The 54902-nt window shown below is 63.0% G+C and carries 64 protein-coding genes and 3 pseudogenes (2 of these 67 only partly in view); 47 read left to right on the top strand and 20 right to left on the bottom strand.

The annotated features are described in order from the left end of the window. A protein-coding gene (locus tag NLM25_RS32385) for a 4'-phosphopantetheinyl transferase superfamily protein (protein ID WP_254139732.1) crosses the window boundary here: on the bottom strand, window positions 1-222 show its start. It extends 588 nt beyond the left edge of the window; the window shows 222 of its 810 coding nt (coding positions 1-222); it begins with the start codon at window positions 220-222; its stop codon lies beyond the left edge, outside the window. A 184-nt stretch (window positions 223-406) separates the two neighbouring features. On the opposite strand from NLM25_RS32385, the gene NLM25_RS32380 reads away from it, so the two are divergent. Next, window positions 407-784 (top strand): hypothetical protein, encoded by a 378-nt coding sequence (locus tag NLM25_RS32380; RefSeq protein ID WP_254139731.1) that lies wholly within the window; start codon window positions 407-409, stop codon window positions 782-784. 146 nt (window positions 785-930) lie between these two features. On the opposite strand, the gene NLM25_RS32375 is transcribed toward NLM25_RS32380, so the two are convergent. Beyond that, window positions 931-2154, bottom strand: coding sequence for an HlyD family type I secretion periplasmic adaptor subunit (locus NLM25_RS32375; protein WP_309143656.1), 1224 nt, complete (start codon window positions 2152-2154; stop codon window positions 931-933). Window positions 2155-2396: 242 nt separating this feature from the next. On the opposite strand from NLM25_RS32375, the gene NLM25_RS32370 reads away from it, so the two are divergent. Beyond that, entirely contained in the window at window positions 2397-2759 is a 363-nt protein-coding gene (locus NLM25_RS32370; RefSeq protein WP_254139729.1) for a helix-turn-helix domain-containing protein, read from the top strand. A 158-nt stretch (window positions 2760-2917) separates the two neighbouring features. Here NLM25_RS32370 and NLM25_RS32365 read toward each other — a convergent pair. Further along, a pseudogene (locus tag NLM25_RS32365) lies at window positions 2918-3371 on the bottom strand (NAD-dependent epimerase/dehydratase family protein); the annotation flags it as partial. Window positions 3372-4296: 925 nt separating this feature from the next. Here NLM25_RS32365 and NLM25_RS32360 point away from each other — a divergent pair. After that, entirely contained in the window at window positions 4297-4503 is a 207-nt protein-coding gene (locus tag NLM25_RS32360; RefSeq protein WP_254121730.1) for a Flp family type IVb pilin, read from the top strand. A 40-nt stretch (window positions 4504-4543) separates the two neighbouring features. On the opposite strand, the gene NLM25_RS32355 is transcribed toward NLM25_RS32360, so the two are convergent. Further along, window positions 4544-4801, bottom strand: a complete 258-nt coding sequence (locus tag NLM25_RS32355; RefSeq protein ID WP_254121729.1) for a hypothetical protein — start codon at window positions 4799-4801, stop codon at window positions 4544-4546. 114 nt (window positions 4802-4915) lie between these two features. Here NLM25_RS32355 and NLM25_RS32350 point away from each other — a divergent pair, with 114 nt between their 5' ends. The 13 genes from NLM25_RS32350 (at window position 4916) to NLM25_RS32290 (ending at window position 16711) form a co-directional block, all read left to right on the top strand. Next, entirely contained in the window at window positions 4916-5422 is a 507-nt protein-coding gene (locus tag NLM25_RS32350; RefSeq protein WP_254139728.1) for a prepilin peptidase, read from the top strand. Window position 5423: 1 nt separating this feature from the next. Beyond that, window positions 5424-6386: a Flp pilus assembly protein CpaB gene (gene cpaB, locus NLM25_RS32345; RefSeq protein ID WP_254139727.1), complete on the top strand. Its 963-nt coding sequence runs from the start codon at window positions 5424-5426 to the stop codon at window positions 6384-6386. Next, complete coding sequence (locus tag NLM25_RS32340) at window positions 6383-7579, top strand: AAA family ATPase (protein ID WP_254139726.1); 1197 nt, start codon at window positions 6383-6385, stop codon at window positions 7577-7579. The genes cpaB and NLM25_RS32340 overlap by 4 nt, the downstream gene beginning before the upstream one ends. Next, window positions 7576-8979: a CpaF family protein gene (locus NLM25_RS32335; protein ID WP_254139725.1), complete on the top strand. Its 1404-nt coding sequence runs from the start codon at window positions 7576-7578 to the stop codon at window positions 8977-8979. Before NLM25_RS32340 ends, NLM25_RS32335 begins: the two co-directional genes overlap by 4 nt. Beyond that, on the top strand, window positions 8976-9908 hold the full coding sequence (locus tag NLM25_RS32330; RefSeq protein ID WP_254139724.1) for a type II secretion system F family protein: 933 nt from the start codon (window positions 8976-8978) through the stop codon (window positions 9906-9908). The genes NLM25_RS32335 and NLM25_RS32330 overlap by 4 nt, the downstream gene beginning before the upstream one ends. Continuing rightward, window positions 9905-10813, top strand: coding sequence for a type II secretion system F family protein (locus NLM25_RS32325; protein ID WP_254121723.1), 909 nt, complete (start codon window positions 9905-9907; stop codon window positions 10811-10813). Before NLM25_RS32330 ends, NLM25_RS32325 begins: the two co-directional genes overlap by 4 nt. Before the next feature lie 32 nt (window positions 10814-10845). Next, window positions 10846-11271 (top strand): hypothetical protein, encoded by a 426-nt coding sequence (locus NLM25_RS32320; RefSeq protein WP_254139723.1) that lies wholly within the window; start codon window positions 10846-10848, stop codon window positions 11269-11271. A 9-nt stretch (window positions 11272-11280) separates the two neighbouring features. Further along, window positions 11281-12597, top strand: coding sequence for a pilus assembly protein TadG-related protein (locus tag NLM25_RS32315; protein ID WP_254139722.1), 1317 nt, complete (start codon window positions 11281-11283; stop codon window positions 12595-12597). Next, window positions 12597-13010, top strand: a complete 414-nt coding sequence (locus NLM25_RS32310) for a TadE family protein (RefSeq protein WP_254139721.1) — start codon at window positions 12597-12599, stop codon at window positions 13008-13010. Before NLM25_RS32315 ends, NLM25_RS32310 begins: the two co-directional genes overlap by 1 nt. Window positions 13011-13450: 440 nt before the next feature. Then, window positions 13451-15106, top strand: coding sequence for a type II and III secretion system protein family protein (locus NLM25_RS32305; RefSeq protein ID WP_254139720.1), 1656 nt, complete (start codon window positions 13451-13453; stop codon window positions 15104-15106). Window positions 15107-15118: 12 nt separating this feature from the next. Next, complete coding sequence (locus NLM25_RS32300; protein ID WP_254121718.1) at window positions 15119-15517, top strand: hypothetical protein; 399 nt, start codon at window positions 15119-15121, stop codon at window positions 15515-15517. A gap of 156 nt (window positions 15518-15673) precedes the next feature. Beyond that, complete coding sequence (locus NLM25_RS32295; protein WP_254139719.1) at window positions 15674-16123, top strand: tetratricopeptide repeat protein; 450 nt, start codon at window positions 15674-15676, stop codon at window positions 16121-16123. Window positions 16124-16276: 153 nt separating this feature from the next. Further along, window positions 16277-16711, top strand: a complete 435-nt coding sequence (locus tag NLM25_RS32290; RefSeq protein ID WP_254139718.1) for a hypothetical protein — start codon at window positions 16277-16279, stop codon at window positions 16709-16711. A 104-nt stretch (window positions 16712-16815) separates the two neighbouring features. Here NLM25_RS32290 and NLM25_RS32285 read toward each other — a convergent pair whose 3' ends face one another. Both NLM25_RS32285 and NLM25_RS32280 read right to left on the bottom strand, forming a co-directional pair. Then, the gene (locus NLM25_RS32285; protein WP_254139717.1) at window positions 16816-17331 is read right to left on the bottom strand and encodes a GNAT family N-acetyltransferase; all 516 of its coding nucleotides are present in this window, start codon (window positions 17329-17331) and stop codon (window positions 16816-16818) included. A 139-nt stretch (window positions 17332-17470) separates the two neighbouring features. Beyond that, window positions 17471-18283, bottom strand: a complete 813-nt coding sequence (locus NLM25_RS32280; RefSeq protein ID WP_254139716.1) for a hypothetical protein — start codon at window positions 18281-18283, stop codon at window positions 17471-17473. A gap of 10 nt (window positions 18284-18293) precedes the next feature. On the opposite strand from NLM25_RS32280, the pseudogene NLM25_RS32275 reads away from it, so the two are divergent. The 6 genes and pseudogenes from NLM25_RS32275 to fabI all read left to right on the top strand — a co-directional run. Continuing rightward, window positions 18294-18457: pseudogene (locus tag NLM25_RS32275) on the top strand (CopG family transcriptional regulator); the annotation flags it as partial. 91 nt (window positions 18458-18548) lie between these two features. After that, window positions 18549-19643 carry an AI-2E family transporter gene (locus NLM25_RS32270; protein WP_254139715.1) on the top strand — a complete coding sequence of 365 codons (1095 nt, stop codon included), beginning with the start codon at window positions 18549-18551 and terminating at the stop codon, window positions 19641-19643. Window positions 19644-19701: 58 nt separating this feature from the next. Continuing rightward, complete coding sequence (locus tag NLM25_RS32265; protein WP_254139714.1) at window positions 19702-21924, top strand: DUF3141 domain-containing protein; 2223 nt, start codon at window positions 19702-19704, stop codon at window positions 21922-21924. 29 nt (window positions 21925-21953) lie between these two features. Further along, window positions 21954-22916 carry a phosphate acetyltransferase gene (locus NLM25_RS32260; protein ID WP_254121711.1) on the top strand — a complete coding sequence of 321 codons (963 nt, stop codon included), beginning with the start codon at window positions 21954-21956 and terminating at the stop codon, window positions 22914-22916. Window positions 22917-22921: 5 nt separating this feature from the next. Beyond that, the gene (locus NLM25_RS32255; RefSeq protein WP_254141309.1) at window positions 22922-24136 is read left to right on the top strand and encodes an acetate/propionate family kinase; all 1215 of its coding nucleotides are present in this window, start codon (window positions 22922-22924) and stop codon (window positions 24134-24136) included. Then, window positions 24133-24921, top strand: coding sequence for an enoyl-ACP reductase FabI (gene fabI / locus NLM25_RS32250; RefSeq protein ID WP_254139713.1), 789 nt, complete (start codon window positions 24133-24135; stop codon window positions 24919-24921). Before NLM25_RS32255 ends, fabI begins: the two co-directional genes overlap by 4 nt. A 6-nt stretch (window positions 24922-24927) precedes the next feature. Here fabI and NLM25_RS32245 read toward each other — a convergent pair whose 3' ends face one another. The 5 genes from NLM25_RS32245 to NLM25_RS32225 form a co-directional block, all read right to left on the bottom strand. Beyond that, window positions 24928-25386: a MaoC family dehydratase gene (locus tag NLM25_RS32245; protein ID WP_254139712.1), complete on the bottom strand. Its 459-nt coding sequence runs from the start codon at window positions 25384-25386 to the stop codon at window positions 24928-24930. A gap of 13 nt (window positions 25387-25399) precedes the next feature. After that, window positions 25400-26050, bottom strand: coding sequence for a 3-oxoacid CoA-transferase subunit B (locus NLM25_RS32240; protein ID WP_254139711.1), 651 nt, complete (start codon window positions 26048-26050; stop codon window positions 25400-25402). Between the two features lie 4 nt (window positions 26051-26054). Then, window positions 26055-26702, bottom strand: coding sequence for a CoA transferase subunit A (locus NLM25_RS32235; protein ID WP_254139710.1), 648 nt, complete (start codon window positions 26700-26702; stop codon window positions 26055-26057). Between the two features lie 72 nt (window positions 26703-26774). Continuing rightward, window positions 26775-27389 (bottom strand): hypothetical protein, encoded by a 615-nt coding sequence (locus NLM25_RS32230; RefSeq protein WP_254139709.1) that lies wholly within the window; start codon window positions 27387-27389, stop codon window positions 26775-26777. Beyond that, window positions 27382-27552, bottom strand: a complete 171-nt coding sequence (locus NLM25_RS32225) for a hypothetical protein (RefSeq protein WP_254139708.1) — start codon at window positions 27550-27552, stop codon at window positions 27382-27384. The genes NLM25_RS32230 and NLM25_RS32225 overlap by 8 nt, the downstream gene beginning before the upstream one ends. Before the next feature lie 277 nt (window positions 27553-27829). Between NLM25_RS32225 and NLM25_RS43965 the strand changes: the two genes are divergently transcribed. Genes NLM25_RS43965 through NLM25_RS32215 form a run of 4 tightly spaced genes read left to right on the top strand, consistent with a single transcriptional unit; the run spans window position 27830 to window position 28772 of the window. Beyond that, window positions 27830-27952 (top strand): hypothetical protein, encoded by a 123-nt coding sequence (locus NLM25_RS43965; RefSeq protein ID WP_256565519.1) that lies wholly within the window; start codon window positions 27830-27832, stop codon window positions 27950-27952. After that, on the top strand, window positions 27949-28077 hold the full coding sequence (locus NLM25_RS43960; RefSeq protein ID WP_256570773.1) for a hypothetical protein: 129 nt from the start codon (window positions 27949-27951) through the stop codon (window positions 28075-28077). The genes NLM25_RS43965 and NLM25_RS43960 overlap by 4 nt, the downstream gene beginning before the upstream one ends. A 12-nt stretch (window positions 28078-28089) precedes the next feature. Continuing rightward, window positions 28090-28266 carry a hypothetical protein gene (locus tag NLM25_RS32220; RefSeq protein ID WP_254139707.1) on the top strand — a complete coding sequence of 59 codons (177 nt, stop codon included), beginning with the start codon at window positions 28090-28092 and terminating at the stop codon, window positions 28264-28266. Window positions 28267-28280: 14 nt separating this feature from the next. After that, on the top strand, window positions 28281-28772 hold the full coding sequence (locus tag NLM25_RS32215) for a potassium channel family protein (RefSeq protein ID WP_254139706.1): 492 nt from the start codon (window positions 28281-28283) through the stop codon (window positions 28770-28772). A gap of 33 nt (window positions 28773-28805) precedes the next feature. On the opposite strand, the gene NLM25_RS32210 is transcribed toward NLM25_RS32215, so the two are convergent. Further along, a complete protein-coding gene (locus NLM25_RS32210) occupies window positions 28806-29489 on the bottom strand; it encodes a helix-turn-helix domain-containing protein (protein ID WP_254121702.1) in 684 nt (227 codons plus the stop codon). 305 nt (window positions 29490-29794) lie between these two features. Here NLM25_RS32210 and NLM25_RS32205 point away from each other — a divergent pair, with 305 nt between their 5' ends. Beyond that, window positions 29795-30418 carry a response regulator transcription factor gene (locus NLM25_RS32205; RefSeq protein ID WP_254139705.1) on the top strand — a complete coding sequence of 208 codons (624 nt, stop codon included), beginning with the start codon at window positions 29795-29797 and terminating at the stop codon, window positions 30416-30418. 150 nt (window positions 30419-30568) lie between these two features. After that, complete coding sequence (locus NLM25_RS32200; RefSeq protein ID WP_256570772.1) at window positions 30569-30982, top strand: response regulator transcription factor; 414 nt, start codon at window positions 30569-30571, stop codon at window positions 30980-30982. Window positions 30983-30996: 14 nt separating this feature from the next. Here the strand turns inward: NLM25_RS32200 and NLM25_RS32195 are convergent, their stop codons facing one another. The 3 genes and pseudogenes from NLM25_RS32195 to NLM25_RS32185 all read right to left on the bottom strand — a co-directional run. Further along, a complete protein-coding gene (locus NLM25_RS32195) occupies window positions 30997-31581 on the bottom strand; it encodes an invasion associated locus B family protein (RefSeq protein WP_254139704.1) in 585 nt (194 codons plus the stop codon). 23 nt (window positions 31582-31604) lie between these two features. Further along, the gene (locus NLM25_RS32190; protein WP_254139703.1) at window positions 31605-32483 is read right to left on the bottom strand and encodes a S9 family peptidase; all 879 of its coding nucleotides are present in this window, start codon (window positions 32481-32483) and stop codon (window positions 31605-31607) included. A gap of 8 nt (window positions 32484-32491) precedes the next feature. Then, a pseudogene (locus NLM25_RS32185) lies at window positions 32492-32747 on the bottom strand (transporter); the annotation flags it as partial. Window positions 32748-32905: 158 nt separating this feature from the next. Here NLM25_RS32185 and NLM25_RS32180 point away from each other — a divergent pair. The 3 genes from NLM25_RS32180 to NLM25_RS32170 all read left to right on the top strand — a co-directional run bounded on the left by NLM25_RS32180 (window position 32906) and on the right by NLM25_RS32170 (window position 35341). Further along, a complete protein-coding gene (locus NLM25_RS32180) occupies window positions 32906-33058 on the top strand; it encodes a hypothetical protein (RefSeq protein ID WP_309143624.1) in 153 nt (50 codons plus the stop codon). Next, window positions 33055-34755, top strand: coding sequence for a SulP family inorganic anion transporter (locus NLM25_RS32175; protein ID WP_254139702.1), 1701 nt, complete (start codon window positions 33055-33057; stop codon window positions 34753-34755). Before NLM25_RS32180 ends, NLM25_RS32175 begins: the two co-directional genes overlap by 4 nt. 151 nt (window positions 34756-34906) lie before the next feature. Then, window positions 34907-35341, top strand: coding sequence for a hypothetical protein (locus tag NLM25_RS32170; protein WP_254139701.1), 435 nt, complete (start codon window positions 34907-34909; stop codon window positions 35339-35341). A 65-nt stretch (window positions 35342-35406) separates the two neighbouring features. Here the strand turns inward: NLM25_RS32170 and ppk2 are convergent, their stop codons facing one another. After that, window positions 35407-36207 (bottom strand): polyphosphate kinase 2, encoded by an 801-nt coding sequence (gene ppk2 / locus NLM25_RS32165; protein ID WP_254141307.1) that lies wholly within the window; start codon window positions 36205-36207, stop codon window positions 35407-35409. Between the two features lie 55 nt (window positions 36208-36262). Then, entirely contained in the window at window positions 36263-36715 is a 453-nt protein-coding gene (locus NLM25_RS32160; protein WP_254121697.1) for a hypothetical protein, read from the bottom strand. 161 nt (window positions 36716-36876) lie between these two features. On the opposite strand from NLM25_RS32160, the gene NLM25_RS32155 reads away from it, so the two are divergent. From NLM25_RS32155 to NLM25_RS32125, 7 genes are all read left to right on the top strand, one after another. Next, window positions 36877-37302, top strand: a complete 426-nt coding sequence (locus NLM25_RS32155) for a hypothetical protein (RefSeq protein WP_254141306.1) — start codon at window positions 36877-36879, stop codon at window positions 37300-37302. Then, a complete protein-coding gene (locus tag NLM25_RS32150; protein ID WP_254121696.1) occupies window positions 37295-38527 on the top strand; it encodes an HlyD family secretion protein in 1233 nt (410 codons plus the stop codon). Before NLM25_RS32155 ends, NLM25_RS32150 begins: the two co-directional genes overlap by 8 nt. A 106-nt stretch (window positions 38528-38633) precedes the next feature. After that, window positions 38634-40523: an ATP-binding protein gene (locus NLM25_RS32145; RefSeq protein WP_254139700.1), complete on the top strand. Its 1890-nt coding sequence runs from the start codon at window positions 38634-38636 to the stop codon at window positions 40521-40523. Between the two features lie 108 nt (window positions 40524-40631). Further along, window positions 40632-41612 carry an ABC transporter substrate-binding protein gene (locus NLM25_RS32140; RefSeq protein ID WP_254139699.1) on the top strand — a complete coding sequence of 327 codons (981 nt, stop codon included), beginning with the start codon at window positions 40632-40634 and terminating at the stop codon, window positions 41610-41612. Window positions 41613-41723: 111 nt separating this feature from the next. After that, complete coding sequence (locus tag NLM25_RS32135; RefSeq protein WP_254139698.1) at window positions 41724-43421, top strand: DUF3300 domain-containing protein; 1698 nt, start codon at window positions 41724-41726, stop codon at window positions 43419-43421. Further along, window positions 43418-44335, top strand: a complete 918-nt coding sequence (locus tag NLM25_RS32130) for a DUF2950 domain-containing protein (protein ID WP_254139697.1) — start codon at window positions 43418-43420, stop codon at window positions 44333-44335. The genes NLM25_RS32135 and NLM25_RS32130 overlap by 4 nt, the downstream gene beginning before the upstream one ends. Continuing rightward, the gene (locus NLM25_RS32125; RefSeq protein WP_254139696.1) at window positions 44319-44789 is read left to right on the top strand and encodes a hypothetical protein; all 471 of its coding nucleotides are present in this window, start codon (window positions 44319-44321) and stop codon (window positions 44787-44789) included. The genes NLM25_RS32130 and NLM25_RS32125 overlap by 17 nt, the downstream gene beginning before the upstream one ends. A gap of 119 nt (window positions 44790-44908) precedes the next feature. Here NLM25_RS32125 and NLM25_RS32120 read toward each other — a convergent pair whose 3' ends face one another. The 3 genes from NLM25_RS32120 to NLM25_RS32110 are packed head-to-tail and all read right to left on the bottom strand — an operon-like array spanning window position 44909 to window position 45831. Continuing rightward, the gene (locus NLM25_RS32120; RefSeq protein WP_254139695.1) at window positions 44909-45184 is read right to left on the bottom strand and encodes a hypothetical protein; all 276 of its coding nucleotides are present in this window, start codon (window positions 45182-45184) and stop codon (window positions 44909-44911) included. Continuing rightward, window positions 45168-45413, bottom strand: a complete 246-nt coding sequence (locus NLM25_RS32115; RefSeq protein ID WP_254139694.1) for a hypothetical protein — start codon at window positions 45411-45413, stop codon at window positions 45168-45170. Before NLM25_RS32115 ends, NLM25_RS32120 begins: the two co-directional genes overlap by 17 nt. Before the next feature lie 13 nt (window positions 45414-45426). After that, window positions 45427-45831 carry a response regulator gene (locus NLM25_RS32110; RefSeq protein WP_254121690.1) on the bottom strand — a complete coding sequence of 135 codons (405 nt, stop codon included), beginning with the start codon at window positions 45829-45831 and terminating at the stop codon, window positions 45427-45429. 82 nt (window positions 45832-45913) lie between these two features. On the opposite strand from NLM25_RS32110, the gene NLM25_RS32105 reads away from it, so the two are divergent. From NLM25_RS32105 to NLM25_RS32065, 9 genes are all read left to right on the top strand, one after another. Next, a complete protein-coding gene (locus NLM25_RS32105) occupies window positions 45914-46921 on the top strand; it encodes a chemotaxis protein CheB (protein ID WP_254121689.1) in 1008 nt (335 codons plus the stop codon). A gap of 9 nt (window positions 46922-46930) precedes the next feature. Beyond that, on the top strand, window positions 46931-47200 hold the full coding sequence (locus tag NLM25_RS32100) for a hypothetical protein (RefSeq protein ID WP_254121688.1): 270 nt from the start codon (window positions 46931-46933) through the stop codon (window positions 47198-47200). A gap of 278 nt (window positions 47201-47478) precedes the next feature. Beyond that, window positions 47479-50649, top strand: coding sequence for a CheR family methyltransferase (locus NLM25_RS32095; protein WP_254139693.1), 3171 nt, complete (start codon window positions 47479-47481; stop codon window positions 50647-50649). Continuing rightward, window positions 50649-51395, top strand: a complete 747-nt coding sequence (locus NLM25_RS32090; RefSeq protein ID WP_254139692.1) for a Crp/Fnr family transcriptional regulator — start codon at window positions 50649-50651, stop codon at window positions 51393-51395. Before NLM25_RS32095 ends, NLM25_RS32090 begins: the two co-directional genes overlap by 1 nt. Window positions 51396-51477: 82 nt before the next feature. Beyond that, window positions 51478-51690: a hypothetical protein gene (locus NLM25_RS32085; protein WP_254121685.1), complete on the top strand. Its 213-nt coding sequence runs from the start codon at window positions 51478-51480 to the stop codon at window positions 51688-51690. Between the two features lie 48 nt (window positions 51691-51738). Continuing rightward, window positions 51739-51921, top strand: a complete 183-nt coding sequence (locus NLM25_RS32080; RefSeq protein WP_254121684.1) for a hypothetical protein — start codon at window positions 51739-51741, stop codon at window positions 51919-51921. Window positions 51922-52133: 212 nt separating this feature from the next. Beyond that, window positions 52134-52340 (top strand): hypothetical protein, encoded by a 207-nt coding sequence (locus NLM25_RS32075; RefSeq protein WP_254121683.1) that lies wholly within the window; start codon window positions 52134-52136, stop codon window positions 52338-52340. Window positions 52341-52342: 2 nt separating this feature from the next. Continuing rightward, window positions 52343-52552 (top strand): hypothetical protein, encoded by a 210-nt coding sequence (locus NLM25_RS32070; protein WP_254139691.1) that lies wholly within the window; start codon window positions 52343-52345, stop codon window positions 52550-52552. Between the two features lie 81 nt (window positions 52553-52633). Next, on the top strand, window positions 52634-54902 hold the 5' portion of the coding sequence (locus NLM25_RS32065; RefSeq protein WP_254139690.1) for a molybdopterin guanine dinucleotide-containing S/N-oxide reductase. It continues 53 nt past the right edge of the window; 2269 of the gene's 2322 nt are visible here — the first part of the coding sequence; it begins with the start codon at window positions 52634-52636; its stop codon lies off the right edge, out of view.

Genomic DNA, 54902 nt, shown 5'->3' with positions numbered 1-54902 from the left:
GCGCCAGCCATGCGTCTCGCCGACCCATAAGAGGATCTCCTGCGGACTCTGGAACGCGACTTGTCCCAGAAGGCACGGACCTGGCAGGAATCGCAGGCGCGATTGACCGAGCGGAACCGCGGATCTGACGGCGATCGACCAGACGAACGTCTCGCCTGCAAGCAGAGTCGATGACGCACTCGCAAATGGTCCGTATTCCGCCTTCAGCTGCACCGTCTCCATCCATCCGCGATGTCCGCTGAACGCAATTTGGCGTGTTCCGATCTCGATTTGGAGCGGCCTCGATCTAGAACTTGTCTAATCGAGATCAACCAGGGCGTGTGCGCCGGGGACAACGCCGAACGGCTCTGATAGAGATGTTCTTAGAACGATCTTTGGAATGGTTGCAGGTTCGGGTGGAACTTACGTGACGAAAATCTTCGCTCTCAAGCAAAGCCACAGTCATTTGCCGGAGCGGATTGCAGTCATATTGGTCCACAGCCCGCTTGCGGCGTTGATCGGCCGAGAGCCGTTGACGCGCATGAACTATCTCCTCGAGATTGCGTCGCTCCATACCAGGGCCGAACTCCTTGCGCAGCCGGGGCTGGGACGCACGGGCGTGCGCCGGATCGAGAATTGGATGGCCTTTCACGGGCATCGCATGCGCGACGTCAACGAGAGTCTCGACTGCGTCATCTGCCATTTTGCGTTGCGACGCTCTTCCGTTCGGAAGAGTAGTCGTCGTTGCTCCTCGTTATCGGCAATCGCCTCGGTGCAAGAGCGCTCGCGCGAAACAGCTCGGTAAAATCGTTGGTAGTCATCTGGGTGTATATCGTAGATGCCGAGTGCGCGAGCTGCGATGGATGAGGCGGGCGCTGGTATTGTGTCGCGCCTTGCTTGATTTCCGCTGTTTGGCCGAAGCTAGCTCAAGCTGGTCCATTATTGGCCTTCTCATCGCTCGCGCAGGCTCTCCTGGCTGTAGCGGAGCAGCGGTGAGAGCACGTACGAGATGATGCGGCGGGAGCCGGTCTTGATCTCCACCGTCACCGCCATGCCGGGCGTGAGGTTGACCGTCCGTCCGTCGATGTCCATCTGGGCGCGGTCGAGCGAGACGCGGGCGGAGTAGACGAGCTCCTGGCCTTTGGGCTCACTGGAGGCGGTGTCGGTGCCGGCGGGCGTGTCGCCGGGCTTTTCCGGGGGCTTCTGGCGGACGATGGCGTCCTGGGAGACGCTGAGCACTTTGCCCTGGCGCAGGCCGTAGCGGGTGAAGCTGAAGGTGTCGACTTTGATCGCGGCTTCCTCGCCGGGGGTGACGAAGCCGATGTCGCGGTTGGAGATCATCGCCTCGATCTCGAGACCGCCTGAGGTCGGCACCACCACCATCAGCGTCTGCGCCGGCGTCACGACGCCGCCGACCGAATGCACCGCGAGCTGCTGGACGATGCCGTCTTCCTGCGCGGCGAGGCGGAGCAGGCTGGTGCGCTGCTCGGCCTTGACGATGTCCTGGCGTAGGCCCGCCGCCTTCTGCTCGGCTTTGGCGAGCTCGTCGAACAGGCCGCGATTGTATTCCGCCTCGGTGCGTCGCAGCGTCTCCTCGATGCCTCCGACGGCGGCATCGGCCTCGGCAAAATGACTCTTCTGCACCAGCAATTCCTGCTGTTGCGCGACAAGGTCCTGCGTTTCCGTCAGATATTGCAGTTTCGAACCGAACTCGCGGTCGACGAGATATTTTCGCACGTCGACCCGCTGCTGCATGATCGGGATCAGGGCGCTGATCTTGCCGATCGTGGCCTCGGTGGTCGAACGTTCCGCCTTCTTCTGCGTCCCCTGCCATTCGAGCGAGGTGATCTTGGCCGCCTGTTCGGCGGTCTGCGACGCCAGGAAGCGTTTTGCGGTGCGGATCTGATCGGAGGACGCGCGCACGGGCGGGGTGAACCTGGCGGGATCGCCGCCGGCCAGGGCCGCGTGCAGGCGCGCGATGTCGAGTTCGCTCGCGAGCAGATCGCTCTGGAGGTGGCCGAGCTCGGCCTGGCTCATGGTGGGATCGAGCTCGATCAGGAGGTCGCCTGCCTTCACGCGCTGGCCGTCCTGCACATGGATCGCGCGGACGACCGCAGTCTCGAACGGCTGGATCACCTTGGTGCGGCCGTCGGGCACGATCTTGCCGGTTGCGATCGGCCTCGAAGCGGTGTTGTGGCAAGAGCTAACATTGGTAGATCTGGGAATGGTTCATTGGCGCGCCCGGCTGGAGCAGCGGACAGCCGCTTTATGATGTCTGGTCGCATCAGTGGTCGTGTGTGCTATTGGGGCAGCCGGTCGATATCCGGTCCAGGATTTCTCGCCGGCCAATTGAAAAACGTGTACGAGTCGCGCTTACTAAGCCCGGACTGGCGAAATTTTGGCCGGAGAGGACTACTATGGTTGGCAAGAGGCATGCCTCGGAGGAGATTACGGCCAAGCTGGCGCAGGCCAACGAACTTGCGGCCAAGGGGAAGACCCAACGTGAGATATCGAAGGCGCTTGGCGTCAGCGTAATGACCTACCACCGCTGGAAGAAGATGCCTGGTTCTTCAGCACCGCTTGATGGTCGGCGCTGCGAGACCGATGACCGGCGATCCGGTCCGAGCGACGCCAGCACTGTGGACACGATCAAGCGGTTAGAGCTTGAGAATGCGCAATTGCGACGTCTCGTGACGGACATGCTGCTGGAAAAGCTGAAATACGAAGAGGAGCTTCGGGCGCGCCAAGGGACGCGATTGCGGCGCCCCGACAACGGCTAGTGCCAGAACCGACCTTCCGGCCTGCCATATCGCTTTCACGAATCTAGCGCAAAACTCGAGACGGTTGGACGTGCTGCGGCTGGATGGTCCGGCAGATACGCTTAGTAAGCTCGCTTCAAGCCGTCCTCGAGCGAGGTCGTGGCGTGCCAGCCGAGCTATTTGAGGCGGCTGACGTCGAGCAGCTTGCGCGGTGTGCCGGTGCCCCACACCGCGACATGCTGCGCGCCCGCGACCTTCGCCTCGTGGAAGCGGCGGATCAGCGCGGCGACGTACGCGGCACCGTTCCGGATGATAATTGTCGCCGGGACCGTAGAGATTGGTCGGCATCACGCTGATGAAGTCGCTGCCATACTGGCTGCGATAGGCCTCCACCATCTTGATGGCGGCGATTTTAGCGATCGCATAGGGCTCGTTGCTCAGCTCGAGCGGGCCAGTCGGCACCGAGCCTTCGCGCAGCGGCTGTGGCGCCCGCTTCGGATAGATGCAGGACGAGCCTAGGAACATCAGCTTCTCGGCGCCGTTTTGATGCGCAGCCGGGATTACGTTCGCGGCGATCGCGATGATGTCTCAGATGAACTCAGCGCACAGCGCGTCGTTGGCAGGGGAGTCTCCCCTGACCGAGGCATCTCGCCCTCTCTGGAGAGGCATTGATCGTCGCATAACTCTACCGGCTAGGAGTATCTCGGCTCATGGTCGTGCCATGACCAAGCACCGCCCGCTGAGCCGTGACGCCAGCTCCCGTAACGTTGATTGCCACTCTCTAGCGAACAAATAATACACATTTGCAACAGTTTGATATGAACTGATGCAGGGTACGACGTCTGTTATGTTATCCGTTATTCTGGCGGATGCCGCTCTTAATCAGCGAGTCCCAGGTTCGAGCCCAGGTGCGCCCACCATTCAACGCCTTGGCCGGCGAGACGTTGAAGTTGAGCATCGCAAGTCGGGCTCCCTTCCTGTCCGACGGTGTCGTTGCTCAGCTGACAAGATCGGAGTCCGACTTCAGCGGTTCGCGATGGTGAGTCTCCGTGTGTGCCACGTGTGCGCCGGAGGATCGAGATGAAGCTCATCACTGCCAGTAGAGGCAGGCCCACGAGACCAGAGTCCTTTTGACGAGCACGGCTGCGGCGCCGCGACAGGCGGCGGCCATCGTCAAGGAGCTTCCGCGCTGCCGACGCCGATGGATACGAGTGAGCAGCGGTTGCTACGTCAGGCAGTGCTTCTGGAAGAAGCGCGTCTTCCGGTTGAAACGGATCGCGGCATCGCCAGTACGTCAGCTTGCGAGTGTTCGATCTGCTCGCAACCTGCATGAGCGAGGTTACGAGACTTTTCGTGCAACGCTATAGAAATTCGGTTTGACCGTATTACTACGTGCCGCCCCTGATTTCGGATTACCCAAGCGACGACCGAAGGACCAACAGAGGTAGGATCAATGAACGATGGCAGCACGACAAGTTTGTTGTTCAGAATGTCGGTGGCTGGCGCGAATTATCCGGCGGCCTCGTGGGTTAACCAATCTTAACAAGAGGGATGTCTTATGTCGAAGTTTTTTCACACGGCCACGGAATCCTTGAAGCAGCTGCGCTCGGACAAGGACGGCGTCGTCTCCTTCGAGTACGTGATCGTCGCCGCCTGCGTCGTCACCGTCGTGATCGCCGTGTTCAACGGTAATGGCGCCGGTACCATCAGAGGCGCGCTCAACACCGGTCTCACCGCAATCACGACTGCCATCGGCACGCTGTAAGTGTGGCTCCGGCGGAGGGCAGTCCCCTCCGCCCACTTCTCTATTTTGGAAGACTTCCTGTTTCTGCGAGCCGCATCACCCTATTGAAAATGTTGCCTTCGGGGATTTCTCCCATGTCCCATCGCATTAAATCCTCGGGCGCGCTGAGGCGCCTGGGCACGGATGACGGCGGCTTGATATCTTTTGAGTACGTCGCCGTCGCGGCCATTGTGGTTGCCACTGTGAGCGCCGTGTTCAAGGCGGCGACTGCCGGCCCCATCATGACTGCACTGACCAGTACATTGAACAGGGTCGGCACGGCTGTCTCAACATTTGGCGGAGGTTAGTGCGGGCGTTCGGATCGGCGGACATCGGCATCCGCGATCAGCGTTTTCCTGAGTGCTTTGTTTGATGAGTTTGAGGCACGCGTAATATGAGTTGGATCGTTCCCATAGCCTCGGTTCTGGAGATTCTCCTGTTGCTCTATGTCGCGACGCTCGATATCGCGACACGATTGATCAGAAATGAGATCTGTCTGGCGCTGGCGCTGCTCGGGATATCCACTCAGATCGCCAGCCCGCTGCAGCTCGTCGAGTCCCTGATATCGGCTGCAATCCTCTTTCTGCTGCTGCTCTTCATCTATACGCGGGGATGGATGGGCGGCGGTGACGTGAAGTTGCTGGTGGCCTTGGCAGTCGGTCTTCCCCTCGCGGGCATCGCCGAACTGCTGACTGTCACCGCGCTGGTCGGCGGAGCGCTGGCCCTGGTGCATCTGCTGATGCGCAACCTGCCATATCCCAAACTGGCGCCCGCCGGGTCGTCGATCGCACGCCGTGTCTACGTGGTCGAGCGCTGGCGTCATCTGCGCCATGCACCTCTGCCTTACGGAGTCGCCATAGCCGGCGGGGGCATCTGGAGCATTTTCAATCGAGGATTTTGACATGTCGTCCAGTTTGCGTTTTTCGATCATCATGGTGCTGCTGCTTGCGGCCACAGCGCTCGGTCTGATTGCCTACAACATGAACCTGCCGAAGCAGGCGCCGGTGCAGATCACCGACACGGGACCTTCGGCGCCCGCGACCGTCGGTTATTTCGTTGCCGCACGCCCGCTACCGAAGGGGACGCTGGCCCGCGAAGAGGATTTCACGATCCGCTCGGTACCGCCGGACCGCGTCCCGACCGGCGTGATCGTCGAAACGCCGGAGTCCAAGGTCGGGCTTCCCGGTTCTCTGGTTCGCAGGTTCGTCGAGGCAGGCAGTCCCGTGACATTGCAGGACATTTTGCGTCCGCGGGATCGGGGCTTTCTCGCCAGCGTCCTGGCTCCCGACAGCCGGGCCATCAGCATCAAGGTTGACGAGGAGTCGGGCGTTTCGGGGCTGATCAGGCCCGGTGACCACGTGGATGTCGTGTTGACCCAGGTGTTCGAGAAGGCAGATCCGGCGCGTCGCGCCCTGAGCGAAACCGTCTTGCGCAACGTCCGGGTGATCGCAATCGACCAGGAGATCACGGAAGGCGGGCGAGGCATCAGCGTCGTAGCCGGCAGGCTGGCGCAAACAGTGTCGCTGGAGCTGACGCAGGATCAGGTCAAGAGAGTCACGGTCGCAAAGCAGCTTGGAACGCTCTCGCTGGCCGTACGGGCGGCGGTCGATCAGTGGGACAAGGGCGACACCGGCGCGATGTCGAGCTGCGACGTGTCACCGGAGCTTGCTCGCCAGAACGCGATCGCCGGCCAGAGAACGGCGGTGGTCGTCCATTCCGGTGGCGAGGTCAAACAATACACGGTCAGGCGGCAGGACACCGAACTCATCGATTCCGTCGCGAGCTGCGACGGTTCGTCCGAAATCGTGCGCAAGACCGCAACGGCGATGCGCGACCTCGACATGACGCCGGAGAAACGTCGATGAACATAGCCGTAGCCACCCCACCCGAAGAAACGACGTCCGTCGTCGCCCGCAGCCGCATCGTGTGCTTTGTGAACGACGAGCTCACTGCTGCGGCCCTGCGCAAGGGCCTCGAAGGCAGCAACTTGTCGATCAGGCGTGGCACGATCCGCAACGCCATAAAGATGCTTGAAACCGACACCGACCTGTTCGCGCTGGTGACGGACATCAGCGGCATCGACAACCCATTTGCGGAGCTGCAAAGGTTGGCCGGCGTCTGCCCGCCGGATGTCCGGGTTGCCCTGGTCGGAGAAGACAGGGAGATCACCTTCTATCGCGAGCTGATGGAACTCGGCCTGACCGAGTATCTTCCGAAGCCGCTGACGCGGGATATGGTGCTGGACCAACTGCGTCCGAAGCTGCTGGGAGACGCGGCGCCCGGTCCGGCCGATCGCGGTGGACACGTGATTTCGATCTGCGGTGCGCAGGGAGGGGCCGGAGCAACGAGCATCGCTATCAATCTCGCACTGCAGCTGGCCGAGACCACCAAGGCCAAGGTCGCGCTGCTCGATCTTCATCTGCAAGGCGGCGAAACTGCCGTGATGCTGGGCGTCCGGCCCGGGCCCGGATTGCGGATTGCTCTCGAAAACCCCATGCGGGCGGACACGCTATTCCTCGAGCGCGCCGCAATCGAAGTCAACGAGCGAGTCTCCCTGATCTCCGCCGACGAGGAGCTGGACGCGCAGCTCGACATCACAGAGGCGGGAGTTCGGCACGTGCTGGGTCTGCTCCGGCAACGTTTCAACTACATCGTCGTCGACGTGCCGGTGCCGTTTCCGCCGTCCATGCATCCGGTGATCAGTCTTTCTCGTCACGCGCTGGTGCTGCTGGAAGCCGAGGTGACCGGGCTTCGCAATGCCCATGCGCTCCGCATGGCCGTCACCAACATCGCCGGTCAAGACAGGGTCTTTACCTTGCTCAACCGCGCCAATCGTGCGGGGGGTCTTCCGAGGGCCACGATTGTCAAGGCGCTGGGTGCAGAACCGGACATGGTGGTTCCCGATCTCGGGAAGGGGATGACGCAAGCGGTCAATCTCGGGATTCCGGCGCTCAAGCATGTATCGGGACTGCGCCGTCACCTTGCTCCGATCGTAAGGGAGATATCGGGTGTCGATGCCGAGCGGAAGGGAGTGTTGAGGAGGCTGCTCGGGCTATGAAGAGATTCGGTCAACGCGCAGACGACACGCAGGCTCGCTTGCCTTCATTGGCGCCGACCCTGCCCGTGTCTTCGCCAGGCCCGGCGGCGTCGATAGCGAGTTCGCCGGCATCGCCGCCACGGCTTAACGAACCTGCCTCGCATCATGCCGCGATGTCGGCTTCGCTGCGCGAGCGCGTCATCGAGCAGATTGAACCCGCGGCCGCCGCAACTGTCTCACGCGATGTTCTTCGGCGACAGATCGAGGAGATCATCCACGGGATCGCCAACCAGGAGCGGCTCGAGCTGTCGGGGCGCGAGCAGCTTCAGCTTGCTGACGAAATCGCCGACGACATGACGGGCTACGGTCCGCTCCGCCCGCTGCTCCTGGATCAAACGATCAACGATATCATGGTCAACGGTCCCAGTAACATCTATGTCGAGCGGGCCGGCAAGCTCGAGAGGGTCGCCGTCCGGTTTCGCGACAACAATCACATTGCGTCGGTGGCGCAGAAAATCGCCGCGCAGGTCGGCCGGCGCGTCGACGAATCCAGCCCGATGGTGGACTGCCGCCTGCCGGACGGCAGCCGGGTCAACATCATCCTGCCGCCGCTGGCATTGCATAGCCCCTGCATCTCCATCCGGAAATTTCCGAGCCGCCGCTTGGATATGGCCGGGATGATCGAAAACGGATCAATGACTGCGGCCATTGGGCAATTGCTGGAGATTGCGGCGCGGTCGCGACTCAACGTTCTGGTCTCGGGCGGTACCGGCTCAGGCAAGACGACGCTGCTGAACGCGATGAGCCAGTTCATCGATCATGGCGAGCGTGTTGTCACCATCGAGGACGCCGCAGAATTGCAGCTTCAGCAGCCGCACGTGATCAGCCTCGAGACCCGGCCGCCCAGCCTCGAAGGCACCGGGCAGGTGACTCAACGCGATCTCCTGTGGAATGCGCTGCGCATGCGGCCGGACCGGATCGTTGTAGGCGAGGTGCGCGGTGCTGAAGCATTCGACATGCTTCAGGCGATGAACACGGGGCATGACGGCTCGATCTCCACCGTGCACGCCAACAGCAGCCGCGACGCGCTGACCCGGATCGAGAACATGGTGCAGATGGGGCAGGTCAATCTGCCGTCGCGGGCTATTCGAACCCAGATCGTCGCGGCGTTGGATCTCATCGTCCAGGTCGAACGCATGCGGGACGGACAGCGCCGCATTGTCCAGATCAGCGAGGTGACCGGCCTCGAAGGCGAGGTGATCACCACCAACGACATCGCGGCATTCGAATACAGGGACGAGGACGTTCACGGCAGATTGTCCGGCACTTACCGGTCTACTCATGCGGTCCCGAAGTTCAAGAGCCGTCTCCTTTATTACGGACTTGACCGAGCCTGGGCCGAGGCCATGAGGCAGATATGATACCGACGTCCGTGATCATGACTGTCCTCGGCCTTCTGGTGTGCGCAGCATGCACTTCGCTGTGGCTTGACGCGCGGCAAAGGCGCGTCGATCGTCAGCTCGCGGTGGCGCTGCCGGCCTCACATCCCGCCAGTCTGCCTTCAATTCGTCGGGCGGAGACTGGAGCCCGCTCGCTGTTCCTCCACCGACTGGCCAACTACAGGCCGCAGATCCCCTACGCCTTGCATCCGGCCTACGTGCTGCTTGCCGGTGCCGTGGCGGCGGCCACAATACTTTACGCCAACAGCCTGCTGCAATTTCCCACCCTCTTCGCCTCGATTGCGGCGGCAGGTGCCGCCATCTTGGTGGTGCGCGGTCTGTTCGGATGGCAGCGACGTCGTTACGTCGACAAGCTGTTCCGGCAGCTTCCGGACACGATCCAGCTGGTGACCAGCACCGTTCGATCAGGACTTCCGGTGCACGAAGCGTTTCGAACCATCGCTCGCGAGATGCCGCAACCGACAGCGGGGCAGTTTGCCATCGTATGCAGCGAACTGAATCTGGGGAGGCCTCCGGAGGAAGCCGTCGAAGGTCTCTACCGGCGGACGCAGGTGGCGGAATACGGAATCTTCGCGGTGACGCTTGCCGTCCAGTTGAAGTCGGGTGGCAGTCTGGCTGAAACCTTGCAGACTCTTGGAGAGACGGTGAGTCAGCGCGTGGCGCTGGCAGCCCGCGCGAAGGCTCTGGCAGGTGAGGTGATCTTCTCCTCGCGTGCGCTTTCATGCGCGCCGCTCATCATCGGCGCGATCCTCTACACCATCAGTCCGCAATCGGTCGACTTGCTGTTCCATGATGCGACCGGAAACGTGCTGCTGGCCTACGCGGTTGCGTCAGTGCTGGCGGGGCACTTTGTAATACGCTGGATGATCAGAAGGGAAACGGCGCTATGACTGCCGCTCTCGGTATGGCGACCCTTGCCGTTGCAGTCGCGGCTGCGACCATGTTGCTGATTATCCGTGAGGTGCATCTCCGTGCGCTGGGCACACGGGTTTCGAATGCGGTGCTGGGCATCCCCGACCGGTCGACGACCTCGCAGGATCTGGTCGGCTGGATGTCATCGGTCGGAAAGCGGTATCGGCGCTTCTACGCCGAGGAAAATCTGGAGCAGCTGCGGGCGGTCCTGCAATCATCGGGATTCAATCATCATCGGGCCTTGCCGGTCTGGATCGGCATCAAGACAGTCAGCATGTTCCTGTTTCCGGCGCTCGCCTTGCTGGCTGCGCAGCTCTCGGGACGGGAGCCGATGGATATGCTGATCTTCGCGGTTTTCGGCGTGATGATCGGCATCGTGGGGCCGCGACTGGTTCTGTGGGTTCTGAAGCGCCGCTTTGACGCGGCCGTTCGGCTGGGCACGCCGGATACGATCGATCTGCTGGTCGTGTGCAGCGAAGCGGGACTGGGCCTGGAAAGTGCGCTGGAGCGCGTCGCGGCGGAAATGGTGGGGACCAACCCGGCCATGGCCCAGGTCCTGCGCGGCCTGCTCGACGATCTGCGCATGTTGCCAAACCGCTTCGAGGCATTCGAGAAGCTGGGATCCGTATCGGATGGACTTCGCCGCTTCGGCACCATGATCAGCCAAAGCCTGCAATACGGCACGCCGCTGAGCCAGGCGCTGCGCAGTATCGCCGTGGACCTGCGGCGGGAACGTATCACCAAGCTGGAAGAAAGAGCGCACAAGCTGGGCGCCAAGCTGACCGTTCCGATGGTGTTGTTCCTGCTTCCGGCCATGTTTGTCGTTCTGGGCGGAAGTTCGTTCCTCCACCTCATTCGTGCCTTCAGCAAGTTCGGTCATTGATAGCAGCCATGAGCAGGCTCTTAAGACGTAAAATGCCCTTCGTCGCGGACCAACGCGGCGCCGTCGCGTTCGAGCTGCCGGCGGTCTTCCTTTTCTTGATGCTGGCCGTCCTTCTCCCGCTCGCCGACCTCGCGATTGCAGGCTTTCAGTACATATCCGCACGGCAAGCGTTGCGCGCCTTCGGACAATCGATTCAGTACTCGCCACCGCCCGACGTCGCCAGCCCGTCGACCTGGGCATCGACTGCGATCGGCAAGGCCGATCCCAAGTATCCCATTTCCAGTCTTGTGCTCATATGCGGTGACGGCAACGCTGTCTGTTCCTCGGGCAATACCGCGAACCCCAAGTACTATGCCTATGCGACCAACGTGACGTTGGCCCCGATGGTCCTGAGACCGGTTTTGTGCGCCGCCGGAAATTGCACCTATACGCTGCGATATTCGGAGCAGTTTCAATAGGGATCCACCATGCGCAACCTGCTTCATTCCCGTCGAGGTTCAGTCGCATTCGCAACCGTAGCGGCCATGGTGCCGCTGGTCGGGGCCATTGCCCTCGGGGCCGAGGCTGGGTCGTGGTACGTCACCAAGCATCACGCGCAAAACGCCGCCGATGCGGCGGCTTATTCGGGGGGGCTGCGGTTTGCTTGTTCAATCGCTGCCGGCTCGTGTACCGATACACAACCATTAGACTACCGCGCAAAGCAATCAGCGGCGCGGAACTCCTTCTGCAATTCGGGCGACACGTCCTACCCCGGATCCATATGCAGCACGAGCCTTCCGAGCGGCGTCTCACAGCAGGTCACGGTTGCTTCGCTAACGTCATGGAACGGCGCAAACGGAAATTACGTCCAGGCCACGGTAACCCAGCAGCAATCGGCTTACCTGTCGAAGGTGCTCAGTCTGTCCACTGTCAATATACGGGCGACGGCCGTGGCAAGAATAGATGCGCTCGCGAAACCTCCCTGTGTCCTGGCATTGAAGGATCCGATCACGTTCCAGGGCAGTCCGACGTTATCTTCGGCAAATTGCGGGATATCCTCAAACAGCACCGCGGCAAATGCGATTGGATTCAAAGGCAATACCGGTATCCAGGTCAACGCGCCGAGCTACACGGTTGGCGATTGCTCCCAGACGGGAGGCAACCAGTGCAGCAAGGTGCAGACCTACCAGCAAGCGATCCCCGATCCGCTGAGTGCGTTGAAGACGGCGATCACGGCATTGAAGACGTCGGATTTTCCCAACAAGTCGTGCGGCGGTTCAACGATCAAGTCGTACGAGACAGGGGCCTGCTACAACGCCGGCACTCAGTCGATAAACAGCATGACGCTGAGCGGCACCTATTACTTCACTGGAAACGTGAAGATAAATGGCAGTCCCCTCATAACGGGAACGGCTACGTTGGTGTTCTTCGGGGGCGGGTCGCTGACGATTACCGGCGGGCCAACGATACAGCTCACGGCGATGAAGTCTCCTGCGGTGCCACCGGCGCTTTCAGGAGTTAGGGGCTTGATGACTGATCTTCTTATCTATGACGATGAGCCCTATTCGAGCAAAGGCGTCAACATCAGCGGCAACTCGGCGAGCTATTTCAACGGCACGATCTATGTGCCAAATTCTCCCGTAACGTATTCCGGCAACAGCAGTACATCTGCCCCCAGCACGGGGTGCTACCAACTCATTGCCTATGCCGTAACGTTTTCCGGCAATACGTATCTCGACAATTCGAAGTGCAAGCAGGATTCGGCCGCTACGCCGAATGTCCAGACGGTGCGGTTGGTGCAGTGATGCGCAAGCTCGATCAGCGCGGTGTCGCTTCGTTCGAATTCGTCGTCGTCGCCGTGGCGTTTTTCACGTTGGTGTTCGCCATCCTCGATCTGGCACGTTACGCCATAACGATGCAGTCACTGCGGGCGCTCGCAAATGCGGGCGCTCGATCGATGATGATCAGCGACTGCTATGTCAATGCTGCTATCAACAAGACGGTCCCGACCTGCAGCGGAGATCCCTTGCCGTCGGCGGCGGCCAAACGGGCCATTGCCCCCTTCCTGTATGCCGGCGGACTGTCCCCGACGCTGGGTATGACGATGGCAGGCTCCGCTTTTACCGTGACGGCATCTGAACCGGGCTTCACCATGCTGGTGCCGGTATGGGGCACGGCATTGAACGCGCCGAGCGCGTCCACTCAGGTCCCATTCTAGCGGAGCCATCCTGAAATGCGCCTGCGCGACGGTAAGAAGGTAAGCGACTACGGGGGCCCGAGTTTCCGAAAATCGATATGGAGCTTGCTGCGCGGACGGGAAACGGAAAACCCGAAGCCGATCGTGCGACCGATTAGCGCGCTCGGATACAAGAGTGGTGCGCGCTGGCAACAACTTGCAAGTTTTTCCCGAGCTGCGACAGCACAGTAATTGTCTCGTCTTGCAAGGTGGCGGGGGGAAGGATGATGATGTTTCCGGCGTCGCACGCGACAGCGGATCGCAAGATCAGATGCGGGCGCGCCGGCAACTGGACTGCGCAGTAACGATTTGTATTGGGACTGAATGTAAACTTTGCGGCGGGGATGCGTGAAGGAGAGTTGCGCGAAGCGCCGAGTACGTAGATTTGCGGGGGCCGCGGATCGCGGCGAAGGGGTATCGAAATGGGGTGCGTACGCGTTTCGAGCAAAGCACGAACAGGCCTTTTCGTTTTGAGTGTGATGGGTCTCGGCGCCGGGCTAGCGGTGTCGAGTTCGACCGATCCCGCGGAGGCCGCAGACCGGCGGGGGTCTTCCGGCGGCGTCTTCGTCAGCGAGATGAACGACGTCCAGCGCGTCCGGGTGACTGTCAACAAGTCGCGAACGTTCAGAGTCGACACGGCGTTTGCCACCATTGTGGCCGGCTCATCCGACATCATCGATGTGAAGTCGCTTAGCGATCGCCTGATCTACATCCAGGGCAAGCAGACCGGCACCACCAACGTCATCCTGCTGGACTCCTCGATGAAGCAGATCGGGATCCTCGATGTCGAGGTCGGGATCGATACCGGCAATCTTCAGCAGAACATTCGGTCCGGTACCGGCTCTCACGGCATTCGTGTGTCATCGTCCGAGGGCCAGGTGGTGTTGAGCGGAATGGCGGCCGACGCCGTCGCTGCCGAGCGTGCCGTGGCGATTGCCACCGGCAGCGTTGCCAGGGGCGGTACCGTCGTCAATGCCATGAGCGTCGCTGCGCCGCAGCAGGTGATGCTGGAAGTGCGCTTCCTCGAGGTCAGTCGACAAGCGGGGCGTAATCTCGGCGTGAACCTTTATGCCGCGAATGCCAATGGCACCAACATTGGCAATACGGGGCTTGGTGGGGTGACCGCCGCCGGTCGATCACCGATTGGTGGCATCAATACCAACAACGGTCCGCTCGGTGCCGGGGGAGGGGCCGTCGGCGCTCCTCCGACGGGTAGTCTTCCAATACTCGGAACCGCACAGACGCTCATCGGTACCGCAGGCGGCATCGCTCCAGTCCCGTTCGGGAGCTTGTTGACCAGCATCATCAGGACCAGCGGCGGCGGTTCGGTGGACTTGTTGGTCTCCGCGCTGGAAACCAAGGGATTGGCTCGCCGGCTGGCTGAACCGAACTTGACCACGCTGTCGGGGGATGCCGCCCGCTTCCTGGCTGGCGGAGAGTTTCCCGTACCGATCCCGAACACGACGACGAACGGCTTTCCCACCGTCACCATCGACTACAAAAAGTTCGGTGTCGAGCTGGCCTTCGTGCCCACTGTTCTCTCGCGCGGCGTGATCAATCTTCGGGTCGAGCCATCGGTCAGCGAGCTCGACTTCTCCAATGCGGTGATGATTCAGGGGACAACGGTTCCGGCGCTGACCCGCCGCGACGCGCGCACCACGGTTGAATTGCGGGACGGCCAGAGTTTTGCAATCGCCGGCCTGCTGCAGACCCGCAACCGTCAGGACGTTTCGCAATTGCCCTGGATTGGTTCGGTGCCGGTGCTTGGAACCTTGTTCGGCAGCAAGTCGTACCAGCAGGAGGAAACGGATCTCGTCATCATCGTGACGCCGCGCCTGGTCGCGCCGGCCGCACCCGGCCAGCAATTGGCCTCGCCGCTCGACTCGCGCCTGCCGGCCAACGATGTCGACTTCTTCCTCAACGGGCAGATGGAAGTCCGCAAGCGCTATAACGACTACGTCAACTCTGGTGGCGACGTGAAAGGACCGTACGGCCATATCATCGCGCCCGAAGTCAGGGCGCCCGTCGTGTTACCGGCCGCGGCTGCCGACCAGCCGGTCGTGAAAACCCTGAATTAGCGGAGGCGAGAGATGACCATCAGGTATCTGGCTCTGGTCGCACCCGTGCTGCTCGGGGGCTGTTATGGGCTCGCCGGTCATGACGAGGTGGACCGCTACTACCAGCGCTCCGACACCATCACGATGACCGCCGGCGATGCCAAGCAGGTCAACGCCGTCACGCACACGATCAATCCATGGCCGCGCTATGTCGGCGATACCAGGATTGCGACCGATGCGCGACGTGCGGGCGCCGCTGTCACGCGTTATGGCAGAACCACGCGACCTGTGGACCAGCTTCCCGATATCGGAAATGCGACGGAGGCAATGGGGCAGCGGCCGCCCACGAACCAAAACGTCAACATAGAAGGATTGGGGGCGGGTTCGTCAGCCGGCGTATCGGTGCCGATCGGCGGGGCAGGAGGCCGGTAGCGGCTTTCGGCGAGTAGTGTTGTTTGCGAACGGCGCAGCGGGTTTGCGGGGCCGTGGGGGATAAAGAGTATGCGGCGTCTTATCTTGATGCTGACGTGTTGCTGGTTGGCGACCGGCCTTGCTGCGTGTGACCAGACGCTGAGGGAGGCCGCAATCGTGGCGCCTGTGGAGCCGCCGGGTGGGGACCCCGTGCAGGAACCGACCGACGTCAAATACTACCCCTCCGACGAGCCTGTGCGGCTTGGGCTGGAGCATTTCAACCGCGGCAGTTACGGGATTTCCCAGCGCTACTTCAAGGACGCAGTCGAGAAGTCGCCCAAGGACGTGACGGCCTGGATCGGCCTCGCGGCGAGCTACGACCGATTGCGCCGCTTTGATCTGGCCGATCCAGCCTATGCGCAGGCGATCCGCCTTGGCGGCGAAACCGTCCAGATCCTGAATGATCAGGGCTATTCCTACATGCTGCGCGGCAATCTGAATGCTGCGCGGCGAAAGTTCGAGAAAGCCTATTCACTCGATCCGGGCAATCCGGTCATCGCCAATAATCTCGAACTGCTCAATGGCAGCCGCAGATTCATCGAAAGACCGCCGAACAACCAGCCCTGACGAGTCTTAGCGGGTGATGCCGTACGGGGTGACGCAGTGCGATCTCCGGCAGGAGAGCGGGAGCTTTTAAAACAAGGTCAACGTTTGTGAAGCTAACCTTGTTGAATGAGTCGGCTACTGCAGCTCCAGTTTCTGGGACCGTCGGCGCTGTTCGTGGCCACGCTGTCGGCCGAACTTGCCGCCCGTGCCCTTGAATGTGCGCCTTCCTCCGAGACGCTCTGGCACCTCAATCTTGGGGTGTTCGGGCTATTCCAGCGCAGTCATGAGGCGCTAAGCGGGTACGTTGACCTGGCAGGCTTCCAGCTGTTCGGGATTGCGCTGCCGATCTTTGCGCTGGCCTGTGCCGGGCTCGTGACGCGCTCCAGATTGCCCTTGGCCGTGTCGACACAGTTCGCGGCCGGCTACGCGGGCTTCCTGCTGATGTCGTGGCAGAGCCCCGCGCGGCCAACCACGCAGGTTGCATTGGGGTGGATCGCGGTCCCGGCAGGCGAAGGGTTCTATATGCTGACGGGGATTCTGGGTGTGACTCTGCTGTCGTGCGTCATTTCGCACTTGCTCTATCTCCGCCCCGTGCAGACGGACGCTTGATCTTCACGATCGCACTCGGGTCCAATTCGCATCGCCCAGCCGTTGTAAGCCTTCGGCTGGGGCGCGTACTCATCGATTCGTCGACAGCGGTCCGTTAGATGCCCTCAGCCTCTATCTATCATCCAGCGGTTTACTGCTTGATGAAAGTTAAGAGGGCCCGGAACGGTCATGTGCGTCTTGACGTACTTGAAACCTGCCTTTTGTAGGGCGCGGTTAGGAGCCACATTGAACGCATTGGGCTCACAGAAGAGTTGCTTCAGCTTCAGACTCTGAAAATAGAGTTCGACGGTCTGCCTGACACACTCTGCGCCGATCCCCTGCTTGCGTAGTGAAGGATCCGTGATGTGAAGGTGCATATTTGCTTGCTGCCCAACGCGGATCTTGTCGGCAGTCGAGAACCCAAAGAACCTATCATCGCTAAGCCAGCTCACCAAAAAGCTGCCTCTCTGCTCAACGGGATGATCGAACATCTGCTCATAGAGTCGCTGCCATTGCGATGCCGGCGGCAGTCGCGTCGGATCGACCCCGAGCATTTCCAGGTGCTCTGGCGTCGCTGCGTGGAAGTACTCAATGATCAGCGCAGTCTCCTGCAAAGTCATTGGACGAACGGTAATGGTCATCGGGTGCCTTTGCGAACGATCGGCGGTGCTTCGCTAATCGCAACTCGAAAATATTGCAGCCGCCCGGCTACGATAAGCCTGCAGCCTTCTATCATGCCTTCGTCCACCTCGCATCCATCCGGCTATGGCTCGCTGTCCGTCAAGGCCCCAGCACAGCGTCGGCCTTACGACTGTCCTTCCTGACAATGACAATTACCCCATTTCGTATCGCGAAAGTCGCGCCGAGCAATTTGGGTATCTTCTCCGTGACCGGAGACGGAAAGGGGATGGTCGGCCCGGCGATAGCATCCCCAACATTGACCGCGGCCGTGGGAGAACCTACGACCGGAGCAGGCTTGATATAGTCGCGAATGAGCTGAATTTCCTCGCGCGAAAGAACAAGCGGGGGTTGTTCGCCGCGCGTCTCTCGCAATGATTGGGCTTTTTGCTCGCTCTGTTTCTCCTGTACTTCTTTTCTTCTTTCGATCTGATCGAGCGCTGCTATCCGCTCCTTCAGCGGAGGCAGCTCGCGCTGCAGGATGGTCAACTCCGATTTCAAGGACTTGACCTGCATGAGAGCACCGACCGCGCCGGCGCAACTCATGATGACGAGCAGGCTCAGCACCGCAAGCAGCCCGCGCTCGACGCTTGTACTCGAAGTTCGCCTTACTTGACGCGCTTGATCCTCGTGAACGTGGCGGCGCCAGGCATTCATCCCTTGCCGCATGCGCGCCCTTAGCCTCAAGAGGAAATCGGAGGGCGGGGAGGCGTCTTGCCCGGATCCGAATCTATGGTCCGGCAACGCAAAGACATCTGGGGCGATTTCGTCCACACCATGGAAGGCGGATGCTTCGTTACTCGTCGCGACGGGGCGATCCTTGTCGCTTGGGCGATCATCATTGTTTCTGGTGAGCGCTACGGCCGAAGAACGTTCCTGGGGACCCTGCGAAGCGGATTTCTCATCACGAAGCATGAGGGATCTGGAGGGCTTCTACTCGAGCCGTCCCGATTTCATTCGGACGGCGATCCGGAACCAACCGGAACGTTACGCCGAGGTGGTTAAGCCGTCAACGGCCCGAAAGCATCGTCCGCCTTCGAGACCAACAGCCGCGAGGATTTCGAAGCGGCGCAGCGAGCTGGCGCGATGAGGTGCGGTCGCTTGATCTGGATCAAGCTCGCTGCACCAGAGCGGCAGCTAGCCTAGGCGCCACCTGCCTGGTCGAGATGAAGGCGCGTTCGTGAAGACCATTCGCCAGCTCCTGTCCGGGAACGACATCATCCAGCTTGTGCTTCGGCTTGGATTGCTCGCCCTGCTGATCGCATGGACGTTCGTCCTGCTCCGGCCTTTCGTGCCGATCCTGGCCTGGAGCGCGGTCCTGGCGGTCGCCTTCTATCCGCTGTTCGCCTGGCTGGCGAAATGCCTGGGCGGGCGACCCAAGACGGCCGCCGCGATCCTGACTATCATCAATCTCGGAATCATCATCGGGCCGGCCACATGGCTCGGTGTGAGTGCCGTCGCGGGGGTGCAGGAACTTGCCGGGTCGCTCAGCGCGGGCGACCTGGTGGTTCCCTCTCCACCCGAGCGGGTGAAGGACTGGCCGCTTGTCGGCCCGCAGATCTATGAACTCTGGAATCAGGCCTCGAACAATATTCGGGCAGCCTTGCGAGAGGTGGCGCCGCATCTCAAGCCTTTGGCCGGAACGATGCTGGCCCTTGCCGGCAATGCTGGGATGGGCACGCTCAAGTTTCTCCTCTCGGTTGCGGTGGCCGGCTTCCTCTTTCCCTATGGACCGCAGCTGGTTGCAGCCGGCAGAGAGTTTCTGTCCCACATCGTGCCCGAGCAAAGCGAGCACTTCCTTGAATTGGCCGGTGCCACCATCCGCGCGGTATCCCAGGGGGTCATCGGCGTCGCCGTGGTTCAGGCCCTGCTGGCCGGCATCGGTTTCAAACTCGCCGACATCCCGAGTGCCGGACTGCTCGCCTTCGCGGTCATGCTCCTCACCATCGTGCAGATCGGCGCGGCGATCGTGATCCTGCCTGCGATCATCTGGATCTGGATGGACAAGGATTTCACGACCGCGCTACTGCTGACCATCTATCTCTGCATTGTCGGAGTGCTCGACAACATATTGAAGCCGCTGGTGATGGGGCGTGGTCTGACGACGCCCACGCTCGTCATCTTTATAGGCGTGATCAGCGGGACGCTCGCGCATGGGATCGTCGGCCTCTTCATCGGACCGATCATTCTGTCGGTGGCCTGGGAACTGATGGCCGCCTGGATCCGCGACGATCGCCCCATACCGAACAAACGCGAACCCGGATCGTTGACCTAGATCAACGTTCGCCGCGCCGCACCGCATTGAATGAATTCGCGCGACAGTGAGGCGGAACATGGCGATGGAAAACGCAAGCCTGCCGGGCGGTCCGATATCCGAACTCATCGCATCGGCGATCGAATACATGGTCGATGCGGGACAGCGCAGCGTCCTGTTCCTCGACGTCATGCGTCAGCGCGGCGACCAGTATCGGGATCACGTCGCACAGACGGCGCCCCATGTTCTGCAATACGCCGCCGAACTGATCATCGATGGCCGCAAGCTGGACGAGCCGGTCAATTATGCGCTTGTCCGCATCATTCCGCCCAAGAACGTCGAAATCGATCTGAAGCGGCGGCCATTCATCGTGATCGATCCGCGTGCCGGTCACGGTCCGGGCATTGGCGGCTTCAAGGCAGACAGCGAAATCGGCGTCGCCATGAACGCCGGTCACCCCTGCTACTTCATCGGCTTCCTGCCCGAGCCGATGCCGGGGCAGACGATCGAGCGCGTCGCGCACGCCGAGGCGCTGTTCATCGAGAAAGTCATCAGCCGACACCCGGACGCGGACGGCAAGCCGTGCGTGATCGGAAATTGCCAGGCCGGCTGGGCCGTCATGATTTTGGCGTCGCTGCGTCCGGAATTGTTCGGGCCGCTGATCATCGCCGGCGCACCGCTGGCCTACTGGGCGGGCGTACATGGCAAATACCCGATGCGCTATTCGGGGGGCCTGTTGGGCGGAAGCTGGCTGACGGCACTGGCCGGCGATCTCGGTGCCGGCAAGTTCGATGGTGCCTGGCTGGTGCAGAACTTCGAAAACCAGAATCCCTCGAACACGCTCTGGACCAAGCAATACAACGTCTATTCCAAGGTCGACACCGAAGCCGATCGCTATCTCGAATTCGAACGCTGGTGGGGCGGGCATGTCAACCTGAACGCCGAGGAGATCCAGTTCATCGTCGACGAGCTCTTCATCGGCAACAACCTCGCCGCTGGCAAGATCGAAATGTCCGGCGGCCGCAAAGTGGACCTGCGCAATATCCGCTCGCCGATCGTGGTGTTCTGCTCCAAGGGCGACAACATCACGCCGCCACAACAGGCGTTGGACTGGATCCTTGACTGCTATGCCGACGTCGACGAGATCAGGGCCTATGGGCAGACCATCGTCTATACGGTTCATGAAAGCGTCGGCCATCTCGGCATCTTCGTGTCCGGCGGCGTGGCGAAGAAGGAGCATGCCGAGTTCTCGAGCAATATCGACCTGATCGACGTGCTGCCGCCCGGGCTCTATGAAGCCACGTTCGAAGCCAAGGGTGCCGATACCGCCAACGCCGAGCTGGCCGTCGGCCAATGGGTGATGCGCTGCGAGGCGCGAACGCTGGACGACATCCGCGCCATGGGCGGCAATTCGCCCGAGGATGAGCGGCGCTTTGCCACCGCCAAGCGTGTCTCGGAGCTCAATCTCGCCGCCTACCAGAAGTACGTCCAACCCTGGATCAAGCGGATGGTGACACCGCAGATGGCGGAGTTGGCGCGCAACATGCATCCGCTGCGGCTCCAGTATGAAGCCTTCAGCGAAAAGAACCCGATCATGTCCGCCGTGAGCTCGGTGGTCGAACGGGTCGAGGAGAACCGCAAGCCGGTTTCGAAGGACAATCCTTTCCTGGCGTTCCAGGAGCTAATGTCCAAGCAGATCGTTCACGCGCTGGACAGCTGGCGCGATTCGCAGGAGGCGATGAGCGAGGCGATCTTCCTCAACGTTTATGGCTCGCCCGCGCTTCAGGTTGCCGTCGGCATCGATCCGAAGTCCGAGCCGTCCCGCCGGCGGGAAATGTCGCCCGAACACCGTGCGATGCTCGAAAAACGCATTGCGGAGTTGGAGTCAGGGATCGGCGAGGGCGGGCTGCGCGAGGCCGCTCTTCGTGCGTTGCTCTATGTCGGCTCGGCACGAGGCATGGTCGATGAGCGAAGCATCGAGGCGTTGCGGCGGGCTCGCCGTGAGCACGGCGGCGAGCGCATGTCGCTGCCGGAGTTCAAGATGCTGGTGCGCGAGCAGTTCTTCATGCTGCTGTTGGACCGGGAAGGGGCGCTGGCAGCCATTCCAAAGCTGTTGCCCGACGACGTCAATCAAAGGCGCACAGCCTTCGCGCTGATCCGCGACGTTTTGTCAGCCAGCGAGGACATCACGGGGGAGCGGGCAAGCCGCCTGACACGCATCGCCAGTCTGTTCGGCGTGGAGGCCGGAGGGGAGCGGGACTCGAACGTAGCCCCTTTCGATCCCAAGGCGAAAGCGTCGTAAGGCAGGTTCACGGGAGCGGGAGAGAGATCATGTCGGTGGACACGATGCAGACGCGGTCGCCCAGCAAATATGACCGGCTGATTGCAGCCGCCAAGGCCATGCCGCCGGCGCCGACCGTCGTCGTGCATCCCTGCGACGAGACATCGCTGCGCGGTGCCGTCGATAGCGCAAGTGCCGGCATCATCCGACCGCTTCTGGTGGGACCTAGCGGAAAGATAAGGGATACCGCCGCCAAATTTGGCCTCGACATCTCATCGTTCGAGATTGTCGATGCGGCGCACAGTGACGAGGCAGCCACCAAGAGCGTCGAATTGATCCATGCTGCCAGGGGCGAGCTGCTGATGAAGGGCAGTCTGCATACGGACGAATTGATGCGTGCGGTCACGGCGAAGGTCGGTGGCCTGCGCACCGACCGGCGCATCAGCCACGTGTTCGTCATGGACGTGCCGGCCTATGCCGAGACGATTTTCGTCACCGATGCGGCAATCAACATCTTCCCCGACCTCGACGCCAAGCGCGACATCATCCAGAACGCGATCGACCTCTATGTGCAGGCCGGCTTCGGCAAGCTGCCGCGGGTGGCGATCCTGTCGGCGGTCGAGACCGTGACGTCGAAGATCCCCTCGACGATCGAGGCGGCGGCGCTTTGCAAGATGGCCGATCGCGGGCAGATCACCGGCGGCCTGCTCGACGGTCCGCTGGCGTTCGACAATGCCATCGATCTGGAGGCGGCACGGATCAAGGGCATCACGTCGGAGGTCGCCGGCCGGGCGCAGATCCTGGTCGTTCCCGACCTCGAGGCCGGCAACATGCTGGCGAAGAACCTGGCCTATTTCGCCAAGGCGGATGGCGCCGGCGTCGTGCTCGGCGCTCGCGTGCCGGTGGTGCTGACATCGCGCGCCGACGCGCCGCGTGCGCGAATGGCGTCCTGCGCCGTCGCGGCGCTTTATGCACAAGCTAGACGGCAAAAAGCACCGACAGTTGCGGCGTGATCGCCATGGACACCATTCTTGTCGTCAACGCGGGCTCATCAAGCGTCAAGTTCCAGGTCTTCTCGATCGAGGGGGAAGGCAGGCTGCGGCGCCAGATCAAGGGTCAGATGGAGGGCATCGGCAGCCGCCCGCGTCTGCGGGCGAGCGGCACGACCGGCGACCCGTTGGCCGATCGTGCCTATCCGATCGAGGCAGTCCCGGATGTTCCGGGCGCGATGGGTGTTGCCGGCGAATGGCTGCGGGAGGAAATGCGGATTCATCCGGTCGCGGTCGGACACCGTGTGGTGCATGGCGGCCCGGAATATGATCGGCCCGTGCTGATCGAACATGGCGTGGTGTCGCGTCTCGAGCGCTTTGCCACGCTGGCCCCCCTGCATCAGCCGCATAACCTGGCCCCGATCCGCTCGATCCTGAGCCGCTTTCCCGAACTGCCGCAGGTCGCCTGTTTCGACACGGCCTTTCATCGCACGCACAGCGCGGTCGCCGACCATTACGCGATCCCGCACCAGCTTCATTCCGAGGGCGTGCGGCGTTACGGATTCCACGGGCTATCGTACGAATACATTTCGAAAGCCCTGCCGCAGATCGCGCCCGAGATTGCCGGGCTGCGCGTGATTGTCGCCCATCTCGGCAGCGGTGCATCGATGTGCGCGATGAAAGGCGGGCAGAGCGTCGAGAGCACGATGGGCTTTACCGCGCTCGACGGGCTTCCGATGGGCACGCGCCCCGGACAGCTGGACCCCGGCGTCGTGCTTTACCTGATGTCCGAAAAGGGCCTGTCCGCCGCGAAAATCCAGGACTTCCTCTATCGCGATTGCGGATTGAAGGGGCTGTCCGGCCTCAGCAACGACATGCGGGAACTCGAGGCCAGCGACAGCTTCAATGCAAAACTGGCGATCGATCATTTCGTCTACCGGATCGGGCTCAATGCCGGCATGCTCGTCGCCGCGTTGCAGGGCCTGGACGCGTTCGTCTTCACGGCGGGGATCGGCGAGAACTCCGCCGGAATCCGTGCGCGCGTGGTCGAGCAGTTCGGGTGGCTGGGCGTCACGCTCGACGCGGCGGAAAACGCGCGCCATTCGCGACTGATATCGCGGCCCGGCAGTCTCATACCAGTCTATGTCGTGCCGACCGACGAGGAATTGATGATTGCACGGCATACGCTGTCGCTGCTGATGAACGGGCCATCGCGCGACGCAAAACACAAGAGGGTGTCATGATTCCCGTATTTCCGGATACCAAGGTCGCCCTGAAGGGAAAGAAAGGCCTCATTGTCGGCATCGCGAACGACCAATCGATCGCGTGGGGTTGCGCGAAGGCATTTCGCGCGCTGGGAGCAGATCTCGCCGTCACGTACCTCAACGACCGCGCCAAAAAGCACGTCGAGCCGCTGGCGCAGGCGCTTGAGTCCTCGATCTTCATGCCGCTGGACGTGATGGCCGAAGGGCAGACGGAGCAGGTGTTCGAACGCATTACGAAGGAATGGGGGCAGCTCGATTTCCTGCTGCACTCGATCGCCTTCTCGCCGAAGGAAGCGCTGCACGGCCGTGTGGTGGATGTTGGCCGCGATGGCTTCCTCAAGACCATGGACGTCTCGTGCTGGTCGTTCATGCGCATGGCGCATCTGGCCGAGCCGCTGATGAAGAATGGCGGCACCATATTCACCATGACCTATTACGGCAGTCAGATGGTGGTTGAAAATTACAATCTGATGGGCGTGGCCAAGGCCGCCCTCGAAGCATCGGTTCGCTACATCGCGGCAGAGCTGGGCCCGAAGGGCATCCGCGTCCACGCGATCTCGCCGGGCCCGTTGGCGACGCGCGCGGCATCGGGCATCCCCGAATTCGACGAGCTCATGGACAAGGCGCAGTCGAAGGCACCGGCGCGAAGTCTCGTCAGCATCGATGACGTCGGCAACGCGACGGCGTTCCTGGCGCTCGACGGCGCCAGGCTGATCACCGGTAGCGTTCTTTATATCGACGGCGGCTACCACATCATCGACTGAATTGACTCAGCGGTAGTGCAAGGCAATCAGCTCGGCGACGCAGGCGGGCTTCTTTCCGCCTTCGATCTCGATCACGAGATGATAGTTCACGCGAAGGCCATCAGGCGGGACGTCCTCGGCTTCCGCGACCGTGACGCGGCCGCGCAGCCTGGCGCCGGCCGGCACCGGCGCCAGATACCTGATCCGGTCTGCACCGTAGTTCAGGGTACTTCGCAGGCCCTTCAGGCCGATCACCGAGCGGATGAAGAGCGGCGCAAGCGCAAGTGACAACAGCCCGTGGGCGATGGTGGTGCCTCCGGGCAGCTCTCTCTTCGCGCGCTCCTGATCGACATGAATCCACTGCTCGTCGCAGGTCGCCTCGGCGAATTTGTTGATGCGGTCCTGAGTCACCCCGATCCAGTCGCTGACGCCGATCTCGGTGCCGACGGCGGCTTTGATCTCGTTGAAATCGCCAAATATCGGCATGGCCATGACCTCGTCAGATCTGCATTTCGCCGACGTCGTCGGGAATGACGAGCTCGGCGTCCGTCACGGCGATGATCTCACTGACGCTGACGCCGGGCGCCGTCTCCAGCAGGGTCGCCTTGCCGTCGGGAAAAACGATGACGGCCATATCGGTGACCACCATGTTCACCGGCCGCGCCGAGGTCAGGGGCAGGTTGCATTTCCGGACGATCTTCGATTTGCCTTTTGCGGCATGCTGCATGGCGACGATCACGCGCTTGGCGCCGCTGACGAGGTCCATTGCGCCGCCCATGCCCGGCACCATCTTGCCGGGGATCATCCAGTTGGCGAGGTGACCGTGCGCGTCGACCTGGAGGCCGCCAAGGACGGTGACATCGACATGGCCGCCACGGATCAGTCCGAACGACATCGCGCTGTCGAAGGTGGAGGCGCCCGGCAACGCACTGATCGGGCGACCGCCCGCGTCCGTCAGCAGCGGATGCGCCATTCCTTGCTCCGGGATCGGGCCGGTGCCGATCAGGCCATTTTCCGACTGGAAGAACACCTTCAGATCGGCGGAGACGTAATTCGCGACCAGCGTCGGAATGCCGATGCCGAGATTGACGAGGTCGCCGCTGTGAAGCTCCTTGGCGACGCGCCGGGCGATGATGGTCTGTGCGTCCATGGTCTCACCCGTTGGCAATGAGATAGTCGACGAGCGGCGCCGGCGTCATCACGTGATCGGGCGCGATGACGCCCACGGGAACGATGTTCTCCGCCGTCACGATCACCGTATCCGCCGCCATCGCCATCACCGGATTGAAGTTGCGCGAGGTCAGCGCGTAGGCGAGGTTGCCGAGGTAATCCGCGAGGAAGGCATGCACCAGGGCGAACTGCGCGCGCAACGCGGTCTCGAGCAGGAACGGCTTTCCGTCGACCTCGATCTGACGCTTGCCTTCCGCGACCAGGGTGCCGACGCCGGTTGGCGTCAGCACGCCGCCGAGGCCGCATCCACCGGCACGGATACGTTCGGCGAAGGTCCCTTGGGGAATGAGATCGACCGCGATCTGGTTCGTCAGCATCTGCTGCTGCGCCTTCGGATTGAGGCCGATATGGGTCGCGGTCAGCCGCGAAACGAGGCCCGCCTCGAACAGCTTTCCGACGCCCTTGCCGGGGATTGCAGCGTCGTTGGAAATCAGCGTTAGCCCGGTCTTGTTCTGGCGGACGATCTCGTCGAGCAGACGTTCCGGAGTCCCGACACCCATGAATCCGCCCACCATCACGCTGGCGCCTTTGGGGATCATGGCGACAGCCTCTTCGACGGAAACGGTCTTCATGATCAACCTCCAGTGCGAAGGGCGGCGGCGCAAGGATGCTGGCCGGTGGTCACTGCACTCCTTTGATTTGCGTCAAGGCTTCCCGTCATTTGGGTCGCGGTGGCTTATTCCGACGCTTTGCAGCATCTCGCTCCACTGCCTACGGACGTCGGCATGGCGCCGTTCCAGGGCAGAGTCGACGGCTTCGCGAAATGGCACGAGGTCAGGCCCGTTGAGAGACAGGATTTGTGCCTGGAGCAGGCGGCCGCTTTCGAATTCGATGCGGCGCAGTGCCATGGCGAAGGGATCGCTGGCATCTGCTTCCAACGGTAACAGCGCCGCCGGCCGGATGCTGGCGTGAACGGCATGGGCGAGGGTGGCAAGACCGGCCGCCACCGCTAGCGGCCAGTCCGAAATCTCGTAGATCGGCTGAGGATACCAAACGCTTTCCCAGGCTACGGCCATATAGCCCAGGCCCGGGTCTGGCGCCCAGCTCGTCGCGCGCAGCAGCAGCGAGACGAGTTCGGTCTCGCGGTAGATTTGTGCGTTCAGTTCGCTCTGCCAGGCGGATTCGAACCTTGCGGGCAAGGTGAATGCGGATTGTCGCGCCAGGGCCCCGTGGGCAGAGACGAGGAATGCGGCGACACGTGTCTGCTGGTGCGGCGGCACCCGGCCCTCGGAATCGAGCGGTCCAAGGAGCTCACTCATTTGGGCGATCCTGCACAGGGATGGCTCGCAGATAGTCGTAGCCGGCTGGAAACGGCGTAAGCTCGCCGCCGTTGTCTTCGGGCGCGATCCAGACCGCCTTGTTGCCTTGCCAGCGCTCCGCCAGCACGTCTTCGGCGAAGCGTGCCAGCGGGTCGGCCGTCAAGGGCGGCCTTTTCCAGCGTGAACGCGCGATAGGTCGTCCAAAGCTCCGCATATTGCGTGAGCCCGTCCACCAGCACATGGGCGGGTGCATTCGTCGGCCCTCGAGCTCATAGCGTAGTCGATATGAGCCGTGGCTGAGGAAGCGCATCGCGAAACCGGCCGGTGGTCTGATGCCTCCGATCCTCAACTCGTGCTGCAGGATTCCATTGAGTTAAATCAACACTCCCATGGTCGCCCTTCCTAGCGTCCCTCCAAAATACCGCCGGGAGGACGCCGCCATGACAGCGACAAGCGCCCTGAAGCGTTGCGTTGTCGGCCTGATCTTGCTGCTGGTCGGCACGGCTCTCGCCGTCGCCCAGCCCCCACGCGGCGCTCGTCGCAAATGCAGCATGACGGTTTGAAGAGAACCTACGAGATCGCGAACTTTCGTCTCGGCGGGAAGTACGATCTGGGCGATCTCGCAAAGTGGGAGAATGACGGAGAGGGCGGTGTCACACTGGAATCGCATGCCGAGATCAACCCCTAGACGAGGTCCATCATGACGGAAACGACAAAGCTCTCGGTCGAGAAAGCGCTCGAAAAGCTGCGCGGCGACGAGCCGCCGAAATCGAAGAAGGAGCGGCGGGACGAAAAGACAGACGCGCTCAATGAGGAGATCAGCCGCATGAGGGCGCAAAGACTACGGCTCGACCGGCAGCCACGTAAGCGCGATTAAGCCCGGCGGTCCGGATGGCGCTTCAGTTCCTGGTCGGGGCACTGGTCAGCGTGATCGACATCATGATTCATGCTCTGGTGACCATTGCGGCCATCGGCGCTGCCCGCAGGGCGGGATTGCGGCACACTATGTGGCCCAGGACGCATTTGATGGCCGTAATGGTCGTAACCGCAGCGTCGCTGATGGTCGCGCATACGCTGGAGGTCCTGGTCTGGGCATTGGCCTACATGATCGTCGGCGCCGCGCCCGCCGGCAGCCACCTGCTCTATTTCGCCTTCGTCAACTACACCACGCTGGGCTATGGCGACGTTACACCGGTCGAGGCTTGGCGGCTGATCGGGCCGATGACGGCGATGAGCGGCATCCTGATGTTCGGTTGGTCGACCGCCGTCCTGTTCGAGGTGTTGCGCAAGACGCTCGAGCATCTTGCCTCGATTGCGCCGTCGGGATCGCCGTCCAGGTCTCAAGATCGAGCTAAGTCATCTGTTGGCGGTGCAACAGGATGATCTGATGCTGCTTGTTGCCGATGAAGCGCAAGTTCAAGATTGCAAGTCGAGGCCGGCGAGCCGGCTCCGGTCGCGCAACACGATCTGGCGCTGGGTGTTGCCGATGAATCCAAGAACGCCGAGGTCATGCAGCCGGGACAGCGCGCGGGACACGGTTTCCAGTGTCAGGCCGAGATAGTCGGCGATGTCGCGCCGCGACATCGGCAGCGCCATGACGCCCGCGGCCGTCAGCCGCTTGTCCATCTCGAGCAGGAACGCCGCGACCCGCTCCAGCGACGTCTTGCGTCCGAGCAGCAGCATGTGGTCTTCCGCGTGCTGGAGATTGTTCGTGGTCATGCTGAGCAGATTTCTGGCCACCATGGCATCGCTCTCGGCGACCGTCTCGAGACTTTGCCGTTTGATCAGGCGCACCGTGGTGTCCACGATCGCTTCCGTCGTGAACCGGTGGGCGCTACCGTTCTCGAGCCCGAAGATGTCGCCGGCGAGGTGGAATGCTCCAATCTGCCTGCGGCCATCCGGCAGCAGCTTGTAACTTCTTACCGCGCCAGACCTGACCTGATAGACATACTCGGCAGGCTCTTTCTCGCCGTAGATCTCGGTGCCTTTCCTGTACGAAAATTCGCTTAAATTGACGAGCGCATTTGAATCGCTGGTCATGCCGAGGTCACGAAGAGAATTTGGACGCAGTGCGGAATCCGTTGCGATGCGAACAAACATAGGCCAACTCCCCAGCTCACCGCCGAATTGGTCCGTCAAACGAAATATTTCGCAGTCGGGAATGCGCCGCGCCGTCCCACTCCCGCCGAGGTTGATGTATGACCAAGGCGGTATTTCAATCCATTGTCCCTAGGTTCATTGTACCAAGGGACAGCATGGGGGCTTGGTGCGCAGGATGAGAAGCGCTGCCGCTGCGGGGATTTGGCCCATAGCGACGCAGATAGTTGGTCCTCAAACTGTTGAGGAAGACTTTCCAGAATGAGGAGACGTCAAGGGTCCTCATTGGAATTAGGTGAGAGGTGAAGGTGCCGGGCTTGGTTCACGTGGTCGACGACGACGAGTCCTTTCGGACGGCGATCGCGCGCCGGCTGAAGCTCGCGGGCTATCAGGTCGCGACCTATGCGTCAGCACAGGAGTTGCTGGATGGCGCGCTGGATGACGAGCAGGCTGGTTGCATCCTGCTCGACGTGCGGATTCCCGGATTGAGCGGTCCCGACTTGCAGGAGCGATTGATCGCGTCCGGCCTGATGCTGCCAATCATTTTCCTGACCGGACATGCGGACACGCCGACCACGGTGCGTGCGATCAAGGCGGGGGCGGAAGATTTCCTGACCAAACCGATATCCTCCGAGCAGCTGATCGACGCGATCGAGCGCGCGTTGGCGAGTCAGCGGACGGCGCGTGCCCAGCGCAGCAGGCTCGACACCTTTCGGGCGCAACTGGCCAGGCTGACGCAGCGCGAGCGGCAGGTGTTCGATCTCATCGTGCGTGGCCGGATCAACAAGCAGATTGCGCATGAGCTCGGGACCACCGAACGCACGGTGAAGGCTCACCGCCATCAGGTGATGGAGAAGATGCAGGTTCATTCGCTTGCTGAGCTCGTTTCGATCGCGGAGCGGCTCGGAATGATCGATGTGAATGAGCATTAGCTACATTGTCATTCCGATGCGGTTCCCCACACGATGTGACTGCACCAAAGGACAATATTGAGGCGTGTTGACACTGCACGGCGTGCCGTGCCCAACATACTTGCGTCGGGTTGGCAATGCTGAGCATGCGAATCCAGTACCCAGCCCCCGTTGCCGCGCTCGCAGTTCGCTTATCTCCCGAAAAGGCAGATAGTCTTGCCGCCAGGCCAGTCCGTTTTTGTCGTCGATGACGATCTGTCCATGCGGACCAGCATGAACAGGCTGCTGCGCGGGCACGGTTTCGACGCGACACTGTTCGACTCCGCAGGGGCCTTGCTGGAGTACGGGCGATTTGACAACGCAATCTGCATCGTCCTCGACATCAATCTCGGTGGAACGTCGGGTATCGATGTGCGGCGGAAACTGGCCGAGCAGGGCGTCACTGCGCCGGTGATCTACATCACCGGCAACGACAGCCCCGCGAACCGCGCCGCGGCGCTTGCATCGGGCTGCATTGCCTATTTGATCAAGCCTTTCATGGCGCAGTCGCTGATCGAATCCGTCGAACGCGCCGGCATCCCGTAGATCCACTCGGGGCGTTATTCGTCGACATATTGCTCGAGCGTCCTGGCTGGCGCGCCCTTGTGGACGGAGCCGAATTGCGCCAGCGGAATCGAAGTCGTCAGGGCAAGGAGGTTGGAATCGACGAGTTCGAGCGTCAGCGTTTTGCCGGCCTCCATTCCCCTGATGACCTCCGGCGCCGCTACATCCGCCGCGATGCATAGATTGGTGAGACACCAATTATAGGGCACGCGGAAGGAGGCGCCTTGGTCGATGCTCAAGCTGGGTGCCTGTTGCAGGTACATGCCGACCGGCACGAACAGTTGCAGGCGGGCCGTGGCAGCGTCTTCGCGCTCGATCAGGTCGACGCGCACAGCCGTCTGTCCGGTCGCGAATTGCCCGGTGATCGAGGTCCGGCACAGCGTGGGTGCACCTCCGGCCTTGAAGCAGAGCTTCTGCCAATCGCCGTAGCTGATGTCCTTCGCTTCGCGCTGGCCACGCGTTGCGACTTCGGCCGGCTTGTCAGCCTGGGCTGTTTTTGGTGCGGCACGGCCGGGCAATGTCGTGGTCCCGGTGATGGCGATGGCAAGAAGGCCAGCAAGACAGTCACGGGCATTGAGCATGGTCACGCCTCCGGATCGGAGCGCTATTTCTGCGCATCGAGGAACTTGGTCACCAGCGGCGACCACAGCGGAATCGCGTCCGGCGAGCCGATGAAGAAATGCCCCTCGTTGCCGAATGGGGGCATCAGATGATACTCGGCCCGGCCGCCGGCGCTGATGAAGGCAGCATGCATGCGCTGCGACAGGGCGGGACCGAAGAATGTGTCATTCTCGATGTAGATCCACAGCATCGGCACGCGCGAGGTGCGGCCGAAATCCGCGGTCGCCTCGACGAGCCTGTCCGGCGCGCAATTGTTGTTCGGCTTGCCGTCCACCCGGCCGCCGCGGCCGGCGGCGAAGGCGATGATGGCCTTCACCGGCGGCGGGTTCAGGCTCGACAAGGCGATCGAGGCCCAGCCGCCGGCGGACTGCCCGACCACGATCACGTCGTCCGGGATGATGCGCTTCTCGGCCGCCATGTAGTCGATGATCCGGAGATCGACCTGGGCGACCGCGAGGCCCGCATCGTGGAAATTGGGATTGGTGCACTTGCCGACCTTCGAAAAGAACGGGCCATAAAGCGCGCGCTCGGGAATGTCGATCGCCTGTGCGCCATAACCGCTGCCGACCGGCGCCACCACGAGGTAGCCGCGCCTTGCGAACCATTTGGCAGCGTCGCGGAATTCGACCAGCGGAAAGAAGCTGCGATCGGTCGGTTTGAGCGAGACGCCGTGATTCATGATCACGAGCGGGAACGGGCCGTCGCCGACCGGACGCACCAGATAGGCGAACATCGGCAACGCTAGCGGAAGGGCCCAGATCTCTTCCTGGATGCGGACCTCGTCCTCGGCGCGCGCACGCGCGGCGAAGATGAGCAGAACGAGGAAGGCGGTCGCGAAAAACCGGAGGATCAAGCGATGCATGGTCACCTCAGGGATGCGAAGAATTCCGGCCCTGACCGATAGCCGATGGTGAATACGAACAGGCTGAACAGCACGGCCCGGAGGGTCGGCGGGAAGGTGAAACTGCCGAGCTGTCCGATCAGGACGGACACGATCAGGATGCAGGCGGTCATCCCGATCGAGAACCCATGAGTCTTCTGGCGGCCGAGAATGGTGCCGAGCGCAAATCGCCAGCAGCAGGAATGTCTCCCGTGCGGTGGTGATGATCCACCTGACGGTGTCCATGGTCGCATATCCCCCGGCGCGTTGCGCTGGATTTGATTGGCAGCGGGAGAAGATTGCTTGATCCAGATCAAGCCCCGGCGGAGGCGAGGCGATGCCTATGACATGATGAAGAGAGTTTGCGACAGCCGATATCGCCGACATGAGTACCCTCCGGCATCTTGTTCGCTCTGTGCGTGGTGTTCGGATTCGGTGCTGCCGCCGGTGCGTTCGTGACCAAGACCATCCCCTATCTCGCGCTTGGCCTTCCCGTGGTCGCGCTGTTGATCGTCTTGTTGTGCTGCGAAGTGACGTCACGTGAGCTGATCAGATGAGTTCGCCTCCCGAACCGACCTGGACGCGCTTCTTTCCGCCGGCCGGATGGCTTGGTGGTTATCGGCGCGAGTGGCTACCGTCCGACGCTGTTGCAGGCATCACGCTCGCCGCTTACGCCATCCCGGTCTCGCTCGCCTATGCCGCGCTGGCGGGCCTGCCGCCGCAGATCGGCGTCTATGGCTACATGCTCGGCGGCATCGGCTATGCGTTACTTGGAGCATCGCGGCAGCTCGCGATCGGGCCGACCTCGGCGATCTCGCTGATGATTGCAGGCACCGTCGGGATGTTGGCCGGAGGAGATGCTGTACGCTATGCCCAGATCGCAAGCCTTGCCGCCTTTGCGGTCGCGGTGCTGTGTCTGATCGCGTGGATGTTCAAGCTCAGCGTTCTGGTCCGGCTCGTCAGCGACAGCATATTGGTCGGCTTCAAGGCCGGTGCCGGGCTCACCATCATCATGAGCCAATTGCCGAGCCTGTTCGGCGTTGCCGGCGGCGGCCACAATTTCTTCGACCGGGCCGTCAAGCTGGTCGGGCAGCTTGGCGCCATCGACCCGCTCGTGCTGGCTGTCGGCGCAATCGCGCTGCTACTGCTCTTGCTCGGCGAACGGCTCCTGCCGGGCAAACCGGTCGGCATCACCATCGTCGCGCTCGCGATCACAATGGCAACTCTGCTTGGCCTCCCGGCTCTCGGTGTGCCCGTCACCGGAAAGATCCCGGAGGGCCTGCCGGCGCTCGGGATACCAACTTTCGGCCTGCTGGAATTCGACGATCTCTTTCCACTCGCGGCGGGGTGCGTGCTGCTGGCCTATATCGAGGGCGTTTCAGCCGCCCGCAGCTTCGCCGCCAAGCACGGCTATCCGCTCGACGTGCGGCAGGAGTTTTTGGGGCTGGGCGCGGCGAACCTCGCGGCGGCCCTCGGCCATGGCTATCCTGTCGCCGGCGGCTTATCGCAATCGGCCGTGAATGATAATGCCGGCGCCCGGACGCCACTTGCCCTGGTGATCTGCTCGGTGACGCTCGGGCTGTGTCTGCTGTTCTTCACGGGGCTCCTGACCAATCTGCCCAAGGCAGTGCTCGCCGCCATCGTCTTTGCCGCAGTGTACAAGCTGGTGGATGTCCGCGCGCTGCTGCGAATGTGGCAGGTTAGCCGGATTGATTTCTATGCGGCGGCGATTGCCCTGGTCGCCGTATTGCTGCTCGGCATCCTCCAGGGCGTCCTGCTGGCGGCGATCGCGTCGATCTTCCTCCTGTTGGCACGGGCTTCGAGACCGAATGTGGCGTTCCTCGGCCGTCTGCCCGGCACGGGCCGCTATTCCGACAGCGCAAGGCACGAGGGGGTCGAGCCGCTGGTCGGCATTGTCGCGTTCCGTCCCGAAGCGTCGCTGCTCTACATCAACGCCGAGACCATTCTTGATACGGTGCTGATCGCGCTCCGGACATCGCCCGACATTCGGCTGGTTGTCTGCGACCTCTCGGCGTCGCCCTATATTGATCTCGCCGGCGCGCGCATGCTGCATGAGCTCTACGACGAGCTTGCCTCGCGAAAGGTCACTTTCTGCATCGCCGGGGCGCATGCGCAGCTCCGCGACCTTCTACGTGCGGAAGGGCTGGGCGAAAAGACCGACAGTGGCCAGTGGCTGCGTTCGCTCGACGGTGTTCTCGAAGAGCAGGCCACGACCGCGCAACGGACGATCTGACCAGCGCGTTGCGTGCGAACGATCGCCGTGGTGGACGGCCTTATCAGAATGCGTCCGACCGTTGACTTGGATCAATGGAGTTCCCGGCGCCAAACTCACGATCCCGCACCATTTTGCCCCAAGGGGTCATAACGAAAGGAGAAAGAACGTCATGAGAAAATTTGCCACCGGTGCCGTCCTGGTTGCCACGCTTGCGGCATTTACCGGCTTCGCCACGCCATCGCATGCCGATACCGGCCAGGTCGCCGTCGTCTTCACCAAGGGCGGCTTCATTGTCGGCGTCGGTGGCGGGGAGGGTGTTCTCGTCTACCGCGGCAAGAAATATCCATTCACCGTCTCCGGCATGAGCGTCGGCTTGACGGTCGGCGCCTCGACCACGAAGTTCGTCGGCCGCGCCCTCAATCTGAAGGGGCCGCAGTCGATCGAAGGTTCTTACGCAGTGGGCGGTGCGGGCGGAGCCGTTGCCGCCGGCGCCGGCGCCGTTCAATTGCAGAACGGCAATGGCGTGATCCTTCAGCTCAGCGGTCCGAAGGTCGGCGCGGAAGTGTCGGCTGCGGTGGGCGGCGTCACGATCAAGTTGAAGTAAGCCCAGGACTGGTCGCGCGGGTCGCAAAAGCAAACGGGCTGCGTCACCGCGGCCCGTTTCGCATTTCAGTATCGTTCCTCGACGAACTTCAGTCCGCGCAGGCTCGCCTGGTCGTTGTAGCGTCCCTTGTGGGACCGCTTCGGCAGCTTGACCTTTGCCCGCGCGATCTTCTTGTAGGGGATCGTCCTCAGGATGTGCGAGATGACGTTGAGCCGTGCCCGCCGCTTGTCGTCGGAGCGGATCAGTCGCCATGGCGCATGCTTGGTGTCGGTCGCCTCGAACATCATGTCACGCGCGCGCGAGTAGTCGTACCAGCGCCCGAACGACTCGGTGTCCATCGGGCTAAGCTTCCACTGTCGCAGCGGATCCTCGATGCGCGCCTTGAAGCGGAGCTCCTGCTCCTCCATCCCGACCTCCAGCCAGAGCTTGATCAGGATGATGCCGGCATCCACGGCGAATTTCTCGACCTGCGGACACAATTCCAGGAAGCGCTTGTGCTCGGCTGGCGTGCAGAAGCCCATGACATATTCGACGCCGGCGCGATTGTACCAGCTGCGGTCGAAGATCACGATCTCGCCGCCGGCCGGGAATTGCTCGATGTAGCGCTGGAGGAACAGCTGAGATTTCTGCCGGTCGGACGGTGCGGGCAGGGCGCAGACGCGGAACACCCGCGGGCTCACTTTTTCGGTCAGCGCCTTGATGGTGCCTCCCTTGCCGGCGGCGTCGCGCCCTTCGAAGATGATGATCACCTTCAGTTTCTCGGCTCTCACCCAGTCCTGAAGATGGCACAGCTCGACCTGGAGCTTCTCGAGCTCCTTCTCATAGTCTTTCCGCTTCATCCGCTCCGCGGGCGCATCCTTGGCCATGCCTGTCCTTTCGCTGCTGCGCTCGGCGAGCATCAGCAATCAATCGTCCCGGGAATCAATCGTCCCACGAAATGGTCACGCCGATGTCGCCGGGCACACCGCCCGGAAAGTCGATGATCTGATAGGCGATGCGGTAGCCCCGCGGTTTCAGATAGTCGGTCCACAGCTGGTAGATCTCCTTGGGGATGCCGGTCAGGGTGTTCTCCCAGCCTTTTTCCATCTGGTTGATGGCGCGTCCCTTGTCGGTGCAGAGCGAATTGGGGAAACGATAGACCAGCACCTCCGTCAGGCCGTTTCGCACCGCGCGCTGGATGATGGTCGAGGCGAGCTTGATCTTCTCCTCCTCGCTCTTGCCGGAGGGCTTGCTCAGGCGCTCGATCAGCGCCCGCTTCTCGGCCTCAGCGGCGGCGGCGAGGCGGACATATTCGTCAGCCTTCTCGGCCTCCTTGAGGGCGGCTTCCTTGCGAATCTGGGCGGCGTTGGGAATGAGATCGTCGAGGCCGGGCATGGTGCGGCTCCTGATGATTGTGCAAATCGGCGTCCAGGGAACGCTAGGTCCGGGAGAGGGCGTTCCCTTGATTCAAATCAAGCAAACCGAAGCCTGCCTGAACACAGTGCCGTACAGGCGCATTTGACCGGGAGAGACGTTTGAGCGACCAGCTTCATCCGATGGCCCCACATCATCTTCCGTTCTATCTCGCGCCGGGGAGCGGAACCGATCCGCTCATGGTGGTGATGGGCGTATTCCTGGTCGGCACTGTGCTCTGGGTCGGTACGCTCTATTGGAAGCTGCACAGCCTGCCCGAGCGCATGGCGCATAAATCGCAAAAGCTGCAATTCGAACTCGTCGCAGTGCTCGGCCTCATTTCGCTGTTCACGCATATGCACATCTTCTGGGTCGCGGGCCTGCTGCTTGCGCTGATCGATCTGCCTGATTTTGGCACACCGCTGCGCAGCATCGCCGGGTCCGTCGAGAAGATTGCCGATGCGACGCCCGCCGCCGATGGTGGGGAAGTCCGGACAGGGATCGGGACTGAGCCACCGCCTGCGGACAAGCCGGGTCCCGCAAAGGAGAAGGAGCACAGCCATGTTTGAGCTGATGTTCTGCTCGCTGCTGACGATCCTGCCGGACTATCTGTATCGCCGTTACGTCCAGGGCAAGCGCTTCGGCAAGGAGATCACCTTCTTCTCGGTCTGGTACGAGCTCAGATGGGGCATCACCGGCTGCCTGATGCTGACGGTTTCGCTGATCACCATGATCTTCTACTTCCATCCCTCCACGTCGTCCGCGACGCTCTATTTCCGCACGGTGCCGATCCTGCCGGAGGGCTCGGGCCGTGTCGCCGACGTCAAGGTCGGCTTCAGCGAAGCCGTGAAGAAGGGCGACGTGCTGTTCACGCTCGATGCCTCGAAGCAGCAGGCCGCCTACGAGACGGCAAAGCGAAAGATCGCGGAGGTCGATGCCGCGATGCAGACCGCACAGGCGGACGTGGTCAAGGCGGAGGCGCAGCTCGGTGAAGCGAGAGCCAATTATCAGCAGGCCAAGGACGAGCTCGAGGTCAAGAGCGAGCTCCAGCGCCGCAATCCCGGCATCGTCCCGCAGCGTGACATCGACAAGCTCCAGGTGCTGGTCGATCAGCGCCAGTCGGGTATCGACGCAGCGACGGCCGCAAGGCAGTCCGCATCGCTGCAGGTCTCCACCCTGCTGCCGGCGCAGAAGGCCAGTGCGGAAGCCGCACGCGATCAGGCCCAGGTCGACCTCGACAAGACCATCGTACGTGCCGGCGTCGATGGGCGCGTCGAGCAGTTCCTGATCCGTACTGGTGACGTCGTCAATCAGCTGATGCGCCCGGCGGGCGTGCTGATTCCGGAAGGAGCCGGCCGTAAGCTGCTTCAGGCCGGTTTCGGCCAGATCGAGGCCCAGGTGATGAAGACGGGCATGGTTGCGGAGGCGACCTGCATTTCAAAGCCCTGGGTCATCATCCCGATGGTGATCACGACGGTGCAGGACTATATCGCCGCCGGGCAGTTTCGTTCCGGTGAGCAGTTGATCGAGGCGCAAAACGCCGTGCGGCCCGGCACGATCCTGGTGTTCATGGAGCCGCTGTACAAGGGCGGGCTCGACGGCGTCACGCCCGGCAGCAGTTGCATCGTTAATGCCTACACCAGCAATCACGAGGAAATCTCCGCTAAAGATACTTCGACCAGCCGGAAGATTGCCCTGCATGTCGTCGACGGCGTCGGCTTGGTCCACGCGCTCCTGCTACGCATCCAGGCGTTGCTGCTGCCGATCCAGACGCTGGTGTTGAGCGGCCATTGAGACCCAGGGATAGCGTCCTCGGGGGCTGTCGAAACCGCACAGTTACCGCTAGAATTGCAGCCAAGATCGGCTCGAAAGGCCGTCGAGGGAGCAGATGAGCGGGCGCATGGCCAGCGTTTCGGTCAGGATGTGGCCGATGGCGATCACGTGGCTTCGTCTTGGCCTGGTGCTGGTTGCCTGCGTCTTGTCCTCGCCGGCCGATGCCGCCCGGCTTGGCGAAGCACGTTACCGCGAGCTCAAGCGCGTGCTGGTGCTGCATTCCTTCGGGCGGGAATTCCGGCCCTGGAGCGAATATGCGCGTAGCATCAAGGCCGAGCTCGAGCGGCAGTCGCTCTGGCCGCTCGATGTCCAGGAGCACACTCTGCTCACTGCGCGCTTCAACAATCCGGGGCCGGAGGCACCATTCGTCGAATATCTCGGCTCGCTCTATCAGGGCGCGCAGCCCGACATCGTGCTGAGCATCGGCGCGCCCGCGGCGCGGTTCGTCCAGAAATACCGGATGAAGCTCTTTCCTGATGCTCCGATGGTGCTGAGCGCGGTCGAGCACCGCCTGGTGAACCGCGCCGACCTCACCGGAAATGACGTCGTCGTGTCGATCCGCAATGATTTCATGGCGGTGTTCGACAATATTCTCCGGCTTCTGCCGGACACCAGGGCGGCCGCGATCGTGATCGGCGCCTCGCCGCTCGAAAAGTTCTGGGTCGACGAAGTGAAACGGGAGTTGAAGCCGCTGGAGGGCCGGCTCGATCTCGTCTGGTATTCGGACCTTTCGTTCGAGCAGATATTGAAGCGTGCATCGGAACTTTCGCCTCATACCGTGTTGTTCTGGGGGTTGATGTCAGTCGACGGAGCCGGCATCGTCCACGAGGGCGACCTTGCGCTCCGCAGCCTGCACGCCGTCGCGAACGCGCCGATCTTTTCCTATCAGGAGCCGTTCTTTGGCGGCAGCACCGTCGGCGGCCCGATGCATTCGGTCGATGAAACGAGCCGCAAGACGGTGAACGCCGTGATGCGCATCCTGGGCGGCGAAAAGCCGGAGAGCATCAAGTCCGAGCCCATCGAATTTGCGCCGCCGAAATACGACTGGCGGGAGTTGCGGCGGTGGGGCATCAGCGAGAGTCGGCTGCCTCCCGGCAGCGAGGTCGTGTTTCGCGAGCCCAGCATCTGGGAGCGCTATCGTTGGCAGATGTTGTTGATCTCGGCCGTATTCCTCGTGCAGGCGGGCCTCATCAGCGGGCTGCTGCACGAGCGCCAGCGCCGCCGCGTCGCTGAGGTCGAGTCGCGCCAGCGCCTGGCCGAACTTGCTCACGCCAATCGCTATTCCGCCGTCGGCGAGTTGACGACGTCGATCGCGCACGAACTGAACCAGCCGCTCGGCTCCATCCTGACCAACGCCGAGACCGCTGAGCTCATGCTCAAGTCCGCTTCGCCCGACATCAGCGAGCTCCGTCAGATTCTCGCCGACATCAGACGCGACGACCAGCGGGCGAGCGAGGTCATCCGCAGGCTGCGCAGTGTTCTGAAGAAGACGCCATTCGAGATCAAGCAGATCGAGCTCAATGACACGGTGCGGGAAGCCATCGGTCTGGTGAGAGCCGTTGCCGATGGCCGCCGGATCACGTTGACCTACATGCCTGTTCAGGCCGATCTACCGATCAAGGGCGACCCGGTCCAGCTTCAGCAAGTGGTTCTCAACCTGATCATCAACGCGATAGATGCGATCTCCGACGCGGACGCCGGAAAACGCGAGGTCAGCGTTTCGACTGCGCGCGCCGGCAATCAGGCGGAGGTCAGGGTCACCGATACCGGGCCCGGGATTGCCGCCTCCGATCTGGCGAACGTGTTCGATCCGTTCTTCACGACAAAGCCGCAAGGTATGGGCATGGGGCTCGCGATCGCCGCGACCATCATCGAGGCACATCACGGCACGGTTGCCGCAGCGAACCAGCCGGCGGGCGGTGCGCTGTTCACGATCCGGCTTCCGATCGCTCGCTGACGGCCGCTATCTTGATCTCGATCAAACCTCGGGGTTCGGTGAGGCCTTTTCCTTTCGCGGTTGCGGGATGACCGGGAGCGGGGCGCGTGTTGGGGAGCGTAAGTGGCCATGAGACGCCGTGAGTTCATGTCGCTGCTTGGTGCGGCGGCTGCATTCCCGGGCTTGGCGAGGGCCCAGGAGAGGATGCCTTCGGTCGGCGTGCTCACCGGCAATGTCGTCGGCGATCCCGGCGCGCAGATGCGAGTTGACGCCTTTCAGCAGGGGCTCGCCGATCGCGGTTGGATCGCCAACCAGAACTATCGCCTGGAGGTGCGCTGGCCGGGTCCCAATCCCGCAAGGCAGCGCTCGGAGGCGCTCGAGCTCGTCGCCGCCGGGCCGGACGTGCTGCTCTCGACCAGTACCGGAACGACGCGGGCGCTGCGCGATGCGACGCACAGGATTCCGATCGTCTTCGTCGGGCTCTCCGATCCCGTCGGGACCGGCCTCGTCACCAATCTGGCGCGGCCGACCGGAAATCTCACCGGCTTCTCGCTCTATGAGCACTCGATGAGCGGGAAATGGCTCAGCCTGCTGAAAGACATGGTGCCGGGGATGAGCCATGCCGCGCTGCTGTTCAATCCGGAGTCCTCGCCCTATGCGCCGTATTATCTTCAGGCCGCGCATCAGATGGAAAACCGCCTCGGCCTCAAGGTCGCGGGCGCCGCCGTTCGCAGTGGCCCCGACATCGCCGGTGTGATCGAGACGGCGGCACGCACCGGCGGCGGTCTGGTCGTGCTGCCCGATGGTGGCTTCTTCGGACCCCAGAGCGCAATGACGATTGCCCTGCTGACGCAGCATCGCGTGCCGGCGATCTTCGCGGTCCGCTTCTACGCATTGAACGGCGGGCTGATGTCCTATGGCGCCGATCTCACCCAGCAGTTTCGTGACGGCGCGGGCTACGTCGATCGCGTCCTGCGCGGTTCCGAGATTCGTACCCTCCCGGTGCAATTCGCCACCAGGTTCGAGCTCGCGATCAACATGAAGGCGGCGAATGCCCTTGGGCTGGCAGTCCCGAACCGGCTGCTGATGGAGGCCGAACTGATCGAATGACGCGCGGCTCTCGCGCTGCAGCAGCCGCGACGAATTCGTTTCGTTGATCTTAATCAACAAATGTCAGTGCCCCGGCCCGATCCTCCCGTTGGAAGTCCGAGGGAGGATGTGATGTTTCGCTGCGGCAAGATCCTGATGGTGCTTGCGTTCACGATGGCGACGTCGTTCGCTGCAACGGCGCAGCCTGCCACGACACCAGCGACCCCGGCGCCGCAGGCGCAGCCGGCGAGTCCGCCTGCGCCGACGGCCGAGCTTCTGAAGCCCGAGCAACTCGAGGCCCTGGTCGCACCGATCGCGCTTTATCCCGACGAACTCCTCGCCAATGTGCTGGCCGCCTCGACCTATCCGCTGGAGGTGGTGCAGGCCGACCGCTGGCTGAAGGAGCACAAGAGCCTGAAGGGCGATGCGCTGAAGACGGAGGTCGACAAGCAAGGGTGGGACGACAGCGTCAAGGCGCTGGCCAGCACCGCGGATGTCCTGACTATGATGAGCGACCAACTCGACTGGACCAAGAAGCTCGGCGATGCCTTTCTCGCGCAGCAGCCCGACGTGATGGACGCGATCCAGCGCCTGCGCACCAAGGCCTATGACAACAAGAAGCTCGCCACCACCAAGCAGCAGAAGGTCAGCGTGCAGTCCCAGGAAGGCAAGCAGGTCGTCGTGATCCAGCAGGCCGATCCTGCGGAGATGTATGTGCCGTATTACGATCCGGCGACCGTCTATGGCAGCTGGCCCTATGCGGAGTATCCGCCGTATTACTGGGGCTATCCATCCTATATTGGCGCGGGCGTGGTCGCGGCGGGCCTCGCGTTCGGCACGGCCTGGGCAATCGGGCGCTGGGGCAATTACTGGGGCGGCGGCTGCAACTGGGGCAACCGCAACGTCTACGTCAATCATCGCACCACCAACATCGCGGGCGGCTGGCAGCACAATCCGGCGCATCGCCAGGGCGTGCGCTACAACAACGTCAACGTCCAGCAGCGCTTCGGCAACACCAACATCAAGGCCGGTGCGTCCGACCGGATGGATTTCCGCGGCCGTGACGGCAACCAAGTGCTGCGTCCTGATCAGGGCGCGCGTGACCGGGCGGGCGACCGCGCAGGAGATCGTGCCGGTGATCGGGCAGGCAATCGTGCGGGAGATCGCGCGGGTGACCGTGCCGGCAATCGCGGCGATCGGCCCGGCGGTGGCGATCGCGCTGGTGCTGGAGATCGCGCCAAGGGCGGCGGCGACCGCGCGAAAGGCAGCGGTGACCGCGCCAAGGGTGGCGGCGATCGCGCCAAGGCTGCCAACCGTGCCGGCGGCGGTGCGGCGAACCGTGGCGGCGGCAATCGCGGCGGTGCGATGAATGTCTCGTCCGGCCGCTCCGCCGCAGCGGCATCGGCGCGCGGGCGATCCAGCATGGCGAGCATGCCGCGCGGTGGTGGCGGACCGAGCATGGCCGGACGCGGCGGCGGCGGTGGCATGGCAATGCGTGGCGGCGGAGGCGGCGGCTTCCGCGGTGGAGGCGGGGGAGGCGGCCGCGGCGGCGGCGGTGGCCGGCGCTCCGATATCGCGCTGAAGCACGATGTCGTCCTGCTCGGCCATCTCGCGAGCGGCCTCGGTTATTACCGCTTCAGCTACATCGGCAGCGACAAGGCCTATGTCGGCGTGATGGCGCAGGAGGTCGAGCAGCTGATGCCTGACGCAGTGACCCGCGGCAGCGACGGCTACCTGCGTGTCTACTACGACAAGCTCGGGCTGACATTCCGCACCTACCATGATTGGCTCGCCGGCGGCGCGAAGATCCCTGCGGAGGTGACGCAATGAGTGGTCTGAAATCGTTCCGCCGCGCGGTGTTGCCGGGCCTCATCGCGCTGGCGCTGCTTGGCTCTGCGTCACAGGCGCAGCAATCCTACAAGACGCCGGAGGACGCAGCCGCAGCGCTCGCCGCCGCGGTCAAGAGCGGACCCGACGATATCCTGAAGGTGCTCGGCAGGGCCGCCGAGGACATCGTCTCCTCCGGCGATGAGGTCGCCGACAACGACATCCGCCAGCGCTTCACGTCGATGTATGACGCCAGGCACGGCATCAAGGCGGAGGGCAACAAGACCGCGACCCTGATGCTGGGACCGGACGATTTCCCGTTCCCGATTCCGCTGGTCAACACCAAGGCCGGCTGGACGTTTGATACCGACGAGGGACGGATCGAAGTGCTGCGCCGTCGCATCGGCCGCAACGAACTCGACGCGATCCAGACCGCGCTCGCGTATGTCGACGCGCAGAACGAATACGCCGACAAGGACCGCGGCGAGGGCGCGGGCGTCTACGCGCAGCGTATCGTCTCCTCGCCGGGCAAGAAGGACGGCCTGTTCTGGCGCGATGACAGCGATCCAAGCCCGCTCGGCGCGCTGGCGGCCGAGGCCTCGAAGGAAGGCTATCGCGCTGGCGATGTCGGACCGGCGCCTTATCACGGCTACTATTTCCGTATCCTGAAAGCGCAGGGCAGCGATGCGCCCGGCGGCGCTCTCAACTACGTGGTCAAGGGCAAGATGATCGGCGGCTTCGGGCTGATCGCCTGGCCTGCGGAATACGGCAATTCCGGCGTCATGACCTTCCTGGTCAACCATGCCGGCACCGTCTACCAGAAGGATCTGGGCAAGCGGACGGCCGTCATCGCCGAGCGCACCACGCTGTTCGATCCTGACCAGACCTGGAAGAAGGTCGATGCCGCAAAACCGTGAACAGGGAACGGCGTCATATCTCCCTGCGGGCCGGCTGATCGCGGTCATGCTGCTGGCGCTGGTGTTCGCTACGCCAGTCGCGCCAGCTTTCGCGCAAGCCGCCGGCCAGGTGCACGTCAGGATCGTCAAGGCGGGTCTTCTTGTCGGCGGTGGCGTCGGAAGCGGCACGCTGACCTATCGCGGCAAAGCCTATCGATTCAGGATCACGGGCATGAGCTTCGGCATCACTGCGGGTGCGACAGTCGGCCGGTTCGACGGCTGGGCGTCGGGCATCCGCGAGATCGGCGACTTCGCCGGCACCTACAGTTCCGTCGGCGGCGGCTTCGCGCTGGTCGGAGGCGTGAGCGGTGTCCACTTGCGCAACGAGAAGGGCGTGACGATCGTCATGCAGGGGCCGAAAGCGGGCCTCGAGCTTGCGGCCAATATCAGCCAGATCACGATTTCGCTGAAGTAGGCTTTCGCCGCAGGAAAGCCGTCGATGAAGCCGAGCCGGCGCCCGGCTCGTCCCGCGAACTGACAAAGAAGGACGCCGATTCACATAGCCTAATGCGCAAAGCGCGCCGAGCCGTCAGACTAGCTCTGCTGGAAAGATGAGGCTGAAGAAAACGGGGCTGTGATGGCGATGGATCGCGTCGAACAGGCCTTTGTCGCAACGGCAATCACGGGTTTCGTCGTGATGATGGCGGCAATCGTCTGGATGATGATAACTTGACGGCCGGGAGACTTCCTGATTTGCGCATTGCGCTGCCCTATGCTGCGGTGGCCCTGTGCCTGGCGGTGACTGCCTGGCTCGCTTTCGCGCATCTGTTCTGATCGGCTGCGTGCCTGCAGTTCAGTGGTCGCTGCCACCTCTCGCGCTGTCCCGGTGCGGCGGCTGGCGGCGTTCCTGCTCCAGCTCATCGCGCAGGCGTTGCGCGCTCACGAGATGGTCGCTGCTGCGCAGCAACAACATGGCCTCGCGAACCAGCTTGTGCGAATGGCTCAGCAGCTGTTTGTCGATGGCGGTATTAGGTGCATAGATCATCGAAGGTTCCTTGTGTCTTGCCGTGATTGTCTTGCCGTGATGGCGAAGGAACACGCCTCGTTGCGTGTCAAATCGCAGGATCGGCGATGAGTTCGGCCAGCTTCTGCGCCATGGCCGCGAGGTCGATCGGTTTTTCCAGCAGCGGCACGTCCTGAAATTCCGGACCGACAATGATCTTGTCATATCCCGTCGTGAACACGAAGGGCACGTTCCGCGCCTTCAGTTCGCGGGCGATCGGAAAGATCCTCTCGCTGCGGATGTTCACGTCAAGCACTGCGGCATCAAGGATGCTGCCGTCGTGCAGGATCTTGAGCGCATCCTCGAGGTGACCGACGGGACCGACGATTTCGGCACCGAGCCCGCGCAACGTATTGCGGATGTCATCGGCGAGAAAATATTCGTCCTCGACGACGAGAATGCGCCGCCCGTCCAGTTGGGTTCGTTGAGGTGACAATGTGGGCGATATCGCCATGGCGCCTCCAGCCGCTGCGAGCCATAGGAACATAAGACGGAGGCCCGCCTTGGTGCAAACGATGCAACCGAAGGTGGGTTCCATGAGCAACCGCGACATCATCGTCATCGGGGGCTCGGCCGGAGCGACCGCCCCGCTGAAGCAGATCCTCGGGCGGCTGCCAACGGATTTGCCGGCCGCCATCTTCGTGGTCCTGCACATTCCGGCGCAGGGCATCGGCATCCTATCGACGGTCGCGAGCAGTGCCGGCCCGCTTCCGGTCCGGCAGGCCCAAAACGGCATGACGATCGAGCCGGGCCATGTCTATCTGGCCGCGCCGGACCACCATCTGATGCTGTCGGAACATCAGGTTTTCCTCGGGCGCGGCCCGCGCGAGAACATGGTTCGGCCGGCGATCGACGCCTTGTTCCGCTCCGCAGCCCTTTATCACGGACCGCGTGTCGTCGGTGTGCTCCTGAGCGGCCTGTTGTCCGATGGCGCAGCCGGCCTCAATGCCATCAAACGCTGCGGCGGGATGACGGTGGTCCAGGACCCCTCGGACGCCGTCGCCAGCGATATGCCGCGAAATGCGCTCGAGGCGACCACCGTCGACCTCTGCGTTCCGGGCGCCACCATGGGCGACGTTCTGTCGGAACTCGTCAGGGAGCAGGCGGGAGTTGCCTTGCCGATTCCGCCCGAGATCAGGCTTGAGGTCGAGATCGCGACCGGCGAGCGGATCGGGAGCGACAAGCTCGTCGCGATGGCCGATCCCGTCGCGCTGACCTGTCCGGGATGTGGCGGGGTGCTTTCCGCGATCAAGGAGGCGCGCCCGATGCGTTTCCGCTGTCAGGTCGGCCATGCCTTCACTGCCGACATACTCGCCAAGGAGAAGGAAGGGCGGGTCGACGAAGCCTTGCGCGTCGCGCTGCGCATCATCGAGGAGCGGGCGGAACTGGTGCAGCGCATGGCTGCCGACGGCCGGCGCAGCGGCCGGGCCGCCATCGCCGAATTGTACGCGGCGCGGGCCGCCGAGTATCGTGAATATGCCGACATGATCCGGCGTATCGTGCTACAATCGCTCGATCCTCCGGCTCGCAAGCCCGAGGCTTGAGACCCAACCATGGCCGTCTCTTTCGCCGAGCAGCTCAATGCCGAGCAGCGCCTTCTCGTCAAGGCCGATCGGGATATCGAGGAGGGCTGGCAGCGCATCCGCGACCAGGAGGAACGGGTGCGTGAGCTGATGGCGGACGGCCACGACACGCGCCAGGCGGAACGGCTGGTCGAGCTGCTCAAGCAGACCCTGACCGAGTGGGAACGTCACCGCGTCCTGATCGAGGAGCGGGTGGCGTATCTGCGGCAGCAGGTCGATCCGGCACGGCCGGGCCGCTGACGGCTCGCCTCGGCGCCTCGAACATACAGTCGGGCTGCCGCTTCTCTCGCTGCTGCCCGCCCGACCCCGCTTGATCAGGCCCAGCGTTCATGGATGTCCGCATCGCGGTTCCGAAGCAGCGATCCACCATGGACCGGAGGGCTACAGCGATCTGCCATCGGATCAAAAGCTCTGCATGACATTTTCGCCTTTGGCCTCTTGGGGTAATATCAATTTCTGCTATTTGCAGGAACCGGGCATCCCCCGGGGCCCGCCAGCAAGCGAAAGCTACGAGAGCCATGCATGAAGTCGGCGACCAGCCGGTCGAGAGAGAGCGTCAGATCAGGTCCCCGCTGATCATCGGGGTCGGCGCCTCGCCCGGCGCACTTGACAGCATCGAGCGCTTCTTTGCCAAGCTGGCCATCGGCGCCGACCAGACCATCGTGCTGGCGCTTCAGCATCACGAGGCCTTTGATGGAGCCCGGCTGCGCCAGATCGTGCAGGGGGCGAATGGCGGCAAGGTCGCGGACGTCGGAGATGGCCAGGCGATCGAAGGCGGCACGATCTATCTGTGCCCGCCGGCGATGATCACCACCATCCAGGGCGAGCGATTCGCGATCCGCAAGGCCGAGCAGGCGCCCGGCGAGCGGGCCACGATCGACAGCTTCCTGGTGTCGCTGGCGGAAGAGCGCGCCGAACAATCGATCGGCGTCATCCTCGCCGGCACCGGCGGCGATGGTACGCTTGGCACCGCGACGCTCAAGGATCACGGTGGTCTCGCCATCGCCGAGAAGATCGTGAACCGCGAAGAGGCCGATCATCTTCTCGACGGCAACATGCCGGCGGCGATCGCCGATTACGTGCTGCCGCCCGAAGATATTCCCGAGCACATCCAGGTCTATGCCCGTCATCTGCGCCGCCTGGACGAGAAGCACGGTTTTGACGAGGTGCTCGCCGCGGCCGCGACCTCGCTGTCGCGCATCGCCGACATCCTGCGCAACAAGACCGGCAATGATTTCCACGGCTACAAGCAGAACACCTTCCTGCGCCGCGTGCAGCGGCGCATGCAGGTGGTCCAGATCGACGACATTCCCGCCTATGTCGATTTTCTCCGCAACGACAAGGACGAGGCGCAGAACCTCTTCAACGATCTCTTGATCGGCGTCACCGAGTTCTTCCGCGACAAGCGCGAGTTCGAGGTGCTCGAGGCCCAGATCATCCCGAAGATCTTCGAGGGCAAGGGCACCGGCCAGCAGGTTCGCGTTTGGGTGCTCGGCTGCGCCACCGGCGAGGAAGCCTATTCGATCGGCATTCTCCTGCGCGAGCACATGGCGACACTCGACTCCGCGCCGCAGGTCCAGATCTTCGCCACCGACATCGACGGGCGGGCGCTCGCGACCGCGCGCGTCGGCCGCTACCGCACCAACATCGAGGCCGACATGACCAGCGAGCGCCTGGCGCGTTGGTTCGTGCGCGAGGGCGACACCTATTGCGTGGTGAAGGAGCTGCGCGAGATGTGCATCTTCTCCCAGCACAACGTCATCAAGGACGCGCCGTTCTCCAAGCTCGACCTCGTCTCCTGCCGCAACCTGCTGATCTATCTCAATGCCGAATTGCAGAACCGGGTGATCCCGCTGTTCCACTTCGCGCTGCTGTCCGAGCGCTATCTCTTCCTCGGCAATTCCGAGAACGTGACGCGGCACCCGAAGCTGTTCGCACCCGTCGACCGCCGCGCCCGCATCTTCAAGAAGCTCGAGACCGGAACGCGGCTGCCGCCGGAATTTCCGATCACGACCTCGGCGGGGAGGGTGCCCGTCGAAGTGCCGACGGTTCGCTCGTTCGGCCCGGACGTCGGGCTGGAGCGCCGCGCGCAAAGGGTCGCGGAGCGCTACGCGCCCGCCTATGTCATCACCGACGACAATTTCCAGATCCTGCATTTCTCCGGGCGTACCGGGCGCTATATCGAGCCGACGGCGGGCGCCGCCACGCTCGACCTGCTCCAGCTCGTGCACCGCGATATCCGCCTGGAGCTGCGCACGGCGCTCAGCCGGGCCGCCGAGACCAACGAGCCCGCCCATGCCGAGCAGGTGCAGCTCGGGGTGAACGGTCACCGCGTCCTGGTCGACATCACCGTCGAGCCGATCCAGGACGGCGCCGGCGGCCATCGTAATTTCGTCGTCCTGTTCAAGGACGGCCCGGTCCGCACCCTCGAGGCCGATCAGAGCAATCCCAATGCGCTGGTGCGCACCGAGCATGTCGAGCGTCTCGAAAGCGAGCTGCGCGCGACGCGGGAGCGCCTCCAGGCCACCATCGAGGAGCTGGAGAGCACCAATGAAGAGCTGAAATCCTCGAACGAGGAATACCAGTCGCTCAACGAGGAGCTTCAGTCGGCGAACGAGGAGCTCGAGACTTCGCGTGAGGAGTTGCAGTCGGTCAACGAGGAGCTGACCACCGTCAATGGCGAGTTGGCGCATCGTGTCCAGGAACTGACGCGCGCCACCAGCGACCTCAAGAATTTCCTCGAGAGCACGCAGATCGCCACCGTATTCCTCGACAACGATCTGCGCGTGATGAATTTCACGCCCGCGATCACGCAGGTGCTGCATCTCGTGGAAACCGACGCCGGCCGCCCCATTGCCCACATCAAGGCGCGCATTCCGATCGAGGAGCTCTACGAGGACGTCCGCCGCGTGCTGCGAACGCTGGCGAGCGCCGAGCGCGAGTTGAGCGCGCCGGACAGCGGCACGCGTTACATCGTGCGTATCCTGCCTTATCGCAGCATCGACAATTTCATCGCCGGGGTCGTCATCACCTTCATCGACGTCACCGCGATCACCCGCGCCGAGGAGCGGCAGCGCCTGCTGCTGGCCGAGCTCCAGCATCGCGTCCGCAATACGCTTGGCGTCGTGCGCTCGATCGCCCGCCGCTCTGCGGAATCCAGCTCCACCGTGGAGGAATACGCCGCTCATCTCGACGGCCGGCTGAACGCCTTTGCGCGCACCCAGGCACTCGTGACTCGCGATCCCGAGGGCGGCGTCGACCTCGAATATCTCGTGGTCGAGGAGCTTCTCGCCTACAACGCCCGTGAGGGCGAGCAGATGCGGGTGTCCGGACCGAAGGTGCGCTTCCAGCCCAAGGCCGCGGAAACCTTCGCACTCGCGCTGCACGAGCTTGCGACCAACGCGCTGAAATACGGCGCCCTCAGCCTGCCGACCGGGCGCATCGAGGTCGCCTGGCGCCTCGATGAGATTGCGGAGCCCGCGGAGCTGGTGTTCGAATGGCGCGAGCGGGGCGGGCCGCAGGTCACGCCGCCGCCACGAAAGGGTTTTGGCACGGAGCTTCTGGAGCGTACGCTGGCGTTCGAGTTCAAGGGGCAGACCATGATGGCGTTCAATCCTGCTGGGCTGCGATGCACCATCACGCTTCCCCTCACCAAGCGCACGTTCCATACACCTGCGGTGGCTGGCTGATGACTTTGTCGACCTCCGATCGGAGCCTGGTGGAGCCGGTCTTTCGCCGGCTGAATGCGCTGAGGATCTTGTCGGCGGAAGCCCGTGCATCCCTTGAATATGCGATGCTCGAAGGTCTCGAGCGTGCCGGCTCCGGCGAGGACCTGATCTCGGAGGGGGATCCCGTCGACAGCGTCCGTGTCGTGCTGTCGGGCTGGCTCTGCCGCTACAAGACGCTCGAGGACGGCCGGCGGCAGATCGTCAATTTCGTCTTTCCGGGCGAGAGTTGCGATGCGCATGCCTATCTGCTCTCGGTCATGGACCATTCCATCGCGACGCTGACACCGGTCATCTACACTGAAATCAAGCGCACGCGTTTCGAGAGTCTGGTGGCGGCCGACCGCACGCTTGCGGAAGCGTTCTGGTGCGAGACCCTCGTCAACAACGCCGTCCAGCGCGAATGGGCCATCAATCTCGGGCGCCGCGTCGCGCTGGAGCGCGTGGCGCATCTGTTCTGCGAGATCTTCGAGCGGCTTCGTCCCGTCGGGATGGTCGACGGCAATTCCTGCCTCATGCCCATCACGCAGATGGACCTCGCCGACGCCACCGGATTGTCGGTGGTCCATCTCAACCGGACCGTCCAGGAACTGCGCGCCTCAGGCCTGATCGTGCTGCGCGAGCGCACCTTGACCATCAACGATCTCGATGCGCTCAAGGACGCGGCGCTGTTTTCGCCGAGTTATCTGCAACTGTACCGGCGGAGCTGAGCTTCGGGGTGGATGCCCCTCAAATGTTCGGGATTTCGGGGCGGGGCCGTGGAACCGGGCGCAGCCCGTGTTAAGTTCCCCAATGATGGTCGAGGATGATCCCCTGTTCTCGCGCGCCGCGGCCGCTATCGCCGAGAGCCAGACCTTGGCCACCGAGCACCAGCTCCTTCTTCAAGAGATGGCCGCCATTTACGAACAACGCATGCTGAGCGCCATGAGGGCGGCCAATCACCTCAAGCTGTCGGAACAGCAGCTGATCGAGCGCTACCGCAGGCTGGGCGGTGACGTCTTTTAAGTAACCTAAGCAAATGCCGGATGGCGATGCTGCTGCTATGACAGAAAAATGCGCGACCCGCTCTTTGCCCGCGCGACCCGCGCAATTGAGGCGAGCCGCGATCTCCGGAGCCAGCATCGACTGGTCACGGATCGGCATGACCGCGCCCTGGACGAGGCGCGCCTGGCAGTGATGGAAAGCGCCATGGTTCGTTCGGAGATCAAGGCGCACCGCGATAACCGGAAAGACTAGCACGCGTCGGCGAGTGCATCGCTTGCTCGCCTGCTGTCGTCGCAAGCAAAATCCAGCGCGGTTAACTTATTGAAATGCCGGAACCCGCTGTTGCGGCCGAAGCTACGAACACTGTCGGCCTGGGCCGTCCAGCCGGCACGAACCTGGGCCCGGCGCTCAGCCTCCCCGCCGGGCCCAATTTCCTTGTATCCGAAGTCCCTTGCGAAGGTACAATGACTGCCAAACGCAACCGCAGGAAACAGACCCAGTCGCTCCAGCAGCGGTTGGCGACATTCGCCGAAAACGCCCGCGAACGCGCGCGTAACCTGCCGCCCGGCAAGGAGCGCGAGATGCTGCTGCGACGTGCCAAGCAGAACGAGATGACCTCGAACCTGACGGACTGGCTGAGCGCGCCCGTCTATCCGAGACGAAGAGCATGACCATGCGGAGCATCAAGCACTACCGCGCTTTCCAGATCGATCCGGACGGGCACGTGTTTGGATGCATCAATCTCGCCTGCGACGATGACGAGCAGGCCAAGCGCGAGGCCGCCGCGCTCGTTCTGATCCATCGCATCGAGCTATGGCGGCTGGACCGGCGGATCGCGCAATTCGGCCTGCCGCCGGAAGATGTTCGCTGCACGGGAGCCTAGCGTTTGCGTCAGGCCTGATCTCGATGACATCGGAACGTGGATCGGTATACTGCCACCACCGACCGGAACAAGGATCAGACGATGGACGATACGATTGGCTTTCCCGACCCCGGCCTCGACCTGTCTGACGGCTTCAAGCCCCACACCTCGCATTGGGGCGTGTTTTCGGCCCGTCAAGGCGCAGCCGGGCTCGAGGTCAGGGCCTATGCGGGCGATCCCGATCCGAACGGCATCATCGACAATTTCCCCGGCGCGCTGCGGCATCAGGCGCGAATCGCCCAGCCCGCGATCCGCCGCGGCTGGCTCGAACGTGGTCCGGGCCCGGACGACCGTCGCGGCCGCGACGAGTTCGTCTCCGTGAGCTGGGAGAAGGCGCTCGATCTCCTCGGCGACGAGCTCGGCCGCATCCGCGACACGCGCGGGCCCGGCGCGGTGTTCGGCGGCTCTTATGGCTGGTCGAGCGCGGGCCGCTTCCATCACGCTCAGAGCCAGGTGCATCGCTTCCTCAACGTCGCGATGGGCGGCTATGTGCGCTCGGTGAACTCCTATTCCTCGGGCGCGTCCTCGGTGCTGCTGCCGCAGATCCTGGCGGGCTACGAGGACATCACCAAGCGCAACGTGACCTGGGAGCAGATCGCTGCCGATACCGACATCGTGCTGGCGTTCGGCGGCATGGCGCTGAAGAATTCCATGGTGGCCGGCGGCTCGATCAGCAAGCATGTCGAGCGCGGCGCCATGGAAGCGGCGCGCCGTCGCGGCTGCGAGTTCATCCTGGTCAGCCCCCTCCGCGACGATCTTCCCGTCGAGGCCGGCGCGGAATGGATGACTTGCGTGCCCGGCACCGACACCGCGCTGATGCTCGGCATCGTCCACACGCTGGTCGCAGAAGGCCTGCACGACCAGGCCTTCCTCGATCGCTACACGGAAGGGTGGCCCGTGTTCCTGCGCTATCTCACCGGCGAGAGCGACGGCCAGCCCAAGCACGCCGAATGGGCCGCCGCGATCTCAGGCGTCGAGGCAGACACGATCCGTGCGCTCGCCCGTCGCATCGCCGGAAAGCGCGCGCTGATCACCGTCTCGCATTCGCTCCAGCGCGCCGAACATGGTGAGCAGCCAGTGTGGATGGGTATGGTGCTCGCGGCAGCGCTCGGCCAGATCGGCCTTCCCGGCGGCGGCTACGCCTATTCGCTGGGAGCGATCGGCTATTACGGCCGCCGCGTCAACGACGTGCCGGGGCCGACGCTCGGGCAGGGCCGCAATGGCGTGCGCGATTTCATTCCGGTAGCGCGCATCGCCGACATGCTGCTCAATCCCGGCAGCACCTATCGCTACAATGGCGAGACGCGCACCTATCCCGACATCCGCCTCGTCTACTGGGCCGGCGGCAATCCCTTCCATCACCACCAGGACATCAACCGCCTGCGCAAGGCTTTTGCGAAAGTCGACACGCTGGTCGTGCACGAACTCGGCTGGACCGCCACCGCGCGGCACGCCGACATCGTGCTGCCGGCGACGATGACGCTCGAGCGCGAGGACATCGGCTATTCCAGCAACGATCCCTTGATGGTCGCCATGCACCGGATCGCCGAGCCGTTCGGTCTTGCGCGCGACGATTACGAGATTTTCGCCGATCTTGCCGAACGGCTCGGCGCGCGTGAACCTTTCACCGAAGGCCGCACGTCGCGGCAATGGCTGGAACATCTCTACGAGCCGACCCGCGCCTCGCTCGAGGCGCGCGGCCTCGAGGCCCCTGACTTCGACGAATTCTGGAAGCGCGGCAGCCTGGTCGTGCCGCAACAGCCTGACGACGGCGGCCGGCTGCGCAGTTTTCGCGAGGATCCGGCCGCGCATCCGCTGCCGACGCCGAGCGGCCGCATCGAGATATTTTCGCAGAAGATCGCGGGCCATGGCGATGCCGATTGTCCCGGCCATCCGGTCTGGCTCGACAAGTCCGACATGCCCAGGCGAGGGGCGCCGTGCTTCCTCGTCGCCAACCAGCCGGTGACGCGCCTGCACAGCCAGCTCGATTTCGGCGGACATTCGCTGGGAGCAAAACATCGCGGCCGCGAAGTCGCGCGCATGAATCCGCGCGATGCGACCGCGCGCGGCATCGTGGACGGCGACATCATCCGCCTGTTCAACGAACGCGGCGCGTGCCTTGCGGCAGTTCATGTCACCGACGGCATCGCGCCCGGCGTGGTGCAGCTGCCGACCGGCGCGTGGTACGACCCGATGGACCCCGAGGACGAGGCGCCGCTCTGCGTCCACGGCAATCCCAATGTGCTCACCCGCGACATCGGCACCTCGTCGTTTGCGCAAGGATGCACTGGGCAGCTGACGACGGTGGAGG

This window comes from Bradyrhizobium sp. CCGB01 (genome assembly GCF_024199795.1).
In the GTDB taxonomy this organism is placed as follows: Bacteria; Pseudomonadota; Alphaproteobacteria; order Rhizobiales; family Xanthobacteraceae; genus Bradyrhizobium.
Note: the sequence above shows the minus strand (reverse complement) of the source record. Positions and strands in the feature narration are given on the sequence as shown.

Bases quoted from the DNA above. Each gene is read 5' to 3' on its own strand.
- NLM25_RS32280 (WP_254139716.1), bottom strand. From the start codon at position 18,283: ATGCTTCGTGATGAGAAATCCGCTTCGCAGGGTCCCCAGGAACGTTCT.
- NLM25_RS32210 (WP_254121702.1), bottom strand. From the start codon at position 29,489: ATGTTTGTTCGCATCGCAACGGATTCCGCACTGCGTCCAAATTCTCTT.
- NLM25_RS32080 (WP_254121684.1), top strand. From the start codon at position 51,739: ATGCGCGACCCGCTCTTTGCCCGCGCGACCCGCGCAATTGAGGCGAGC.
- NLM25_RS32370 (WP_254139729.1), top strand. From the start codon at position 2,397: ATGGTTGGCAAGAGGCATGCCTCGGAGGAGATTACGGCCAAGCTGGCG.
- NLM25_RS32305 (WP_254139720.1), top strand. From the start codon at position 13,451: ATGGGGTGCGTACGCGTTTCGAGCAAAGCACGAACAGGCCTTTTCGTT.
- NLM25_RS32175 (WP_254139702.1), top strand. From the start codon at position 33,055: ATGAGTTCGCCTCCCGAACCGACCTGGACGCGCTTCTTTCCGCCGGCC.
- NLM25_RS32140 (WP_254139699.1), top strand. From the start codon at position 40,632: ATGAGACGCCGTGAGTTCATGTCGCTGCTTGGTGCGGCGGCTGCATTC.
- fabI (WP_254139713.1), top strand. From the start codon at position 24,133: ATGATTCCCGTATTTCCGGATACCAAGGTCGCCCTGAAGGGAAAGAAA.
- NLM25_RS32135 (WP_254139698.1), top strand. From the start codon at position 41,724: ATGTTTCGCTGCGGCAAGATCCTGATGGTGCTTGCGTTCACGATGGCG.
- NLM25_RS32245 (WP_254139712.1), bottom strand. From the start codon at position 25,386: ATGCCGATATTTGGCGATTTCAACGAGATCAAAGCCGCCGTCGGCACC.
- NLM25_RS32070 (WP_254139691.1), top strand. From the start codon at position 52,343: ATGCGGAGCATCAAGCACTACCGCGCTTTCCAGATCGATCCGGACGGG.
- NLM25_RS32150 (WP_254121696.1), top strand. From the start codon at position 37,295: ATGTTTGAGCTGATGTTCTGCTCGCTGCTGACGATCCTGCCGGACTAT.
- NLM25_RS32090 (WP_254139692.1), top strand. From the start codon at position 50,649: ATGACTTTGTCGACCTCCGATCGGAGCCTGGTGGAGCCGGTCTTTCGC.
- NLM25_RS32155 (WP_254141306.1), top strand. From the start codon at position 36,877: ATGGCCCCACATCATCTTCCGTTCTATCTCGCGCCGGGGAGCGGAACC.
- NLM25_RS32110 (WP_254121690.1), bottom strand. From the start codon at position 45,831: ATGGCGATATCGCCCACATTGTCACCTCAACGAACCCAACTGGACGGG.
- NLM25_RS32335 (WP_254139725.1), top strand. From the start codon at position 7,576: ATGAAGAGATTCGGTCAACGCGCAGACGACACGCAGGCTCGCTTGCCT.
- NLM25_RS43965 (WP_256565519.1), top strand. From the start codon at position 27,830: ATGACAGCGACAAGCGCCCTGAAGCGTTGCGTTGTCGGCCTGATCTTG.
- NLM25_RS32330 (WP_254139724.1), top strand. From the start codon at position 8,976: ATGATACCGACGTCCGTGATCATGACTGTCCTCGGCCTTCTGGTGTGC.
- NLM25_RS32190 (WP_254139703.1), bottom strand. From the start codon at position 32,483: ATGCATCGCTTGATCCTCCGGTTTTTCGCGACCGCCTTCCTCGTTCTG.
- NLM25_RS32235 (WP_254139710.1), bottom strand. From the start codon at position 26,702: ATGAAGACCGTTTCCGTCGAAGAGGCTGTCGCCATGATCCCCAAAGGC.
- NLM25_RS32230 (WP_254139709.1), bottom strand. From the start codon at position 27,389: ATGAGTGAGCTCCTTGGACCGCTCGATTCCGAGGGCCGGGTGCCGCCG.
- NLM25_RS32105 (WP_254121689.1), top strand. From the start codon at position 45,914: ATGAGCAACCGCGACATCATCGTCATCGGGGGCTCGGCCGGAGCGACC.
- NLM25_RS32170 (WP_254139701.1), top strand. From the start codon at position 34,907: ATGAGAAAATTTGCCACCGGTGCCGTCCTGGTTGCCACGCTTGCGGCA.
- NLM25_RS32310 (WP_254139721.1), top strand. From the start codon at position 12,597: ATGCGCAAGCTCGATCAGCGCGGTGTCGCTTCGTTCGAATTCGTCGTC.
- NLM25_RS32260 (WP_254121711.1), top strand. From the start codon at position 21,954: ATGTCGGTGGACACGATGCAGACGCGGTCGCCCAGCAAATATGACCGG.
- NLM25_RS32340 (WP_254139726.1), top strand. From the start codon at position 6,383: ATGAACATAGCCGTAGCCACCCCACCCGAAGAAACGACGTCCGTCGTC.
- NLM25_RS32325 (WP_254121723.1), top strand. From the start codon at position 9,905: ATGACTGCCGCTCTCGGTATGGCGACCCTTGCCGTTGCAGTCGCGGCT.
- NLM25_RS32195 (WP_254139704.1), bottom strand. From the start codon at position 31,581: ATGCTCAATGCCCGTGACTGTCTTGCTGGCCTTCTTGCCATCGCCATC.
- NLM25_RS32265 (WP_254139714.1), top strand. From the start codon at position 19,702: ATGGCGATGGAAAACGCAAGCCTGCCGGGCGGTCCGATATCCGAACTC.
- NLM25_RS32125 (WP_254139696.1), top strand. From the start codon at position 44,319: ATGCCGCAAAACCGTGAACAGGGAACGGCGTCATATCTCCCTGCGGGC.
- NLM25_RS32100 (WP_254121688.1), top strand. From the start codon at position 46,931: ATGGCCGTCTCTTTCGCCGAGCAGCTCAATGCCGAGCAGCGCCTTCTC.
- cpaB (WP_254139727.1), top strand. From the start codon at position 5,424: ATGTCGTCCAGTTTGCGTTTTTCGATCATCATGGTGCTGCTGCTTGCG.
- NLM25_RS32085 (WP_254121685.1), top strand. From the start codon at position 51,478: ATGATGGTCGAGGATGATCCCCTGTTCTCGCGCGCCGCGGCCGCTATC.
- NLM25_RS32285 (WP_254139717.1), bottom strand. From the start codon at position 17,331: ATGACCATTACCGTTCGTCCAATGACTTTGCAGGAGACTGCGCTGATC.
- NLM25_RS32255 (WP_254141309.1), top strand. From the start codon at position 22,922: ATGGACACCATTCTTGTCGTCAACGCGGGCTCATCAAGCGTCAAGTTC.
- NLM25_RS32095 (WP_254139693.1), top strand. From the start codon at position 47,479: ATGCATGAAGTCGGCGACCAGCCGGTCGAGAGAGAGCGTCAGATCAGG.
- NLM25_RS32360 (WP_254121730.1), top strand. From the start codon at position 4,297: ATGTCGAAGTTTTTTCACACGGCCACGGAATCCTTGAAGCAGCTGCGC.
- NLM25_RS32320 (WP_254139723.1), top strand. From the start codon at position 10,846: ATGCCCTTCGTCGCGGACCAACGCGGCGCCGTCGCGTTCGAGCTGCCG.
- NLM25_RS32350 (WP_254139728.1), top strand. From the start codon at position 4,916: ATGAGTTGGATCGTTCCCATAGCCTCGGTTCTGGAGATTCTCCTGTTG.
- NLM25_RS32220 (WP_254139707.1), top strand. From the start codon at position 28,090: ATGACGGAAACGACAAAGCTCTCGGTCGAGAAAGCGCTCGAAAAGCTG.
- NLM25_RS32145 (WP_254139700.1), top strand. From the start codon at position 38,634: ATGGCCAGCGTTTCGGTCAGGATGTGGCCGATGGCGATCACGTGGCTT.
- NLM25_RS32075 (WP_254121683.1), top strand. From the start codon at position 52,134: ATGACTGCCAAACGCAACCGCAGGAAACAGACCCAGTCGCTCCAGCAG.
- NLM25_RS32300 (WP_254121718.1), top strand. From the start codon at position 15,119: ATGACCATCAGGTATCTGGCTCTGGTCGCACCCGTGCTGCTCGGGGGC.
- NLM25_RS32240 (WP_254139711.1), bottom strand. From the start codon at position 26,050: ATGGACGCACAGACCATCATCGCCCGGCGCGTCGCCAAGGAGCTTCAC.
- NLM25_RS32315 (WP_254139722.1), top strand. From the start codon at position 11,281: ATGCGCAACCTGCTTCATTCCCGTCGAGGTTCAGTCGCATTCGCAACC.
- NLM25_RS32215 (WP_254139706.1), top strand. From the start codon at position 28,281: ATGGCGCTTCAGTTCCTGGTCGGGGCACTGGTCAGCGTGATCGACATC.
- NLM25_RS32160 (WP_254121697.1), bottom strand. From the start codon at position 36,715: ATGCCCGGCCTCGACGATCTCATTCCCAACGCCGCCCAGATTCGCAAG.
- NLM25_RS32130 (WP_254139697.1), top strand. From the start codon at position 43,418: ATGAGTGGTCTGAAATCGTTCCGCCGCGCGGTGTTGCCGGGCCTCATC.
- ppk2 (WP_254141307.1), bottom strand. From the start codon at position 36,207: ATGGCCAAGGATGCGCCCGCGGAGCGGATGAAGCGGAAAGACTATGAG.